We start from the raw sequence: 57,671 nt of genomic DNA, 5'->3' as shown, positions 1-57,671 counted from the left end.
TCCTCCGGGCGGTCGCCGATGGGCGCGCCGCCCACTGGGTGGACGGTGACCACCCGCCGCCACCACCAGACGGGGTTGTCCAGGAACCCCGTCCCCATCGCGTCGGCCAGCCGCCGCATCGTGGTGCGGACGCCCTCGTAGTACGCCCGGCTCGTGGCGGTCGTCCACCGGACGTCCAGCCGGCCGTCCCGCAGCCCCATCACCCCGTCGGGCACGTCCCGGCCCACGCCCAGCAGCGGCAGCACCCCGGGGAAGCCCTTGCCGGGCCCGAGCAGGGCGGCGATCTCGCCGGAGAGGTTGCTGTCCGCCGCACCGAGGACGTGGTCCCGCGCCAGACCGGCGGCGAACGCGGCCAGTCGCCCGGCGCCACCGACCAGCCGCACGCCCTCCGCGAGCCAGTTCAGGAAGCCCGGATAGCCGCCGTCCTGGACGATGTGCCCGCGCCCCGGGCCGCCGTCCGGCTCGCCCACCACGCCGGTGATCACCGGCCCCCGGTCCGGGGCGGCACCGGCGTGCCCCGCCTGCCGTAGAGGAAGGTGAGCAGATCACCGTTGCCGCAGAACCGGGTGCCCAGCGCCGGGCCCAGACCGGGCAGCCGCGCCCGGTTGGTCAGCAGCAGGTGCACCGTGCCGTACGTGCCCGCCGCCAGCACCAGCCGGTCGCAGTCGATGTGGCGCCGTGGCAGATCGGCGGTGCGTACCGGCGGCCCGGCGCCGTCCAGGTCGTGCACGACGTACCCCACCCGGTAACCGCCGCCCTCCAGCGGCTCCACGGTCACGGCCTGGTGCCCGGTCCGCAGGTCGGCGCCGTGGTGGCGCGCGGCGGACAGATAGGTGTGGTCGAGGGTGTTCTTCGCGCCGTTGTTGCAGCCCAGGTCGCACTCACCGGTGAGCCGGCAGGTGCCGCGCGGCACGCCGTGGAGACTGCCGTACGGCTCGTCCGCCAGCGGCAGACCGGGGGCGGGCGGCGCGCCGGGGCGGGGGCGAAGCTGACCGCGAGCGGCGCCGGTGACCACGGCAGCCCCGCCCGCCCGGCCGCCTCCCGCAGCGCCCGGGTCTTCGGCGTACGGGCGTACGGCTCGGTGTCCACCGGGTACGGGACCGGGCGCAGCACCGACTCGACCGCGTCGTAGTGCGGGTCGAGGTCCGCGCGGGTCAGCGGCCAGCACTCGTGGCCGCCGCCGGGCAGTTCCTCCCGCCGCACGAACCAGCGCGGCTCCTTGCGGAGCAGCACGTTGGCGTAGATCAGTGAACCGCCGCCCAGCCCGCTGGAGACGAGGGAGTCGCAGCCCCCGAACCGCCAGACGTCGAACAGGCCGTACAGCCCCTCGCTCGGGTCCCACAGGGCCCGCCCCAGCTCCGCCGGGGTCCGGGGGAAACTCCCCGGCGGATACGCCCGGCCGCGCTCCAGGACGACGACGGAGAGCCCCGCCTCCGCCAGCCGGTACGCCGCCACCGACCCCCCGAAGCCGGAACCGACGACGAGCGCGCCGACCCGCTCGGGCCGCCCCGGCCCGTTCCCCGCCGACACCTCGGCCACGGTCCGTCCCTCCGGTTCGGCGGCGGCCGCGCGGGCCGCGGCGGCCGGACCTCCCAGTAGAGCAACGCTCCGCCGTGCGCACATCCGGAAGGCCGGGGCGGCCGGACGGTGCGCTCCGCGGAGCCCGCGTGCCGTGTGCCAGGAGGGGGCTCCCTGGCCGCGGCCACCGGCGTCCGAGCCGCGGATCGGCATCCGGCCCAATCCGCCCAGGCGACGTTAGCTATCCGACCAGCGGGGAACGCGTGTGCCTGCGGCCGGAACGGGGGTTCAGCCCGCCCCGCGAGGCCGCGGTCAGGCACCGGCACATCTCACGAAGAAGGGCGGAACCATGCCTGCTGCACGCGACATCATGACTCCCGGAGCCGAGTGCGTCGGCGCCGAGGAGAGCGTCCTCGACGCGGCCCGCAAGCTCACCGACCTCGGCGTCGGAGCGGTCCCGATCTGCGGTACGGACGACCGGCTCAAGGGCGTCCTGACGGACCGCGACATCGTCGTCAAGGTGCTGGGCCGGGGCAAGGACCCCGCGCAGACCAAGGCCGGCGAACTGGCCCAGGGCGAGGCCGTGACGATCGGCGCCGACGACGGCGCGGAGGAGATCCTCGCGACCATGACCCGGCACAAGGTCCGGCGCCTGCCGGTGATCGACGGCCACCGCCTGGTCGGCATGGTCGCGCTGGCCGACGTCGCCCGCGCCCTGCCCGACTCCAAGGCGGGCGATCTCCTCGAAGCCCTCTCCACCGACTGAGGGCGCCGCACACTCCCGTGGGGACGGGGTGCGGCCACGCCGGACCGTAGGCACGATGGTGTACGCGGCGTGGGCGCACCTCCGTCAATCACCGTGCACTCCGGTTCGAACATCGGTTTGGTTATGGCGCGGCCTCCGCCGTGCGGGTATACACGAGCCCACACGACGGGAGGCACACCATGGCGATCGACGACTTCACGACCTGTCTGTGGTTCGACGGCCAGGCCGAGGAAGCGGCCCACCACTACCTGTCCATCTTCAAGAACTCCCAGCTCGGCCACATCGCCCGTTACAACGAGGCCGGGCCCGGGACGCCCGGCGCGGTGATGGCGGTCGAGTTCGTCCTCAACGGCCAGAAGTTCATGGGCCTCAACGGCGGCCCGGAGTTCACGTTCAGCGAAGCCGTCTCGTTCCAGGTCCGCTGCGCCGACCAGGAAGAGGTGGACTACTACTGGGACCGGCTCACGGACGGCGGCGAAGAAGGGCAGTGCGGCTGGCTCAAGGACAAGTACGGCGTGTCCTGGCAGGTCTTCCCCACGGAACTCCTGAAGCTGGTGACCGACTCCGACCCGGCCAAGGCGAAGCGGGCCAGCGAGGCGATGTTCCAGATGCACAAGATCGACCTCGCGGCCGTCCGCAGGGCGCACGCCGGAGAGCGGTAGGGCGCGGACGGCGGGGCACGGGCAGCCCGTCCGTGCCCCGCCGTGTGCGCACCGGCGCCCCCACTCGTTTGGGGGCGCCTTTGATGGCAAACCGGGACCAACGGGTAAGCAGCCCCCATGTCTCTCGATGCTCCCCTGACGGCCGCACCCCTGCCGGTCGAAGCGCCGACGGCCGCCTCCCACCTGGCCATCGGCATCGGCCCCCTCATCGCGGGCATCGTCGTCGTCCTCCTGCTCATCGGCGCCGTGGTGTACGGCTACCGGCGCCGCGCGCGCAACAAGGACCGCCCGCCGCGCGCCCACGCACGGCCCCGGCACGCGAGGACGGCGGACCGGAACGGCACGTCGGCACGGGAGACCGACGGGGTGTCCCGGGAGAGCCATGACGCGGCACCGGCTGCCGGGGGCAAGGACATGGGCGAGTACGGGACGCGCCCCGGCGACTCCGACGAACCGCCGCCGTGGAACGAGGGGAAGAGCGGCTCGTTCGGCAACGGCTGAGGCCGCGCCCCATGGTCTTCCCCGGCGGAAGCCACCCGCACCGCCCCGCGACCGCACCGCCGACCCGGCCCACACCGCCTTCGAGGCACTCGACCGCCGCCTGCCGCTGGCCGAAGGCGCCAAGGCCCTGCTGCGCAAGGCGTTCCCGGACCACTGGTCGTTCCTGCTCGGCGAACTCGCGCTCTACGGCTTCCTCGTCCTCGTCCTCACCGGCACGTACCTGACCCTGTTCTTCGACCCGGTGACCGCGCAGACCGTCTACCACGGCCGGCACACCCCGCTGTCCGGACTGCCCATGTCGCAGGCGTACTCCTCCACGCTGCGCATCAGCTTCGACGTACGCGGCGGACTGCTGATCCGGCAGATCCACCACTGGGCCGCGCTGGTCTTCGTCGCCGCCATCGGCGTCCATCTGCTCCGCGTCTTCTTCACCGGCGCCTTCCGCAGGCCCAGGGAGGTCAACTGGATCATCGGCGTGACGCTGTTCATGCTGGCCATGCTGGAGGGCTTCGCCGGGTACTCGCTGCCCGACGACTCGCTGTCCGGCACCGGCCTGCGCACCGCGCACACCATCGTGCTGTCGATCCCGCTCGCCGGCACGTACCTGAGCTTCTTCCTGTGGGGCGGCCCGTTCCCGGGCACGGACCTCGTCAACCGGCTGTACGGGCTGCACATCCTGCTCGTCCCGGGCATCCTGGTCGCGCTGATCACGGCACATCTGATCCTGGTCGTCCACCTCAAACACACGCAGTGGAACGAGCGCGGCCGGACCAACCGCAACGTCGTCGGCCGCCCGATGTACCCCCACTTCACCGCGAAGTCCGCGGGCCTGTTCTTCATGACCGCGGGCGTTCTGACGCTCCTGGGGGCGCTGGCCCAGATCAACCCCGTGTGGGAGTACGGGCCGTACCGCGCGGACCAGGTCGCCACCGACGCGCAGCCCGACTGGTACGTCGGCTTCCTGGAGGGCGCGCTGCGGCTCATGCCGCCGTGGGAGAGCGACCTCTGGGGCCACACGGTCCTGTGGAGCGTCCTGCTCCCCGCGGTGGTCCTGCCCGGCCTGCTCTTCCTCGTCCTGTACCTCTATCCGTTCTGCGAAGCCTGGCTGACCAGGGACAGCAAGGAACACCACCTGTGCGACCGGCCGCGGAACCGGCCCACCCGCACGGGCCTCGGAGTCGCCGGCCTCGTCTGCTACGCCGTGCTCCTGGCCGCCGGCGGCAGCGACGTGACCGCCTTCGGCTTCCGCGTCTCGGTGAACGCCCTGACCTGGTTCTTCCGTATCGCCCTCGTCGTGACCCCGGTCCTCGCCTTCTGGCTCACCCAGCGGATCTGCCTCGCCCTCCAGAGCGAGGACCGCGACGCGCTGACGGACGGGGAGGAGACGGGCGAGGTGACGCAGGACGTGTGCGGCGGGCTCGGCGAGGGGCGCCGCCGCCTGTCCGCCGATCGCCGGTACCGGCTGCTCGTGCGCGACCTCCCCGAGCCGCTCCTGCCACCTGCGGACACCGCCCGTCCCACGCGCCGGCAGCGGGTCCGGCTGGCGCTGAGCCACTGGTACCACCGTGACCGGGTCGAACTGCCGGTCACCCCCGAACAACAGGCTCGCATCGCCGAGCACACGGCCGCACCGGAGCGGAGCCCGGACCGCAGCTGAAGGGGTTCCCGTACGACCTTCCTCACGACCGTCCGGCGAACTCCGACACCATGCCGACCACCCCCGCCACCAGCAGGCCGACCCCGATGACGAACAGCCACAGGCCGAAGACGACCCCCAGCGCGGTCAGCGCCACCGCCAGACCGGTCAGCGGCGGATAGCCGCTGCGCGGCGGGAAGAACCCGAGCCCGCCGGTCCGCTCGCGCACCTCCGCCTCCTTGCGGTCCTCCGGCCGCGGTCCGCGCCTGCGGTGGTTGACCGCGCAGAACCCGCTCACGAGAAGCGCCATCAGACACGAGACGGCCAGCGCCGCCGTACCGGCGGGTTCCCGGGACCACAGCGCGTAGCCGAGCCCGGCCACGAGGAAGAACCCCGCCACACCGGCGAACAGCAGCGCCTCGGCCTTCACGGGTGACGCTCCTGGTGCGGGTCGGGGGTCGGCACGTCCCCGCCGCGCTGGGGAGCGGGCAGCCGCAGCACCTCGGGATGGTGCAGGTCGAAGGCGGGCGAGTCGGACCGCACCCGGGGCAGTGCGTGGAAGTTGTGCCGGGGCGGCGGGCAGGACGTCGCCCACTCCAGCGACCTGCCCCACCCCCACGGATCGTCCACCAGCACCTTCGGCGCCCACCGCGCCGTACGCCACACGTTGTACAGGAACGGCAGCGTGGAAATCCCCAGCAGGAACGCACCGGCCGAGGAGACCGAATTCAGTACGGTGAATCCGTCGGCGGCCAGATAGTCGGCGTACCGCCGGGGCATGCCGCTCGAACCCAGCCAGTGCTGCACCAGGAACGTCAGCTGGAAACCGGTGAACAGCGACCAGAAGTGAATTCTCCCCAGCCGCTCGTCGAGCATCCGGCCGGTCAGCTTCGGCCACCAGAAGTAGAAACCGCCGAACATCGCGAAGACCACCGTCCCGAACAGCACGTAATGCAGATGCGCGACGATGAAGTACGAGTCGGTGACGTGGAAGTCCAGCGGCGGTGACGCGATCAGCACACCGCTCAGCCCACCGAGCAGAAAGGTCACCAGAAAACCGCCCGCCCACAGCATCGGCGTCTCGAACGAGACACTGCCCCGCCACATGGTGCCGATCCAGTTGAAGAACTTCACCCCGGTCGGCGCCGCGATCAGAAAGGACATCAGCGAGAAGAACGGCAGCAGCACCGCACCTGTGGCGAACATGTGATGCGCCCACACGGTCGCCGAGAGCATGGTGATGGCGATGGTCGCGCCCACCATGCCGAGGTATCCGAACACCGGTTTACGGCTGAAGACCGGGACGATCTCCGTGATCACGCCGAAGAACGGCAGGGCGACGATGTAGACCTCCGGATGCCCGAAGAACCAGAACAGGTGCTGCCACAGGACCGCTCCGCCGAACGCGGGATCGTAGAGGTGCGCACCGAACTTCCGGTCCGCCTCCAGGGCGAGCAGCGCGGCCGTCAGTACGGGGAAGGCGAGCAGCGCCAGGATCGAGGTGAACAGCACGTTCCAGGTGAAGATCGGCATCCGGAACATGGTCATGCCCGGGGCACGCAGGCACATGATGGTGGCGATGAAGTTCACCGCGCCCAGCGTGGTGCTGAGCCCCGACACCACCAGGCCCATGGTCCACAGGTCACCGCCCGCGCCCGGACTGCGGACGGCGCCGTTGAGCGGCGCGTAGGCGAACCATCCGAACGACGCGGCGCCCCCGGGGTGAGGAACCCCGAGACCACCGTCAGGCCGCCGAAGAGGAACAGCCAGTACGTCAGGGCGTTCAGACGCGGAAAGGCCACGTCGGGGGCGCCGATCTGGACCGGCATCACCGCGTTCGCGAACCCGGCGAACATGGGCGTCGCGAACAGCAGCATCATGACCGTGCCGTGGATGGTGAAGAGCTGGTTGTACTGCTCGTTGCTGACGATCTGCAGCCCGGGCCGGGCCAGTTCGGCGCGCATCACCATCGCCAGCGCACCCGCCAGCAGAAAGAAGCCAAAGGCGGTCACGAGATAGAGGTTTCCGATCACCTTGTGATCGGTGGTGGTCAGCCAGCGGCGTACCGCACGGCCCACCGTGTTGCGGGGCGCCGCGTCGTCACGGAGCGCCGCGCCGCCCTGCGTACGCGTGTCCTGCCCGACCTCGATGACCATGAACCTCCGCCCGGCCCACGCCGGAGACCGACGCGGGCACGCCGACCCGTACCGCGCGGCACGCGCACACCGGGCCGGCGCGCGGCCGCCGACCGGTCACCCGACAGCCTGACACCGGTGACGGCCGGATCGCCGGTGCCCACGGTGCGGGGCAGGCAGCCGCCACCCGGAAGGGTGCACCGGCCGTCCCTCGCGCCGGGGAAAGGCCCGCCGCGAGGGACGGCTGGTGGGGCGGCTCAGCCGTGGACACCGCTGTGGTTCAGCCGTGCACGCCGCTGCGGCTCAGGCCCGGCGCGTTTCCTCGGCGGCCGCCGGGCCGCGGCGCAGGGACAGCAGCCGCAGCCGCCACAGAAGACCGGGCCTGGCCGCGGCAGCGGGCGCGGCTCCGCCGCGGGGGCGGGGACGGGCTTCCTGCGCGGAGCGGACTCGGAGGCGGGGGTGGGGGTCGGGCCGGTGGGATTCTGGTTCGGCTCTGATTGCGGCTCGGTCTGCGGCTCGGACTTGGAATCGGGCTTCGACTCGGCTTCGTGCGGGTCGTAGCTCAGGGCACGCAGATAGCCTTCCAGCGCGTGCTGGGGGTCGATGGGCATGATGGACGCACCTCTCCTGCTGATCGCTGCTGTGCTGGTGCGGGAGCGCGGTCCCGGTCAGCAGCGCAGGACGGTGTGGCGCGCGCGGTCACCGGCGGCGTCGCGTACGTCCGACCGCAGATCGGCCCAGCGGGCGAAAAGCCTGGCGAGACGTCCGGCGTGGCACGGCAGGGACGTGGTGAGGGTCCGGGCCGCGGGGGAGCGGCCGATACGTCCGGACCGGGGCGCCCGGAGCGCGGCAGCCTGAGGGACGCTGTCGTCGGACGCCGGCTCCGCCGACATGGCGGCGGCCTCGGCCGGCCCGGCACCCGGTTCGAGGGCCGCGGGCGCCGTACCGCACAGGGCGAGCAGCACGGTGATCAGCACCAGGACACCGGTCCGTCCCACGGATCGGTGGCCCCGGCAGCCCCTCGGTTCATGCGCAAAGAGTAGTCATTCGGCTACTGTCTGCGCATGTCGTCGAACGGGTGAGATCACCGCCGCGAAAGCCGGTCACCGCCCGCGGAAAGGAGCTGCCGTGACAGCCGGCAAACGCATCCTCATCACCGGCGCGGGCTCCGGCTTCGGCCGTGACGCCGCCCTGCGCCTCGCCGAACGCGGACACCAGGTCATCGCGGCGGCCGAGAATCGTCCGCAGATGACCGAGCTGACCAGGGAGGCGGACCGGCGCGGCGTCGCGCTCCAGGTGGAGAACCTGGACGTCACCAGCGCGCTCCACCGCCGCCAGGCGCACACCTGGGACGTGGACGTGCTGTTCAACAATGCCGCCGTCGGGGAAATGGGCCCGCTGTCCGAAATTCCCCTGGAACTGCTCCGGCAGGTCTTCGAGGTGAATGTGTTCGGCCACCTCGCTTTGGCCCAGGGATTCGCCCGGCAGATGGCCGGACGCGGCAGCGGCCGCATCGTCTGGCTGTCGTCCATCGCCGGCCTGACGACCAATCCGTATCTCGGCCCGTACTGCGCCTCCAAGTACGCCATCGAGTCGATCGCGCAGGCGATGCACGACGAACTCAAGCCGCTCGGCGTCCAGGTGTGCACCATCAACCCGGGCCCGTACCAGACCGGCTTCAACGACCGGATGGGAGACGCGCTGCGCGTCTGGTTCGACCGGGAGAAATCCTTCAGCGCCGAGCACTTCACCACGGACCTCGGCGTCGAGGTACGGCTCGCCGACGATTACCACGAGATGACCGGGGAGAGCCAGCGGGACCCCGAGGAGATCGTCGAACTCTTCGTGAAGGTCGCGGAGGAGGAGTCCGGTCTCTTCCGCAATTTCCTCCCCGCGGACCGTATCGACGAGGTGAAGCGGCAGCAGGCGGCGGTCTGGGACCTCAGGCAGTGAGACCGGACACCGGGCGGTCCCGGCGGCGGGAAGCCCCGGGACGGCCCCGCACCCCACTCGGAGGAGCCGTGCCCGCGCAGACCGTCCCGCTCCGTCCCGTCCCCGGCCCCCGCGGCCTGCCGTGGCTCGGGAATCTCCCCGCCTTCGGCAAGGACCCTCTCGCTTTCATGACCCGGCTGCGGGACGAGTACGGGGACGCCGTGACGTGGTCCCTCGGCCCGCAGCGCAGCCTGTTCCTCTCCCACCCGCAGCACATCGCCGAATTTCTCGCCTCCCGGGAGCACGCCTACGGCCTCCTGGAACTCGGCTGGGCGTTCCAGCGCCTCACCGGCACGAGCGTCGTCCGCAGTACGGGTGCCGACTGGCGCCGCAAACGCAGCCTGGTCCAGCCGGCCGTCCGCCCGCGCCAGGTGCACCACTACGCCCGGACCATGGTCGACAGCGCCCTCGCGGCGGCCGGCCGGTGGCGCGCGGGCGAACGTGTCGACGTACAGCGGGAGATGACGCTCCTCACCCAGCGCATCGTGCTCCGTACCCTGTTCGGCAACGATCTCGGCGACCGCACCCGGGCGCTCGGTGAGGCGATGGCGGTGGCCGAGCAGGTGATGGCCGCCGAGCTGCGCGGCGTCGGACTCTTCCTGCCGCACCGGGTGCCCACCCCTCCCGGCGGCGCCTGCTGCACGCCGTCGCCACCATCGACGCCGAGGTGCACCGGCTGATCGGCGCGCGGCAGGGCGGACCGGCCGCCGACGGCGACACCGACACCGACGCAGGTGGAGACCGGGGCCGAGGCGAAGGCCGGACCGGGATCGGAGACGACGACCTGCTGACCCGCCTCCTCGAAGCCCGGGACGAGGAGGGCCGCCCGCTCACCGCCAAGGAGGTACGCGACGAAGCGGTGACCCTCTGGGTCGCCGGTCACGAGACCACCTCCACCGCGCTGACGTGGACCTGGTACCTGCTGTCGCGGTCACCTCGAGCGCGGGATCGGCTCGACGACGAACTGGACCGGGTCCTCGGCGGTCGCCCGCCCACCGCCGACGACTACGGACGCCTCGCCTGGACCCGGCAGATCGTCAAGGAGACCCTGCGGATCTATCCGCCGTCCTGGGTGATTCCCGCCGTGGCCCGGGAGGGCGCCGTGCTGGGCGGCACCGCCGTCCCGGCCGGGACGGCGGTGTGGTGCAGCCAGTGGACGACCCACCGCGACCCGCGCTGGTTCCCCGACCCGGCGGCGTTCCGCCCCGAACGCTGGGACGCCGACGCCCCCGACGCCATCCCCGACCACGCCTGGTTCCCGTTCGGCGGTGGCCCCCGTGGCTGTATCGGCGCGCGGTTCGCGCAGGTGGAGGCGGCGTTGCTGCTGGCCACCCTGGCGCAGCGCTTCCACCTGGACGTCGCGCCGGGCGACGTCCCCCACCGCACCGGCATCCTGATCCAGCCCGCCATGCCGTTGACCGCCACCCTGCGTGCGCGGGTGCGTCCGTGACCGTCAGCCCGTACCCGTGCCGTAGCCGGTTCAGCCCAAAATGCCCAGCTCGGTGTCCGGACGGCAGCCGTAACACGCCTCCACGCCCCGGCTCAGGGCGTCGGCCGCCTGCGCACGGCTGATGGCCCGGCCGCGCGCCTGGCCACACCCGCCGACATGAACGCGGACGGGCCGCCCGTTGCGGCCCCCGAGGCGCTCGGTCTCCAGCAGCCAGTCGGGCCGGGGCGGCCGGACCGGTACGGGGCGGTCGCGCTCCTCTTGTTCGAGGTGCTGGATACGGGCCCGGACGGCGGCGAGCTGCAGGCGCAGCCACGTCTCCAGGGTGCGGAGGCGCGGCAGGTCAGGGGGCAATTCGCTCACGCGTTCGAGTCTAGTCCTTCCGTCGTCCCGCCTCGAACGGTCTGTCCGTGACTCTCGAACGGTCCGTCCCTGACCCGGACCTCGGAGCCGATGAACAGGCGGGGGAACGTGAGCATGCGGACGTCATCGCTACGGTCGCCGGATGGGGAACTGGCACGAGGACGGCGTCCGCGCACGGATACGGGAGATGGCCGCACGAGACCCGGAACGGAAGCGTTTCGGGGCGTGCACGCACGGCTACGCCTTGGCGCCGCCGCTCCCGGAGGCGGAGATCCGGGCATTCGAGCAATCCCACGGCATCGCGCTGCCGGCGGAGTACCGGTCCTTCGTCGCCGAGGTGGGCAACGGCCCGGCCGGGCCCGGCCACGGCCTGATGCCGCTGGCCGTTCCCCGTCCGGAGGCCGACGAGGAGTGGGCCGTGGACGACGTGTGGGCGGAAGACCGGCTGCCGGGCCGGCTCGCCGAACCGTTCCCGCTCACCGCACCGCTGCCCGGCCGGATCGGGACGCCGGTCGACGAGCTGACCCGGGGCACCCTCATGCTGGCCGAACAGGGCTGCGGCATCTTCGTCCGGCTCGTCCTGAACGGCCCGTACGCGGGCGAGATGTGGCAGATCGATCCCGACTGGGGCGGCTTCGTGCCGATCGGTCCCGACTTCCGTGCCTGGTACCGCGACTGGCTGGCGGGCCCGTGAGCCCACGCCCCAAGTCCGACGGAGCACGCCACTCGTACCGGGGCGTACGGGCCCGGAATCACCGCACGGCGTCCTGGCCGGTGGTGACGGGCGCGGGGGAGAGGGCAGCGGCGCGGGCCGGGGGCCGGCAGGCCACCGCGGCGCACAGCAGGGCGGCCGCGATGCCGCCCAGGTGAGCGCGGCTGGAGAGAGTGGTGGTCAGCACGCATTCCAGCGAGAAGGTCACCACCGTACCCATGCTCAGCACGGGAGCCCGGCAGGCCCATCCGGTGCAGATCAGCAGCCCCAGTACGGCCGCGGATGGCCCGGTGTCGGCCAGCGCCGCCTCGGCCGGCGGGACCGCCAGGACGTGGCCCGGGCCGAGGGTGAGCAGGAAGCGCGCGAAGAACGTCGCCGCGGCCGTGACGACGAGGGACACGGTCAGTGTGCGCAGCGTCCCGAGGACGCACTCGGCCACGCCGAAGATCACGGCCACTTGCAGGAGCGCTCCCCACCACGGGAGCCCCGGCGCGGGCGCGAACAGCGACAGCGGCAGTCGCAGCAGCACCAGCCGGACCGGGACGTCCGCCCGCACGCCGCCGAGCGACCAGACCAGCCGTTCTCCGGCGTCCGTCAGGGCCAGGGCGTGAAAGACGATCACGAGGAGGGTGGAGACCGCCGTCAGAGGTACCGCGGCCAGGCGGCGACGGCACAGCGCCGTCCAGGTCGGCCCGGCGACGCGGTGCCACTGCGCCAGGAGGGCCCGGCCGATGCGCGTCGGCAGGCCGGTCGCGCTCTCCCGCGGCCCGCCGGCCGCACGGTCGCCGTCCGCCGGGCACCGCCCTGGCCCCGAGCGGCCCCTCTCCGGCGACAGCGGCCGCAGCCCGGCACGCGGAAGCCGCCGCTTCGTATCGACGAGACCCTGCCCCTGGCGCGACAGCCCCTGCCTCCGGCGCGGCAGGCCCTGCTCCCGGCGCGGGAGGCCTTGTCCCCGGCGCGACAGCCCCCGCTCCCGGCGCGGAAGGGGCCGCCATGAGCGGGTCACGAGCCGGTCCTCTTCGTCATCGCCCCTCCGGCGCGAACCGGCGACCGGGTCGCGGTCCGGCGATCGTGGTCAGCCGTTGTTCAACGCGTACGCCACTCGTGCCTCGCATACCTCACAGGTACCTCAGCCTCGTGTACCTCACAGGTACCTCACTCGTCCCCGACAGGGCTCCCACGGGCCCGCCGGACTCCGCCGGTTCACTCTTTCGCCACGAGTGCCCCGACGGGCCGCATGCATGTCGGCCATCCGCGGCTGAGACCGCGTCAGTCCACCCGCACGGGCGGCTGCTCCGCCGGAACCGGCCGGCCACGGCCCGGCCGTCCGCCCCGCGTCCTGCGAGGATGTCAAAATACGACGTTCCTCGTACAATGATGATCCCCGGCAGGAACCGACCGCCCGGAGCCGACTTCCAGGAGCCGCCATGACGACCACCACGACATCCGCCGACCGGCCCGGTGCCCGCGTCCTGGACCACCCGGACCGTTCGGCGATCCGTCTCGAAGACGTACTGCACGCGCTCGCCGACCCGATGCGGCTGCGGATCGTACGCCGCCTGGCCGCCGCCCAGGGCGAACTGTCCTGCACGGTCATCGAGCTGCCCGTCAGCAAGTCGACCTGTACGCATCACTACCGCGTACTGCGCGAGCACGGCGTCATCAGTCAGATCTACCGCGGCACCGCCAAGATGAACGTACTGCGCCGCGCGGACCTGGACGAACTCTTCCCCGGCCTGATCGAGCGTGTCCTGAAGGCAGCGGAACTCCAGGACGAACGCCTCGACGCGTAACGGCACCCAGGGACCGCCGGACCGCTCCGACGCCCCAGCTCAGCCACCCCCGTCCCTGTCCCCGCTCATCCTGCCGTCCCCGGCCTCCTCCCCACCCCCGGCTGCCGCCAGCAGCTCGGACCAGTCGGCGATCTTCACGATGGTCCGCCCCAGCCCCCGGCCGAGTGCCGCCTCCGCCGCCTCGATGCCCAGCCAGCCCGGCCAGCGGACCGGCCGCTGCCCGCTACGCAGCAACGCGGTCACCGGATCGTCCGGCAACGGCTCGCGCGCCAGCTCGTCCGCGTCCGCCAGCAGCGCGGCCGCGGTCTGCTTCGCACACGGCCGGTTCGTGCCGATCACCCCGGTGGGCCCCCGCTTGATCCACCCCGCCACGTACTCGCCGGGACACGGCACACCCTCCCGGAGCACCCGGCCCTCCACGTGCGGCACGGTCCCGGTGGCCGCGTCGAACGGCAGCCCCGGCTGTGGCATCCCCTGGTACCCGACCGAGCGCAGGACCAGCTGCGCCGCGATGTCCTCGTACTGTCCGGTCCCCGTGACCCCGCCCAGCCCGTCCGGTACCGTCCGCTCGAACCGCACCCCCGCACCCCCGACTCCGCGTCACCGACCACCTCGACCGGCCGCAGAAAGAACCGCAACCGAACCCGCCGCCGCCCCCCGAGCACCCCCAGCCCCTCCGCCCCCTTCCCCTCGGCCCAGCCGCGCAGCACCTCCACATTGCGCCGGTTCACCGCGGGCAGCCCGGAGGGGTCGCCGTACGCCGGGTCCAGCGCCAGCTCCTCGGACTGTACGAGCACGTCGGCGCCCGGCAGCGCACCCAGTTCGCGCAGTTCCTTGGTGGTGAACTTGGCCTGCGACGGCCCCCGCCGCCCCACCATCCACACGTCCTCCACCCGGCTCTCCGTGAGCGCGCCGAGCGCCGCCTGCGGCACGTCCGTACGCGCCAGCTCGTCGGCCCCACGGGCGAGGATCCGCGCCACGTCCACCGCGACATTGCCGACGCCGATCACCACCGCCGACCGCGCGGTCAGCGGGAAGTGGCCGTCCGCCGCGTCCGGGTGCGCGCTGTACCAGGAGACGAAGTCGGTGGCGGAGTGGCTGCCGGGCAGGTCCTCACCCGGGATGCCGAGGTGGCGGTCGGTGGCGGCTCCCACGCAGTACACCACCGCGTGGAACATGCGCCGCAGCTCCCGCGGGCCGAGACCGTCGGCCCCGACGTCGACATTGCCGAGGAAGTGCACGCGCGGGTGCTCCAGCACCGTACGGAGGTTGTGCTGCAACGACTTGATCTTCTCGTGGTCGGGCGCGACCCCGTACCGGACCAGCCCGTACGGGCACGGCAGCCGGTCGAGCACGTACACCTCGACGTCGGGCACGGCCTCCTGCCCGACCAGCGCCTGAGCGGTGTAGACGCCACTGGGTCCCGAACCGATCACTGCGACACGAAGCACGGAAGGCCCCTTCCAGCGGAGTACTTCCAGAGTCGCACCGGTGTGGGACGCGCGGGAGGTGTCCGCCGGGCCTACCCGACGGAAGGGCGGCGACGGCAGACCGTAAACCGGCAGAGTGAACCTCGCGCCCGAGTCAGCAGTCACCCGATGGAGCGATTCCGCGGGGCCCTGGAGTTCGCCCCCTATCCCTCCGCAGCAGCACCTTCCCGCCCCAGAACCGGCGGCGAGTCCTGTACCGGTGATGAATCCTGCACCGAAGACATCTTCTGAATCGCCGGCGGATCCAGCACCGGCGGCGGATCCAGCACCTGAGGCGGATCCAGCACCTGCGGCGGGTCCAACACCTGAGGCGGATCCAGCACCGGGGGCGGGCCCTCCAACGGCGGCTCCGGTCCTTCGCTCGGCGGGGTCCCCAGCTCCCAGTCCAACCCGTACCGCTGGAACAACTCGGCCCGAAGCCGCGCGGCAGGCATCGGGGCGCCTGGCAACAACACCGCCACCACCGACCCCATCAGCAACGCCCGCAACAGCCGGTAGTCCGTGTCCGCGTCCTCGGTGCCGTACCGCTCCACCGTGTCACGCAGCAGGAACGCCAGTCGCTGCTGTTCGGGGCACTGGATGAAACCTTCCGCCGTCAGAATGCCGGCCATGTGCGTACGCATCAGCAGCGGACGCTCCTGCGCCAGCCCCAGAATCGCGTCGATGGCCCGCGCCAGCCGCTCGCGGCCCGCGCCCTCGCCCGCCGGCACCGGCTCCCGGTCGAGCGCCGCCTGCAACGAGTGGTGCATCAGCCGGTGCACGGCCGACTGCAGCAGCTGCCGCTTCCCGGGGAAGTAGTACGAGATCAGCCCACGCGCCGACCCGGCACGGCAGGCGATGTCCCCGAGCGTCGTCGCCTCGTACCCGCGCTCGTCCACCAGCTCGACGGTCGCCTGCAACAAACGCTCCCGGGAACGCCGCCGCAACTCTTCATTGACCGAGGGGCTGCGGGGGGACATGCTGATAACTCCTGCGTTGACTGGCTGAGAGCCAATATACTCAGCAGACCTCCGGCTGTCCGCCCCCACGCGGCCAGGACACCGGACGAGCCGCCTGGGTCGGGCGACGCGGGGGATCGCCCGACCCGGGCGGGGTGATGTCAACCACCCCCTCTGCGACCTGCAAATGCGCAGGTCGCAGAGGGGTGGCGGGTCGGGGCAGCTGAGCAAGTTCGATCACCTCTGACCATCTCTGGTCGTATTGATGCTGACTCAATGCTGACTTTCCTGATGGGGGGTGCCTCTCCCCGGTCATCGCTTGCCGCTTGCCGACTCCGACGAGCGGCAAGCGGAACGCATCAAAGAGGTGCGGCGGTTCGGCGTCGAGTCGCTTCAGGGCCGGTTTCCCACGCCGGTGGCCAGTTCCCACGCGCGGCCCGCAGGCTGCACCCGCCTCGCGAGCGGTGGTGTGGGCCCGCCGCCAGCCGCTCGCAGGCCCTGCACGAATCCAGGGCAGGAATTCGGGCCTGACCAGGGCGTTGGGCAGGAAGGGGCCGGCGAACAGCCGGCGCTGCTCGGCGGCCGACTCCCGCTGGAAGATGAAGCCCGGCCGCATCCGGACCACGCGCGTGGCCGGGTGGCGCTGCTCGAAGGCGTCCAGGACGCGCTCCAGGTACGCCTTCTCCCGGGTGTAGGCGGCTTCGGGCCAGCCGTGCGTCGGCCATTCCTCGTCCACCGGCCGGTCCTTGGGGCCGGGCGAGTAGGCGCCCACCGAAGAGGCGTGGAGCAGCGTCGGGACGCCCGCGGCGGCCACCGCGTCGAAGACACGCAGGCTGCCCAGGACGTTCGTGCGCCAGGTGGTGTGCGGTGTGTGCGTGGGCTGGAGCAGCCAGGCCAGGCGGACCACCGCGTCCGCGCCTCGGAAGCATGCGGTGAGGTCGGTGTTCCCGTCGGCGAGGTCGGCACCGGCCCATGTGGTCTTCGGCGGCGACCACTCGGGCACACGCCGGGCGATCCCGACCACCGGTGCGATGTCCGGGTCCTGCCCCAGCGCCCGGACGACGTCCGTTCCGACGTTTCCGGTGGCCCCGGTGACCACCACCCGTCTGCCCGCTGTCTCACCCATGGGTTTCCCTCCGTACGGCCGGACCCGCGACGTCCCGCTGCGGGTAACCCGCTGACCGGCGCTCACATCCCGTAGCGGGTGCCGGGCGCACGTCGTACGCGGCCGTACGGACACCACGGCCGTCGGTCCGTACGGAAGGGCCCGACCGTCGCGCGCGTGCCCGTGGGGCCGTTCGGGTGACGTGCCCGTCACCGGTCTCCGCGGGCATGATCGCTCTCGGCGTCCTGCTCGGCCGGCGTCCGACCGTCGACAGGTGACCAGGAGTACCCGGCATGGCCCTTTCGAGCGCGGGACAGACGGTCCGGCAGCTCGGTGGCGAGGCCGGCGTGATGGCACGGCAACGGCGCGACCACATCGGGCTGGACCGGCTGACGAACCACTACACGTCCGGTGGCGCACCGGAGGCGGAGCGGCAGCGGACGCTCAAGGACATCATCCAGCTGACTTCAGCCACGTTTTCGCCGGGGAAAGCGTCCTGTGGCCCGTGCTGCGGCGCCTCGCCCACACATCCCCACTCGAAGGTGTCGCGCCGGCCTCCCGGCAATGCCGTGGCGGGTGTCCCGATGAGACAGCGCGCCGTCGCGGCACCCTGGCCCCGCCCGCGGACACCACACCGACCCGGACCTGTGGCCGGCGGCGGCCGGCGTCGCCGGGGAGGCGTGGCGGGTCAGGGGCGGGGCCGGTCAGTGGGGTGTGACGGCGTCCTGTAGGTCGGTGTCTGCTCGTCCGGTGGCGGCTGCGGACGCGTGGAGTCGTGCGTAGGCGCCCCCGGCGGCCAGGAGTTGGGGGTGGGTTCCGCGTTCGATGATGTGGCCGTTCTCCATCACGAGGATGAGGTCCGCTTCGCGGACGGTGGAGAGGCGGTGGGCGATGACGAAGCTGGTGCGGCCCGCGCGCAGGGAGTTCATCGCGCGTTGGATGAGGGCTTCGGTGCGGGTGTCGACGGAGCTGGTCGCCTCGTCCAGGAGCAGGATCGAGGGGCGGGCGAGGAAAGCGCGGGCGATGGTGATGAGTTGCTTCTCGCCCGCGCTGACGCCTGCCGACTCTTCGTCCAGGACCGTGTCGTAGCCGTCGGGCAGGGTGCGGATGAAGCGGTCGGCACACGTGGCGCGGGCGGCGGCCTCGATGTCCTCGCGTGTGGCGTCGGGGCGGCCGTAGGCGATGTTCTCGGCGATGGTGCCGGAGAAGAGCCAGGGGTCCTGGGGCACCAGGCCGATGTGGGAGCGCAGTTCTTCGCGGGTCAGGGTGGTGATGTCGGTGCCGTCCAGGAGGATGCGGCCTTCGTCGATCTCGTAGAACCGCATGAGGAGGTTGCCCAGGGTGGTTTTGCCCGCGCCGGTCGGGCCGACGATCGCCACGGTGCGGCCGGGCTCGACGGTGAGGGAGAGGTCTTCGATCAGGGGGTGCCGGGGGTGTAGCGGAAGTGGGTCTTCTCGAACCGCACGTGTCCGCGCGCCTTGCGGAGGCGTGCGGGGGGATCGGGGTCGGGGCGTTGTTCGTCGGCGTCCAGGAGTTCGTGGACCCGTGCGGCGGAGGCGAGGGCGGACAGCAGGCGGGCGGCGATGCCGGCGGTCTCGACGATCGGCTGGCTGAACTGCCGGGAGTAGAGGATGAACGCCTGGACGTCGCCGATGGTCAGGGCCCCGGCGACGACGCGCAGGGCGCCGACGACCGCGACGACGACGTAGCCGAGGTTGGAGATGAACATCATCGACGGCTCGGTGGCTCCGGAGACGAACTGGGCCCGTGCGCCGGCGCGGTACAGGGCCTGGTTGTGCTCGTCGAAGGCGCGCTCTGCCTGCTCGCGCCGGCCGAAGCCCTTGACCAGCGCGTGTCCGGTGTAGACCTCCTCGACATGGGCGTTCAGCGCTCCGGTGGCGGCCCACTGCTGGGTGAACCGCGGGCGGGCGTGCTTGCTGATCCGGGCGGCGAGCACGGCCGACAGCGGGACGCAGGCCAGCATGATCAATGCCAGCAGCGGGGAGATGACGAACATCAGCACCAGCATGGTCAGCACGGAGAACACCGCCGTGATCAGCTGGCTGAGGGTCTGTTGGAGGGTCTGCTGGACGTTGTCCACGTCGTTGGTCACCCGGCTGAGCAGCTCTCCCGCCGGGTGGCGGTCGAAGTACCGCATCGGCAGACGGGCGAGCTTGGCCTCCACGGACCGGCGCAGCGCGAAGACCACCCGCTGGACGACGGCCGCGACCAGTCTGCCCTGGAGGAGGGTGAGGAAGGAGGCGGAGCCGAAGAGCGCGAGCGCGATCAGCAGCACCCGGGCGATCCCGGCGAAGTCGATGCCGCCGGATGTATGGGGGTGCTGGATGCCGTCGAAGACGAGATCCGTGGCCTTGCCGAGGAGCATCGGACCGGAGGCGTTGAGCGCGACGCCGCCGATGCCGAGGACGACCGCGACGGTCACCTGGGCACGGTGCGGGCGCAGCAGTCCCAGGGTGCGGCGGGCGGGGCCGAGCCGCCCGTGGTCAACGCTGTCCGGCGGGACCATGGGCCGTCTCCTGAAGAGTCGTGGCGGCTCCGGCGTCCGGGGCGGAGCCGCTGTGGGGGTCGGTGTGCGGGGTGAGCTGGGACCGGGCGATCTCTTGGTAGGTCGTACTGGTACGCAGCAGTTCCTCGTGCGTTCCGGTGGCGACCACCCGCCCCGCGTCCAGGACCACGATGCGCTGTGCGTGCTGGACGGTGCTGACGCGCTGGGCGACGACGAGCACCGTCGCCCGGGCCAGCTCCGGCTCCAGAGCGGCCCGTAACGCGGCGTCCGTGGCGTGGTCCAGCGCGGAGAAGCAGTCGTCGAAGAGGTAGATGTCCGGCTTGCGCAGCAGGGTGCGGGCGATCGCCAGGCGCTGCCGCTGCCCGCCGGACACGTTGGTGCCGCCCTGGGCGATCGGTGAGTTCAGCCCCTCGGGCAGGCGCTGTACAAAATCGCGGGCCTGCGCGATCTCCAGTACGCGCCAGAGTTCTTCGTCGGGGGCGTCCGGGACACCGAAGCGCAGATTGCCGGCGACGGTGCCGGAGAAGAGGTACGGCCGTTGCGGCACGAAGCCGACGGTGCGGCGCAGCACCTCCGCGTCCAGTGCGCGGACATCGACGCCGCCCACATGGACGGAGCCGCAGGTGGCGTCGAAGTACCGCAGCACGAGATTGAGCAGGGTGGTCTTGCCGCTGCCGGTGCTGCCGAGGATCGCCACCGTCTCGCCGGGGCCGGCGCTCAGGTCGATCCCGCTCAGCACGGGATCCTTCGCTCCCGGATAGCGGAGCCCGGCACCGCGCAAGGACAGGACACCGGCCGCGGGCAGGGTACGTACGGGTTCGGGCGGTGCCGCCACGCTCGGTTCGGTCGCCAGTACCTGCTGGATGCGCTCGGCCGAGACCCTCGCCCGAGGCATCGCCAGACACACGAAGGTCACCATCACCACCGACATCAGGACCAGCGACAGATAGCTCAGGAACGCGCTGAGCGCACCGAACGGCATCGCCCCGGCCTCGACACGGTGGGCCCCGAACCACAGCACGGCCACCATGAAGGCATTGAGGGCCAGCAGGACGACGGGAATGACAGTCGCCAGCAGCCGGCCGACGCGCAACGAGATGTCCTGCAATTCGGAATTGGTGCGGTCGAATCTCGCGCCTTCATGGGCATCGCGCACAAAAGCCCGTACGACACGGACTCCGGTAATGCGTTCGCGCAGCAGTCCGTTGATGCGGTCCAGGTATTTCTGCATACGGGCGTAGAACGGATCGGTGCGGCCGAGAATGAGTCCGAAGACCGTGCCGAGGACCACCACCAAGGTGATGAGGAGCAGGGACAGCTGAACATCCTGCCGGAGTGCGAGTGCCACGCTGCCCAGACACATCAGGGGCGCCGACACGGCGACGCCGAACGCGGAGAGCGCCAGCGTCTGCACCTGCTGCACATCGTTGACGGTCCGCGTCATCAGCGACGGTGTGCCGAACTGCCCGACCTCCCGGGCCGAGAAGTCCAGCACCCGGCGGAAGACCGCCGAGCGCATGTCGCGGCCCATCGCCATGGCCGTACGGGCGCCCAGCGACACCGCACCGACGGACGCGGCGATCTGGACGAGGGCCACGGCCAGCATGACCAGGCCGATCCGGGTGATGTAGCCGCTGTCGGCCTTGACCACACCGTTGTCGATGACCGCGGCGCCCAGCGTCGGCAGGGCCAGGGTGGCCAGGATCTGCACCAGCTGCAGCAGCCCCAGCAGCGCGACGGAGCGCCGGTGGGGCCGCAGGTGGATTCGCAGGAGTCTGAGCAGCACCGGGAGACGCTCCAGGAGAAGGCAGGCCCGGCCGGCAGCGGGGATGAGAGCGCCGGTTGGGTTTGGAGGGGGCACACCCGGACAGTGCAGCGCACCGCACACCGGAAAATCCCTAGTGTCCCGCCGGGGCGCCGCGGGCCGTACGGAATCCGGCGGCGCCGTTCCCCACAGGCCGAAGACACGCGGTGGACGGTACTCGGGAAATCCCTAGTGTGCCGGTGATTTCTTGACACCGCGACCGGCTGCTTGGAAGCGTACGATCACCCAGCGTCCGGGCTTCGGAATTCGATGCAATCCGATGCCGTTAGAGGCCGAGTAGCCAAGAGGCCCAGCAGTCGACTCGGCTCTGCGTTTGGGCGGTCTGTTCTTTGGCGGAGAAGAGGAATGAGATGTCCAAGCGTGCGCTGATAACCGGAATCACCGGGCAGGACGGCTCCTATCTGGCCGAGCACCTGCTCGCGCAGGGCTACCAGGTGTGGGGCCTGATGCGGGGGCAGGCCAACCCCCGCAAGTCGCGGGTCAGCAGGCTCGTCTCCGAACTGAACTTCGTCGACGGCGACCTGATGGACCAGGCCAGCCTGGTCTCCGCGGTCGACAAGGTGCAGCCCGACGAGATCTACAACCTCGGTGCGATCTCCTTCGTCCCGATGTCCTGGCAGCAGGCCGAACTCGTCACCGAGATCAACGGCATGGGCGTCCTGCGCATGCTCGAAGCGATCCGTATGGTCAGCGGCCTGAACGGCTCGCGCGGCGGTGGCGGTGGCAGTCAGATCCGCTTCTACCAGGCGTCCTCGTCGGAGATGTTCGGCAAGGTCGCCGAGACCCCGCAGTGCGAGACCACCATCTTCCGGCCGCGCAGCCCCTACGGCGTGGCGAAGACCTATGGGCACTTCATCACCCGCAACTACCGCGAGTCCTTCGGCATGTACGCGGTCTCCGGCATGCTGTTCAACCATGAGTCGCCGCGCCGTGGCGCGGAGTTCGTGACGCGGAAGATCTCCCTCGCGGTGGCCCGCATCAAGCTCGGCTACCAGGACAAGCTGTCCCTGGGCAATCTGGACGCCGTCCGTGACTGGGGCTTCGCCGGGGACTACGTCCGTGCCATGCACCTGATGCTCCAGCAGGACGAGCCGGGCGACTACGTGATCGGCACCGGCCAGATGCACTCGGTCCGTGACGCCGTCCGCATCGCCTTCGAGCATGTGGGCCTGAACTGGGAGGACTACGTCAGCATCGACCCCTCCCTGGTGCGCCCCGCCGAGGTGGAGATCCTCTGCGCCGATGCCGAGCGCGCCCGCACCCAGCTGGGCTGGGAGCCCAGTGTCGACTTCCCCGAGCTGATGCGCATGATGGTCGACGCCGACCTGCGCCAGGCGGCCCGCGAGCGGGAGTACGGGGACATGCTGCTGGCCGCCAGCTGGTAGCCGGGACCAGGGGACACCCCGGCGCGCGGCGCCGGCCGCGGGCGTGTCCCGTACGTCTCCGTGACGGTGGGCCCGCCGTCACGCGGAGCGCGAACACTAGGTGATTTCCCGTCGTCCGCCCTGTGGGATGGACGTGTGGACCACAGGCGCCGCCGATCGCCTGCCGTATTCCGGCGGGCCGGTCCGGTGCCCCCGCGAGGAGGAGCCAGCACCATGACGACGACCACGGCGGAAGGGCTCTGGGCCCGGTGTTACCACCCGGCGCCGGACCGCCCGCGCCAGCTCGTGTGCTTTCCGCACGCGGGCGGTTCGGCCACCTTCTACTTCCCCGTCTCGGCGGAGCTGTCGCCCGTGGCGGAGGTGCTGTCGGTGCAGTACCCCGGCCGTCAGGACCGGCGTAACGAGACCAGCCCCGGCACCGTCACGGCCATGGCCGATCGGGTGTACGCGGCCCTGAGGGACCGGATCGGGTCACGGCCGACGGCGTTCTTCGGGCACAGCATGGGCGCGATGGTCGCCTTCGAGGTGGCCCGGCGGCTGGAGGCCGACGGCGGCGAACTGACGCATCTCTTCGCCTCGGGGCGGCGGGCACCCTCGCGCTACCGCGCGGAGAGCGTGCACCGGCGGGACGACGACGGGATCGTCGCAGAGTTGAAGCGGCTCTCCGGTACGGACACCTCGGTGCTGGGTGACGAGGAACTGCTGCGGATGGTCCTCCCGGCGGTCCGCAGCGACTACACCGCGGTGGAGACCTACCGCTGCGACCCCGGGGCGGCGATCAAGGCACCGATCACCGCGCTGACCGGTGACAACGACCCCCTGACCACGGTGGAGGAGGCCGAGGACTGGCGTGCGCACACCACGGGCGCGTTCGACCTCCGGGTGTATCCGGGCGGTCACTTCTTCCTCAGCTCCCAGGCTCCGGCCGTGCTGGCGGTGCTGCGTGAACATCTCAGTGGTGCGGGGGAGTTCGTGCGCTGAGGCGCGTCCTGGTCACGGAGTCTGCTGATCATGTAATCTGACGCAGGTCGGCCATCACTCTTTAGGGTGATTTGCAACACGATGTGATGATGCCCCCCTCGCGTCTGTTGTGTCTCTGAGGTGCGAGGAGCTCTATGGTGCAGGAGCGGAGCGTCAGTTCCCGCTTAGGCAGCACCTTGGTCGGCCGAAAAGATGATGTGGGACAGCTCGACCACCTCGCCCGCGAGGCACGTCGGGGGCGCGCGAGCTCGGTGGTGGTGACCGGCCCGGCGGGAATCGGCAAGTCCGCCCTCCTGCGCGCTTTCCTCGACGGGGACTCCTGCCGCCACGCGACGGTTCTGCACGGCCGCTGCGAGGAGAGCGCCTCGGGCGACTCCTTGGGCGGCGTACGCGCCTTGCTCGCCCCGACCGCGCAGCGCACCGCCCCTGGCAGTCCCGCCCGCCACGCCCTCACTCCCGGCGCGCCGGCTGACGGGCCGCCGCACGCCCCCGCCGTCCAGCGCGTGTTCCACGACCTGTACCGCCTCGCGGCCGGCGAGCTGAGCCGCCGCCCGCTCGTCCTGGCTCTGGACGACGTCCATCACTGCGACGAACTCTCCCTGCACTGGCTGGACTTCCTGCTGCGGCGGGCTGATGGTCTTCCCCTGCTCGTCGTCCTCACCCAGCGGGCCGAAGCCGCCGTTCTCGCGCGTGGCGCCCCGGTCCGACGTGCTCTGGCGGACGTCACCGCACGCCGCACCACGACACTGCGCCTGCGGTCGCTGACCGAGGCCGACGTCGCCGAGGTCGTACGGCAGTTCTTCCCGGCGCCTGCCGCCCCCGCCTTCGTCGCCCGCGCCCGGGCCGTGACCGGCGGAAACCCCCGCCTCCTGGAGCGCCTGCTGTGTGAACTGCGGGCCGAGGGCGTCGGTTCCGGCGTGGGCGGCGCCGACCGGATCGCCGAGGCCGGCCCGCGCGTCCTGGCCCACTGGGCACGCGAGCTCCTGGACCGCTGGCCGCCCTGGGTCGGCGAGGTCGCGCGGGCGGTGGCGGTCCTCGGCGAACAGGACGCCGACCGGATCGGCCCCCTGACCACCGTCCCCGTCGATGTCGTCGAGGACGCCCTGACGGTGCTGCGCGAGGCCGGAGTGCTGACGCCCGGCAGACGCCTGGCGGACGACGTGGTGCACGCGGCGGTGCTGGCACCCCTGGACGCCCAGGCGCTGGCGGAGCTGCGTACGCGGGCGGCCCTGCTCCTGAGCGACGCGGGCCGGCCCGCCGAAGACGTCGCCGCCCACCTCCTGCCGCTGCCCTCGGTGTCCGAACCCTGGATGCCGGGCGTCCTCATGGAGGCCGCCGCCCGGGCCGAGGCGCGCGGCGCCCCGGAGGCCGCGGCCCGCTACCTGTACCGGGTGCTGGAAGCGGACCCCGGGAGTGTGGAGGTGCGCGTCCGGCTGGCCAGGGCACTGGCCGAGACCGACCCGTCCGAAGCCGTCGCCCTGCTCCGCGGAGCACTGGCACCCAGCGTCGGCATCCGTACCCGGGCGAGGATCGCCGCGCAGTTCGGCACCACCTACCTGGCCGCCCGCGAAGGCCCCGCCGCCCTGAGCATGCTCGAAGACGTCCTGGCCGCCCTCGACACCGAACTCGGTCCCGACCCCCTGCCCGCCGACCGCGACCTGCGCACGCTCGTCGAGTCCGTGCTGCTGATCGTCGGCTCACACGACCGCGGCACGATCGCCGCGACACGGAAACGGGCCGCGGCGATGACCGCACCCGAGGGCGACACGCGCGCCCAACGGCAGAAACTGGCGGCGATGGCCGTACTGACGGCACTCGACGGCCAGGCCCCCGAACCGGCGGTGACGTACGCCCTGCGCGCGGTCTGCTGCCCCCAACCCCCACCGAAGAGCTGGTCCCTGATCAACTCCGCCATCGTCTTGGGCCTCGCCGACCGCACCGACGACGCGCTGCACGCGCTGGACCGCCTGCTGAGCCACGGCCGGGAGAACTCCGCCATCTGGACCTACTCCGCGGCCCTGTCCGTCAGGGCCCTGCTCCTGCACGGCCTGGGCGCACTCCCGGAAGCGCTCGCGGACGCCAGGGCCGCGGTACAGGTCAGCGGCGCGGAACGGTGGGGCGAGATGATGGTCCTGCCGCGCGTGGCCCTGGCGGGCGTACTGGTGGACCGGGGCGAGGCCACGCACGCCGAGGAACTGCTGGCCGGCACCGGACCCGCCTGGCGCGAACAGTACGTGTGGACCCATCACCGTTACCTCATGGCCTACGGCCGCGCCCGCCACGCCTTGGGGGACGCGGAGGGCGCGCTGGCGCTGTTCCGCGAGTGCGGCAGATCACTGGAGGAGGCCGAGGTGCGCCACGCGGCCTACCTGCCCTGGTGGGCGGAGGCGGCCTGCGTGCTCGCGGAGCTGGGCCGTGCCGAGGAAGCCGAAGAGCCCGCGGCGCACGGCACGCGGCTCGCACGGCGCTGGGGGACCCCACGTGTCCTCGGCCTGGCAGCCATGGCCCGCGGCGTGGCAACCCCCGGCGAGGAGGGCGTGGAACTGCTGGGCGAGGCGGTGCGGGAACTGTCCGCCTCACCGGCCCGCATCGACCACGCCCGCGCTGAACTGCTCTTGGGCCAAGCCCTGTTGGCGGCCGGCGAGTTGCGCGCCGCGCGTGAGCACCTGCGCGCCTCGGCCGACCTCGGCCAGCGCTGCGGCGCCCTCGCGCTGGGCCAGAAAGCCCGGGGTGCCCTGCTGGCAGCGGGCGGCCGCATGCGGAAGATGACCGGCTCACCCCTGGACCTGCTCACCGGTATGGAACGCAAGGTCGCCGGCCTCGCCGCCGGCGGCGCCAGGAACCGTTCGATCGCCCAGTCGCTGCACGTCACCGTCCGCACGGTCGAAACGCATCTGACCAACGCGTACCGCAAGCTGGGAGTCTCCGAGCGTGCCCAGCTCGCCGCGGTCCTCCGCTCACCGGGCGTCCGCGGGGCACAGGCGCCGCATCAGGCGTCGCGGCCGCGCGGGCAGCGCTGAAGGCGGCCAGGAACATGCCGGGAACAGGGCGGCAGGGAGAGCCGCTGTACGCGGGACTCATCCGGGCGGGGCTCCGGCGCACCGACCCGCCGTTGCTCGAACGCGAGGAGGAACAGGCGGAGTTGCGGCGTGTGCTCGTCGCGCTCGACGACGGCCGCCCCGCCGTCGTCTCCGTGACCGGCCGCCCCGGCTTCGGCCACAACGCCCTGCTGCGCTGGACCGCCCGCCTCGCCGAGGAGCGCTCGGTACGCGTCCTGCGGGTCAGCGGTTCGCCGGCCGAACGCGACCTGCGCCACGGAGCCGTGATCCAGCTGCTCGGCCAGCTGGGCGAGGTGGCCGAACGCTCCCTGCGTACCCTGCGCGGGCAGCGCGAGCCGGACGGTCTGCCGGGCCTGCCCGAACTCCTGCACACCGCCCGCCGCACCCCCACTCTCGTGACGGTGGAGGACGCACAGTGGCTGGACGCGGCATCCTCGCACTGGCTGCAAGCCCTGGTACGTCGCCTGTCCACGGGCCTTCCCCTCGCCCTGCTCATCGGCCGCACCGGCCTGGAACCGCACGGCCCCGACCGGCTGGCCGACGCTGCTCCCTGCGCGCGGCTGACCCGCCATCTCGGCGTCGGGCCCCTGAGCCGGGGCGCGGTCATCACCCTCGCCGAGCAGATCTGCGGCGGCCCCTGCGACGAGGCGTTCGCCACCGCGGCGGCCCAGGCGTCCCACGGCAGCCCCGCCGTACTGCACGCGGCCCTGCACTGTTTCGCGGAGGCGGGCCACCGGCCGACCGCCGACCGTGTCCCGCAGCTGCGCACCCTGATCACCGGCATCATCGGTGACCGCGCGGGGCGCGCCCTGCGGGGTCTGTCCGACGAGGCCACCGCCGTGCTGCGCGCGCTGGCCGTCGCCGGCGACCTGCTGGACTTCCCGCTGATCTGTTCCCTGGCCGGGTTGTGCACCGTCCCCGAAACCCGGCTGCGCGCGGCGCTGGAGGCGGCCGGCTTCACCCTTGCCGACGGCTCCTACGAACGCGTCCGTCTGCCCGTCGTCCGGGCCCGCATCCTGGAGGACACGCCCGCCGCCGAACGCGCCGCCCTGCACGCCCGCGCCGCCCACCTCGCCCACCAGGTCGTGGCCGACGACGAAGACATCGCCCGCCTCCTCCTCCAGGCACCTCCCATCGGCGAGCCCTGGGCCGTACACGTCCTGCGTGGCAGCTTCGGCGCCGCGGTGCGCCGCGGCGACTTCCCCCGCGCCGCCGCCTACCTCGAACGCGCCCTCGACGAACCCCTGGAACCCCTGGAACATGCGCACATCAGCCTGGACCTGGCCGGCGTCGAGGCCGTCACCGCCCCCGAAGCCGGCGACCGCAGGCTCACCGCCCTCGTCCACACTCCGGGCGAGGGCGAAGCGTGGGACCAACTCCGCGTACGCGCACTGGACACGGGACTGGCCCGCGGCGACGACGCCTGGGGCCGCCGGAACGCCGCCCAGGCCCTCGCCACCGCCCACGGCAGGGAACGCGACAACCTGATCGCGCTGTACTGGTACGCCGCCGAGGCAGGGCCCGGAGTGGCCGACGTGTCCGTCCTCGACACCCCCGCTCTCGACGTCCCCGACCTGCCCGAGCACCCTCTCGCCCCCGCCCAGGCCGGCATCCGCGCGGGGCAGCTCGCCGCGCAGGGCCGACACCGTGCGAGAGTCGTGGAACTGGCCCGCCGCGCCCTGGACGCGGGCCCCGCCGCTCCCGCGGTGCCCCGCCTGGTCGCCGCCAGGGCACTGTGGCTCACCGATGCCGCCACCGAAGCAGAGGACCGGCTCGCCGCCATCATCGCCGAACTGCGCCGCCGCCACTGCCGGCCCCTGCTCGCCCGCGCCTTGGCCTTCTGCGCCGAACTGCATCTGCGCAGCGGCCGTCTGGACACCGCCGACCGTGTCGCGGACGCAGCCGAACGGGCCCTGCCCATCGCTGCCTGGCACCCCTTGGCCGTCTCGCACCTCATAGCCGTACGCGCCGTCATCGCCCTGGAGATCCGCCGCCACGACGAAGCGCGCGCCCTGGCCGAAGCCCCCTGCCGCCCGGTGCCGAATACGGCATCCACTGGCCCGATCTGCTGTTCGCCCGCGCCCGCGTGGCCGTCGACGAAGAACGCTGGTCCGAGGCCGTCGAACTGTACAAGGAGAGCGGACGCTGGCTGCTGCGCAGAGGGTGGGCCAACCCCATCGTGCTGCCCTGGCGTTCTTCGGCCGCCCGGGCCTGTCTCATCCTCGGCGATCAGGACCAGGCCCAGCGTCTGCTCCGGGAGGAACTCACCCTCGCCTGCCAGTGGGGTGCACCGAGCGCGCTGGGGCTGGCGGAGCTGTGTGCCAGAAGCTTCGCTGTCCAGGGACCGGCCGCCGGCGTCCGCGAAGCCGCCCACGTCGAGCGCGAGCTGCCCATCCGGCTCACCTACGCCTGGGTCCTGGCCGAACTCGCCACCGCCGAGGTCACCAAGGGTGATCGAGCCACCGCTGCCGGCCTGCTGGCCGAACTGTCCCGCCTCACCTTCACCCACACCTCCAGCCGCCTGGCCGAACGCGTACGGTGGCTGACCGCCCGGCTGGAAGAGCCCACCGGCACCTCCGACGAAGGGGCGCTGCCCAGGGGATGGGCGGCCCTGTCGTCCGCCGAGCGGCAGACCGCCGAACTGGCCATCCGAGGCCTGGGCAACCGAGAGATCGCGGAACAGCTCGTGGTGAGCCGGCGTACCGTCGAACACCGGCTGAGCAGTACGTACAAGAAGCTGCAGATCACCTCACGCAAGGAACTCCGCGCGTCAGGCCGGCCGACGGAAGAGGACATGACGGATGCTGTATGAACGGGAAACCGAACTGGCCCGCATCGAGACCGCAGTACGCCGGGCACAGGAGGGCCGTTCTTCCGCAGTGCTCCTGACCGGCCCCTTGGGCATCGGCCGTTCCACGCTCCTCCAGGAGGCCGGTGTCCGTTCCGCCGCCACCTCACGGGTCCTGCGAGCCAACGCCGCACCCATGGAGCAGGACTTCGCCCTGGGCATCGTCCACCAGCTCATGGGGTCCCTCCCGGCCGGTGATCTCACCCTCCCCGGCGACCAGGAAACGGGCGGCACCACCCGGCCGGACCACCCCGGCGACCTCCCGGATCCCGGGGACCAGGGCGCACCCGTCTCCGAAGCCACCCTGCACGGCCTGCGGTCCGTGCTGGCCGAAGCCTGCGCCACCACCCCCGTACTCATCCTCGTCGACGACCTCCAGTGGGCCGACATCCCCTCCCTGCGCTGGCTCGCCTACCTGACCAGGCGCCCGCACGGACTGCGCGTCGCGGTCGTGTGCACCCTGCGCGACGGCGACCCCCGCGCCCAGCACCCGCTCATCCGCGACATCGCGGACGCGGCCGACGTCCTGCGCCCCGCTGCGCTCTCGACGGCCGCCACCCGGGCCCTGATCCACCACCACTTCGGCGAACCCGCCGACGACAGCTACGCCCACGCATGTCACGAGACCTGCGCGGGCAACCCCTCTTCCTCCGGTCCGTCCTGTGCGACCTGGCACTGAGCGGGCACCGCCCCACCGCCGGGCACGCCGCCCAGGTCCGCGTGCAGCGCCCCGCTCAGCTCCGCGACCGCCTGGCGGGCTGCCTGCACGCCCAGCCCGCTCCCGTACGCGACCTGGCAGCCGCCATCGCCGCCTTCGGTGACCACGGTGAGCCCGACCTCGTCCGGCGCCACGCGCGACTGGACTCCGTCGGATTCCAGCAGGCCCTGCGCACGCTGCACCACCTGGGACTGCTCGCCCCGCACGACACCCCGCGCTTCATCCACCGCGTCGTCCGCGACGCCGTCGACTCCGCCCTCACCGTCGCCGAACGCGAACGTTCCCGGGATGCCGCCGCGGACCTCCTCCACCAGGCCGGGCACCCTGCCGAACACGTCGCCGAGCTGCTGATGACCGTCACCGCCACCCACCGCCCCTGGGCCGTACGGGTACTGCGGACCGCCGCGCAGGCCGCGCTGCGCCGCGGCGTGCCGGTCACCGCCGCGCGCTACCTCCAGCGCGCCCTGCTCGGCAGCACGGGCGTCTTCGAGCGCGCACGCCTGCTGGTCGAGCTGGCCGTCGCCGAACGCGATATCGACCCCGCCGCCTGCGAACGGCACATCGGCCAGGCCATCCGCCTGCTGCCGACGGCCACCGAACGGGCCGCCGCCACCTTGCTCATGCCACCGAGCCTCCTGGGCGAGGCGCCCCCTTCGGCGGTGGATCTGCTGCGCCGCGTGGCCGAAGACCTCGATCCCGCGGCGCCACGCCACGGATACGCCAGGGAGATCGCCCTGCGGATGGAAGCCCGCCTGTGGCACGCCGGGCACGAGAACCCGACGGAGCTCGCCGGTGCGGTGGAACGCCTGCGCACACTCGGTACCCCACCACCCTTGGACATCGGCGGCGCCCGCGAACTGGCGGCCGTTCTGAACAACGCGGCCGTCCTCTCGAGCGCCGTGCCGGCACCGGAGGTCGCGGCCCTGGCCGAACAGGTCGTGGAACGCGAGCCGGTGACCTCCGCGCGGGTCGGCATCGCGCTTCCCCTGGTCGCGGTGGCCCTGTACGCCGCCGATGCGGCGGGGGGCATCGACACGCGCCTGTCCTGCGAGCAGCCCGCTGCCCGTCCGCAAGCGGTGGTGCACGTCGAGAACGCCCTGCTCCAGCTCGCACGGGGCCGCCTGACCCAGGCCCGCGAACAGGCCGACCTGGCCGCTGAACTGGACGACGCGGACTGGCGCGAGCCCACCGCCGCCGTGCGAGCCGCGGTGGCCATGGAAACCGGGGACATCCAGCTGATCGAACGGCTCCTGGAAGCCGCCGGTCAGCGCTGGCCGGACAGCCTCGGCCTGAGGGCCATGCTGCAACTTCTCAAAGCGTCGCTCGACGCCCGTCGCGGCCGCGGTGTCCACGCCCTGGATTCCCTCCTGGCCTGCGGTCGCCAACTGGAAGCCGCCGGCTGGCGCAACTCCGCCCTCTACCCCTGGCGGCCCCGCGCCATAGTCCTCCATCACCGCCTGCGCGAGCCCCGGCCGGCCCTGGCCCTGGCGGAAGAAGAACTGGCCTGGGCGCGGCAATGGGCCGCCCCCGCACCCCTGGGCCGCGCCCTGCGTCTGAAGGCCCTGCTGCCCGGCGGTGGGGGAGTACCCGTCCTGCGCGAGTCCGCCGAGGTCCTCCGCGGGTCCGCCAACACGCTCGAACGGGCCCGTACGCTCCTCCAGCTGGGCCGGACCGTGGAGAGCGGCAAGGAGGCGAAGGCGATGCTGCGCGAGGCCGCTGATCTCGCCACGGCCTGCGGCGCACCCTGGCTGACCGAACGCGCCTACGCGGCCCTGGGAACCACCACCACCGCCCCGAGCGCCGAGGCAGCGCTCACCCACAGCGAGCGCAAGGTCGTCTCTCTGGCGGGCCGGGGGCTGACCAACCAGGAAATCGCCGACGAACTCGGTGTGAGTACCCGTGCGGTGGAAAAGCACCTGACCTCGTGTTACCGCAAGTTGGGTGTGGCGGGCCGGCGGGAGCTGCTGGCGGGCCGGAGTGCGGCCGGGGCGTTCGCGGCACGCTGAGCGCGCCGCGGCGGAGAATGCGGCTTACCGGTGGTAAGCGGTGCGGAGTGTTCGGGGGGACCGAAAGGGCGGTGCGGGACCGTACCCCGCGGGAGGGCGACCACAGGTTTAGCGGTGGCGCGCCGGGTGCACGTTGACGCTTGTCTGGACCTCTCCCTAGTGTCGATCGTGCCGGGGAGATCGGAATTCTCCTCCGGACAACTGCTGGGCCGCCCAGGTTTCCGGCATGTTAAATCCCTCGGGTTTCTCCTTCTCGCTCGATCTCACTTGTACTTTGGTTTGCTGACGGGGGTTGAAAGGATGTCGGTCCCTTGAAGTTCTCTGCTCTGGTGGATTCCCCGCAGTTTTCGGCAGGCCGGGGTGCGGCCGGTCTGCCCGGTGCTACGGAACGGCGGGAAGAGCGGCCGCCGGCCGACCGGCCGGGCGTGTGCATGGCCGTACTGGACCCGTACTTGACGGTCCGTCAGGCATCCCAGGACTTCTACCGCAACTTCGCGACCCCCGACGCGGCTTCCGCCGACGTGCTCGCCTCTTCCCCTCCGAGTCCTCGACCACGGCCCCGGACGTCTGCGGGCGTGACTTCCGCGACCTGGTGCACCCCAGCGTGCGGCAGCCCCTCATGCGGCAGTTCGAACGGCTGCTGACCGGCCGCTGCGACCGGTTCGCCGCGCACGTGGTGGCGCTGCGGGCGACCGGCGACACATTCACCGGAAACCTCACGGCCACCGCCGTGAGCGGCTACGCCCCCGGCCCGGCCGCGGTGCTCGTCACGATGCCGTCGGGGCAGGCCGCGGAGGGCGACGCGGTGGTGGCGCCGCGGAAGAAATTACTCAGCGAGATCGACGCGCGCATTCTGGAAGGAATCGCGGCCGGCCTGTCCACGATTCCGCTGGCCTCCCGGCTCTATCTCAGCCGGCAGGGAGTGGAGTATCACGTCACCGGACTGCTGCGGAAACTGAAGGTCCCCAACCGGGCGGCCCTGGTCTCCCGCGCGTACGCGATGGGAGTGCTGACGGTGGGGACCTGGCCGCCCCGTGTCGTGGACGGCTTCATCAAGTAGCACACCGGGTTCCCGGGGCCGCCGCGTGCGGACCCGCGGGACGGGGCCCGCCCTTGCGGCACGGCCCGGTCCGAAAGGGAACCGAAGGGACGCAAGGCGCCGGGGGCGCCGCGGAGCAACCGCGGTGCCCCCGGCGCCTTGGTGTGCGGCCGGTCCTGACGCCCGGCCGACTCTAGGGAATTCCATGGCCGTTCCTGTCGAGACTGGGCAGGTGGCGTGCGGGAAGTCGAGCTGCCTCGTGCGGGGCACGCAGATAACCCAGTCGCTGTGGAACAACCGTCCCCAGTGCCGGATGCCCACAACGAAATCCTCTGCTGTCCGCCGGTCTTGAGATGGGTTGGGTTGAACGTGGCGAACATGGACCAGGAACAGAAACTCCGCGACTACCTCAAGCGGGCCAGCGCCGATCTGCGGCGCTCCCGCCAGCGGGTGGGCGAGCTGGAGGCGGCGGCCCGCGAACCGATCGCGATCGTGGGCATGAGCTGCCGCTTCCCGGGAGGCGTGCGCAGCCCTGAGGAGCTCTGGTCCTTGCTCGCCGCCGACGGGGACGGCATCACGGCGGCACCCGGCGACCGCGGCTGGGAACTGTCGGCCGAGGACGCGGGGGAGTTCTCCGGCGGCTTCCTGCACGACGCGGCCGATTTCGACGCCTCCTTCTTCGGGATATCCCCCCGTGAGGCCCTTGCCATGGACCCGCAGCAGCGACTGCTGCTGGAGTCCTCCTGGGAGGCCTTCGAACGGGCCGGCATCGACCCGGCGGCGGTCCGTGGTTCCCGGACGGGCATGTTCGTCGGGGCGATGCCCCAGGAGTACCGGGTGGGGCCGGACGACGACGTCCAGGGCTTCGCCCTGACCGGCACCACCACCAGCGTCATCTCGGGCCGCCTCGCTTACTTCTTCGGGGCCGTGGGCCCGGCGGTCACCGTCGACACCGCCTGCTCGTCCTCCCTGGTGGCCCTGCACCTGGCCGCCCACTCCCTGCGCCAGGGCGAGTGCTCCCTGGCGCTGGCCGCCGGCGTCACCGTGATGTCCAGCCCCACCACCTTCGTGGAATTCAGCCGCCAGGGCGGGCTCGCTGCCGACGGGCGCTGCCGCTCCTTCGCCGACTCCGCCAACGGCACCGGCTGGGCCGAAGGCGTCGGCGTCCTGGTCCTGGAACGCCTCTCGGAGGCCCGCCGCAACGGGCACGAGATCCTGGCCGTCGTCCGGGGCTCCGCCGTCAACCAGGACGGCGCCTCCAACGGGCTCACCGCGCCCAACGGCCCCTCGCAGCAACGGGTCATCGAGCAGGCACTGATCAGCGCCCGGCTCTCCGCCGACGAGATCGACGCCGTCGAGGCGCACGGCACCGGCACCACCCTGGGCGACCCGGTCGAGGCCCAGGCACTGCTGGCCACCTACGGCCAGGGCCGCGAGGCCGACCGCCCGCTGCTGCTGGGCTCCGTGAAATCGAACCTCGGCCACACCCAGGCGGCGGCCGGCATGGCCGGCGTCATCAAGATGGTGCTGGCCATGCGGCACGGCCTGCTCCCGCGCACGCTCCACGTGGACGCACCGTCCTCGCACGTCGACTGGACGCAGGGGGCCGTGCGCCTGCTCACCGAGCAGGCTCCCTGGCCCCGGGGCGAGCGGCCGCGCCGGGCCGGTGTCTCCTCGTTCGGGCTCAGCGGCACCAACGCGCACACGATCCTGGAGGAAGCCCCGGCCGAGCCTCAGGAGGACGCAGAGCCTGCCGCGGCCGCGCCCGTGGCGGCCGGTGCCGTCCCGTGGCTCGTCTCCGGCCGCACCCGCGAGGCGCTGCGCGCCCAGGCGGCACAGCTGCTGGAACACCTCGCGTCCCGCCCCGGCCTCGCGCCCGTGAAGCCCGTGGACGTCGCCTACTCCCTGGCCACGGCCCGCTCCGGCATGGAGCACCGTGCCGCGTTCACCGCGGCCGACCTGGACGGGGCCCGCGCCGCCCTCACCGCGCTCGCCGACGGCGCGCCCGCACCCGGCCTGGTGCAGGACACCGCCCGGACGCGGTCCAAGCTCGCCTTCCTCTTCACGGGGCAGGGCTCCCAGCGGCCGGGGATGGGGCGCGACCTGGCCGCCCGCTTCCCCGTCTTCGCCACCGCCCTCGACGAGGTCCTCACCCACTTCGACCAGGGCCTCGAACGGCCCCTGAAGGATGTGCTGTTCGCCGCCGAGGGCATGCCCGAGGCCGCCCTGCTCGACGAGACCGGTTACGCCCAGCCCGCGCTGTTCGCGATCGAGGTGGCGCTGTACCGGCTCGCCGAGTCCTTCGGCGCCAAGCCGGACTTCCTCGCCGGGCACTCCGTCGGCGAGATCGCCGCGGCACACGTGGCCGGGGTCTTCACCCTGGCCGACGCCGCGGCTCTGGTGCTCGCCCGCGGCCGCCTCATGCAGGCGCTCCCCGAGGGCGGCGCCATGATCTCCCTCGAAGCCACCGAGGAGGAGGTCCTGCCCCTCCTGGAGGACCGGCAGGACCACGTCTCCGTCGCCGCGGTCAACGGGCCCACCGCCGTCGTCATCGCCGGCCGGGCCGACGAAGCCGCCGCCGTGGCCGAGCACTTCGCCGGACTGGGACGGAAGACCAAGCGGCTGCGCGTCTCGCACGCGTTCCACTCCCCGCTGATGGAACCCATGCTGGAGGAGTTCCGTACGGTCGTCTCCCGGCTCGCGCCGCAGGCGCCCGCGCTCCCGGTCGTCTCCGGCCTGACCGGCACCCTCGCCACGGTGGAGCAGCTGACGTCCGCCGACTACTGGGTGGACCACGCCCGCCACACCGTACGGTTCGCCGACACCCTCGCCTGGCTCGACGGCCACGGCGCCACCACCTACCTGGAACTGGGCCCGGGCGGCGTCCTGTCCGCCATGGCCCAGACCTGCCTGGCCGCGACCGCCACGGCCGACAGCACCCCCGGCCCGGCCGCCCCCGGCTCCGCCGACGGCATTCCCGCGACGCTCGCCGTGCTGCGGCCGGGCCGCCCCGAGGCCGATACGCTCACCGCCGCGCTGGCGGGCCTGCACACCCGTGGCGTGGCCGTCCAGTGGGAGCGCTACTTCGAAGGCACCGGCGCCCGGCGCACGGACCTGCCCACCTACGCCTTCCAGCGCCGCCGCTACTGGCCCAGGAGCGTGCCCGGGTCGGGCGGTGACGTGCGCGCCGCCGGCCTGGGCGCGGCGCACCACCCGCTGCTGGCGGCGGCCGTGTCGGTCGCCAACTCCGACGGCCTGCTCCTCACCGGCCGCCTGTCGCGGCGCACCCACCCCTGGCTCGCCGGTCACGCCGTGCGCGGCACGGTGCTGCTGCCGGGCACCGCCTTCCTGGAGCTGGCCGTGCGCGCCGGGGACGAGGCCGGCTGCGGCCGCGTGGAAGAACTCACGCTGGCCGCCCCGTTGGTGCTGCCCGAGGAGGGCGGCGTCCAGGTGCAGGTGTGGGTGGGCAGCCCGGACGAGACCGGCCGCCGCGCCGTGAGCGTCCACTCCCGCCCGGACGGCCCGGAGGAACTGCCCTGGACCCAGCACGCCGCCGGCACCCTCGCCGCCGGCGAGCACCGGGCCGGCTTCGACGCCACCGTCTGGCCCCCGCCGACGCGCGTCCGCTGGACCTCGACGGCTTCTACGACCGCATGGCCGACACCGGCTTCGGATACGGCCCCCTGTTCCAGGGCCTGCGCGCCGCCTGGCGCAGCGGCGACGCCGTCTACGCCGAGGTGACCCTGCCCGAGACCGACGGGGCCGACGAGGCGTCTTCTGGGGCGTTCGGCATCCACCCGGCCCTGCTGGACGCCGCACTGCACGCCGCGGCCTTCGTCGACCTGGGCGAGCAGGCCCGCGGCGGCCTGCCCTTCGCGTGGCAGGACGTGACCCTGCACGCGAGCGGGGCGAGCACGGTCCGCGTGAAACTGTCCCTGGCCGACGAGGACGCGGTGGCGATCTCCGTCGCCGACACCACGGGTGCCCCCGTCGCCTCCATCGGCTCGCTCATCCTGCGTACCCTGCCCGACGAGCGGCTCGGCGCCGACTCGCTCGTCCGCGATGCCCTCTTCGAGCTGCGCTGGACCGAACCGCGCCAGGCCGGCCAGGCGACGCCCGCGACGGTCGCCGTCCTCGGCCCGGACTTCTTCGGCCTGGAGCAGGCCCTTGTGGCGCCGGACCGTACCGTCACGGCGCTGCCCGGCCCGGACGCCGTCACGGACGCCCCGGACGTGGTCCTCGTCCCCGTCGCGGGCGCGGCCGGTGACGATACCGCCACCGCCGCGCACGCCCGCACCGCCCACGCCCTGGAGCTGCTGCGCACCTGGCTGGAGGACGAGCGGTACGCCGCGTCCCGGCTGGTCTTCGTCACCTGTGGCGCGGTCGCCACCGACGCACGGCAGGCACCGGACCCGGCGGCCGCCGCGGTCTGGGGCCTGGTGCGGGCCGCGCAGAGCGAACACCCCGGCCGCTTCGGTCTGCTGGACCTCGACCCCGACACCACCGAGCCCGCCGCCGAGCCGCTGTCGTGGGCCCTGGCCCTGGCCCTGGACGAGCCGCAGACCGCCGTCCGCGGCGCCGCCGTCCTCGTCGCGCGGCTCGCCCGCGCCCGGGTGGCGCAGGGCGGTACGGAGTGGGACCCCGAGGGCACCGTGATCCTCACCGGAGCCACCGGCGGCCTGGGCCGCGTACTGGCCCGGCATCTGGTCGCCGAGCGCGGCGTACGGCACCTGCTGCTCGCCAGCCGTCGCGGCGCCGACGCCGACGGCGCCGCCGACCTCGTGGCCGAACTGACCGGTCTCGGCGCGCAGGTGGCCCTCACGGCATGCGACCTGGCCGACCGCGCCGCCGTACAGCGGCTGCTGGCCGGTGTCCCCGCCGAGCATCCCGTCACCGCCGTCGTGCACAGCGCCGGCATCCTCGACGACGGCGTGATCGAGTCGCTCACCCCCGAGCGGATCAGCGCGGTCCTGCGGCCCAAGGCCGACGCCGTCTGGCACCTCCACGAGGCCACCCGGGACCTGGACCTGGCCGCCTTCGTCGTCTTCTCCTCCCTCTCCGGCACCGTGGGCGCGGCGGGCCAGGGCAACTACGCCGCCGCCAACGCCTTCCTCGACGCGCTCGCTCAACTGCGCCGCGCCCAGGGCCTGCCGGGGCTCTCCCTGGCCTGGGGCCCGTGGCAGCCCACCGGCGGAATGACCGGCGGCCTGACGGACGAGGACCTGGACCGCCTGGCCCGTATGGGCACGCCCGCGCTCACCGAGGAACAGGGCATCGCCCTCTTCGACGCGGCCACCGCCACGGACGCCGCCGTCCTGCTGCCGACCCGGCTCGACCTGTCCGTGCTGCGCGTCCAGGGCTCCGAGGGCGGAGTGCCGCCGCTGTGGCGCGGCCTGATCCGCACCCCGGCCCGCCGCGCGGTGGTCTCGGGTCCGGAGGCCGCCGTCACCCTCGTACAGAAGCTGTCCCGGCTGGCGGAGACCGACCGCCGCGAGGTCGTGCTCGACCTCGTGGCCGGCCAGGTGGCCGCCGTGCTCGGGCACTCCACCACCGCCGACATCGACGCGCGGCGCCCGCTGCGCGAGCTGGGCTTCGACTCGCTGACCGCCGTGGAACTGCGCAACCGGCTCAGCGCGGCCACCGGCCTGCGCACCGCCGCGACGGTCGTCTTCGACCATCCGACCGTCGACGCCCTCGGCGCGCACCTCCTCGCCGAACTCATGGGTTCCCAAGCTGCCGCGGCGCCCGGTGCCCCCGTGCCGCCACCGACGAGGACCCCGTCGTCATCGTCGGCATGAGCTGCCGCTACCCGGGCGGCGTCGCCTCTCCCGAGGACCTGTGGCGGCTGGTGAGCGAAGGCTCCGACGCCATCTCGGGCCTGCCCGCCGACCGGGGCTGGGACCTGGACGCGCTCTACGACCCGGACCCGGACCGCACCGGCACCTCCTACTCCCGCTTCGGCGGATTCCTGCACACCGCCGCCGACTTCGACCCCGCCTTCTTCGGCATGAGCCCCCGCGAGGCGGTGGCCACCGACTCCCAGCAGCGGCTGCTCCTCGAAGCCTCCTGGGAGGCCGTCGAGCGCGCCGGCATCGACCCGGTGTCCCTGCGCGGCAGCCAGACCGGCGTGTTCGCGGGCGTGATGTACAACGACTACGCCACCGTGCTCTCCGGCGGGCAGTTCGAGGGCCACCAGGGCAGCGGCACCGCCGCGAGCGTCGCCTCCGGACGCGTCTCCTACACCCTCGGCCTCGAAGGCCCCGCCGTCACCGTCGACACCGCGTGCTCGTCCTCGCTGGTCGCCATGCACTGGGCGATGCAGGCCCTGCGCGCGGGGGAGTGCTCCCTCGCGCTGGCCGGCGGTGTCACGGTCATGTCGACGCCGGGCGCCCTCATCGAGTTCTCCCGGCAGCGCGGCCTGTCCCCGGACGGCCGCTGCAAGGCGTTCTCCGACAGCGCCGACGGCGTCGGCTGGTCCGAGGGCGTCGGCGTCCTCGTCCTGGAACGCCTCTCGGACGCGCAGCGCAACGGGCACGAGATCCTGGCCGTCGTCCGCGGCTCCGCCGTCAACCAGGACGGCGCCTCCAACGGTCTGACCGCCCCCAACGGCCCCTCCCAGCAGCGGGTGATCCGGCAGGCGCTGGCCGCCGCCGGGCTGACCGCCACGGACGTCGACGCCGTGGAGGGCCACGGCACGGGCACCACCCTCGGCGACCCCATCGAGGCCCAGGCGCTGCTCGCCGCCTACGGCCAGGAGCGCGACCCGCAGGGCCCGCTGCTGCTGGGCTCCGTCAAGTCCAACATCGGCCACACCCAGGCCGCGGCCGGCGTGGCCGGCGTCATCAAGATGGTCATGGCCATGCGCCACGGCGTGCTGCCCCGTACGCTGCACGCCGACGAGCCGTCCTCGCACGTGGAGTGGGACTCCGGAGCGGTGCGCCTGCTCACCGAGGAGACGCCCTGGCTGCAGGCCGGCCGGCCGCGCCGCGCCGGCATCTCCTCCTTCGGCTTCAGCGGTACCAACGCGCACCTCATCGTCGAGGAACCGCCGGCCGCCCCCGAACAGCGCGAACGGCCGGCGCTCACCCCGGCCGTCGTGCCGTGGACGCTGTCGGGCAAGAGCCGGGCGGCGCTGCGGGACCAGGCCGCCCGCCTGCGGTCCTTCCTCGACGAGCGCCCTGGCCTCGACCCGGCCGACGTCGGCCTCTCTCTCGCCACCACCCGCTCGGCCTTCGACCAGCGCGCCGTCGTGACCGGCGACCGTGACGAACTGCTGCGTGCTCTGTCCAGCCTGGCCGCCGACCGCCCCGACCCCGCGCTCACCGAGGGTGAGACCGGCGGCGCCGGCAAGCTCGCCGTGATGTTCGCCGGGCAGGGCAGCCAGCGCCCCGGGGCGGGGCGTGAACTCGCCGCCCGTTTCCCCGCGTTCGCCAAGGCCCTGGACGAGGTGACCGCCGCCCTCGACCCGTATCTGGACCGCCCCCTCAAGGACGTCCTGTCCGCCCCGGAGGGCAGCCCCGAGGCGGCGCTGCTGGACCGCACCGAGTGGACTCAGCCGGCCGTGTTCGCCATCGAGGTCGCGCTGTACCGGCTGCTGCGCACCTGGGGGATACGCCCCGCCGTCCTGCTGGGCCACTCCGTCGGCGAGATCGCCGCCGCGCACGTCGCGGGCGTCCTCACGCTCCCCGACGCGGCCCGCCTGGTCACCGCGCGGGCACGGCTGATGCAGGAACTTCCCTCCGATGGCGCGATGTTCTCCCTGGAGGCCGCCGAGGACGAGGCCGCTCCGCTGCTCGCCGGGCGCGAGCACCAGGTCTCCCTCGCCGCCGTCAACGGCCCCCGCGCCGTCGTCATCGCCGGCGACCTGGCCGCCGCCGAGGAGATCGCCGCCCACTTCGCCGCGCAGGGCCGCAAGACCAAGCGCCTGAAAGTCAGCCACGCCTTCCACTCGCCGCTCATGGAGCCCGCGCTCGACGGCCTGCGCGAGGTCGCCGCCCAGCTCGCCTACGGCGTGCCGGAGGTGACCGTCGTCTCCGGCCTCACCGGGCGGCCCGCCACCGACGACGAACTGCGCTCCCCGGACTACTGGGTCGCGCACGCGCGCGGCACCGTACGCTTCGCCGACACCGTGCGCGCCGCGCACGCCTGCGGCGCCGGCACCTTCCTCGAAATCGGCCCCGACAGCGCGCTGTCGGCCCCCGCCCAGGACACCCTGGGCGACGAGACGGACGCGGACTTCGTCGCACTGCTGCGCGCCGGGCGCGGCGAGGAACGCAGTGCGGCCACCGCCCTGGCCCGGCTGCACGTACGCGGCACGGCCGTCGACTGGGCCGCGTACTACGACGGCACCGGCGCGCGTACGGTCGGCCTGCCCACCTACGCCTTCCAGCATGAGCGCTACTGGCCCGAACAGGCCCCAGTACGCCTGGCGCAGGGCGCGGCCGACCCCGCGGACGCCGAACTGTGGAACTCCGTCGAACGCGGCGACGCCGCGCAACTGGCCACTCTCCTGGGGCTGCGCGACGAACAGCACGCCTCCCTGTACGCGCTGCTGCCCGCGCTGTCTTCCTGGCGCCAGCAGCGGCAGGAGAAGGCATTGCTGGACTCCACCCGCTACCGCGTCACCTGGCAGCCCGTCCGGGCGGCCGCCGCGCCCGTACTCGACGGCACCTGGCTGCTCGTCACCGCCGACGGCATCGACACCGACGAGACCCTGGACGCGCTGCGCGGCCACGGCGCCCAGTTCGAGACGCTCGTCCTGGACACCGCCTGCCGCGACCGCGCCGAACTCGCCGCCCGGCTCGACGCCGTACGCACGGAGGAGCGCGTCTTCTCCGGCATCCTGTCCCTGCTCCCGCTCGCCGACCGGCCCGGCCACCGGCCCGGCGCCGAACCGCCGGCCGGACTCGCGCTCAGCATCGTGCTGACCCAGGCGCTCACCGACACCCCGCTCGACGCCCCCCTGTGGACCCTGACCCGCGGCGCGGTCACCACCGGCCCGGACGACGCGCTCACCAACCCCCTCCAGGCAGCGGTCTGGGGACTGGGCCGCGTCGCCGCCCTGGAGCACCCGCAGCTGTGGAGCGGCCTGATCGACCTGCCGGCCGTTCTCGATGCCCCCGCCACCCAGCACCTCGTCAGTGCGCTGGCCGCCCAGGGTGGCGAGGACCAGCTCGCGATCCGCGCCACCGGAACGCTCGGCCGGCGCCTGGTGCGTCACCCGCGGGCCGAACTGCCCCCGGCCGACGCGTTCACCGCGCGCGGGACCGTCCTCGTCACCGGCGGCACCGGAGCGCTCGGTGCCGAGACCGCGCGCTGGCTCGCCCGCAGCGGCGCCGACCACCTGATCCTCACCAGCCGCCGCGGCCCCGACGCCCCCGGCGCCGCCGAACTGGCCGCGGAGATCGAGGAACTGGGCGCCGAGGTCACCATCGCGGCCTGCGACACCGCCGACCGCGACGCGCTCGCCGCACTCCTGGCTTCCGTACCCCCGGAGCGCCCGCTGACCGGCGTCGTGCACGCGGCCGGCGTCGGCCAGAACGCCGCCTTCGCCGGGACCCCCTTGGACGACGCCGCGGCGGTGATGGCCGCCAAACTGCTCGGCGCGGCCCACCTCGACAACCTCCTCGACGGCCACGACCTGGACTTCTTCGTCCTCGTCTCGTCGATCGCCGGAGTATGGGGCAGCGCCGGGCAGAGCGCCTACGGCGCCGCCAACGCCTACCTCGACGCCCTCGCCGAACACCGCGCCGCCCGCGGCCTGGCCGCCACCTCCATCGCCTGGGGCCCCTGGGCCGAGGCCGGAATGGCCACCCACGAGGCCGTCACCGACGAACTGCACAAGCGCGGGCTGCGCTTCCTCGCACCCACGACCGCCCTCACCGAACTGCGGCGCGCCGTCGTCCACCAGGACGTCACCGTCACGGTCGCCGACATCGACTGGGAGCGCTACCACCCCGTCTTCACCTCCACCCGCCGCAGCGCCCTCTTCGACGAACTGGCCGAGGTCCGGGCCCTGGTACGTGCCGAGAGCGACACCCGCAGCGCCGCGCCGGAGTTCGCCGCCCGCCTCAGCGGCCTGGACCAGGACGGACAGGAGCGGCTGCTGGCCGACCTGGTGCGGGCCGAGGCGGCCGTCGCCCTCGGCCACGATTCCGCGGACGCCATCGCCGAGCGGCGGGCCTTCCGCGACGCCGGCTTCGACTCGCTGACCGCCGTCGAACTGCGCAAGCGGCTGGCCACCCTCACCGGCCTGAAGCTGCCCGCCACCCTCGTCTTCGACTACCCGACCCCCGCCGTCCTCGCCCGCCATCTGCGCGAGGAGATCCTGGGCACCGGCGGTGGCCAGGACGCCCACGCCGCGGTCGCCGTACCGGGCCGCTTCGACGAGCCCGTCGCCATCGTCGGCATGAGCTGCCGCTTCCCCGGCGGCGTCCGCTCCCCGCGGCAGTTCTGGGAGCTGATCTCCGAAGGCGTCGACGCGATCACCGACTTCCCCGTCAACCGCGGCTGGGACACCGGGCTGCACCACCCCGACCCGGACCACCCCGGCACGACGTACTCCAGTCAGGGCGGCTTCCTGCACGACGCGGGCGAATTCGACGCCTCCTTCTTCGGCATCTCGCCGCGTGAGGCGCTGTCGATGGACCCCCAGCAGCGGCTGCTGCTGGAGACCACCTGGGAGGCGTTCGAGCACGCCGGGATCGACCCCACCACCGTCCACGGCAGTGCGACCGGTACGTTCATCGGCTCCACCTACCAGGAGTACGGACTCGGCGTCGAGGACGGCTCCGCGGGTCACCTGGTGACCGGCACCAGCCCCAGCGTCCTCTCCGGACGCCTGGCCTACCTCTTCGGCCTCGAAGGGCCGGCGGTCACCGTCGACACCGCTTGCTCCTCGTCCCTGGTCGCCCTGCACCTGGCCTGCCAGTCGCTGCGCAACGGCGAAAGCTCCCTGGCGCTGGCCGGCGGCGCGACCGTGATGACCAACCCCAACCCGTTCGTCGCCTTCAGCCGGCAGCGGGCCCTGGCCGGCGACGGCCGCTGCAAGGCGTTCTCCGAGGGCGCCGACGGCATGACCCTCGCCGAAGGCGTCGGCGTCCTCGTCCTGGAACGCCTTTCGGACGCGCAGCGCAACGGGCACGAGATCCTAGCCGTCGTCCGCGGCTCGGCCATCAACCAGGACGGCGCCTCCAACGGCCTGTCCGCCCCCAACGGCCCCGCCCAGCAGCGCGTCATCCGCCAGGCCCTGGCCAACTCCGGGCTGGCCCCGGCGGACATCGACGCCGTCGAGGCCCACGGGACCGGCACCGCCCTCGGCGACCCCATCGAGGCGCAGGCCCTGCTCGCCACCTACGGTCAGGACCGCGACCCGCGCACCCCGCTGCTGCTCGGCTCCGTCAAGACCAACATCGGCCACACCCAGTCGGCGGCCGGCGTCGCGGGCGTCATCAAGATGGTGCTGGCCCTGCGCCGGGGAGAGCTGCCGCGCACCCTGCACGCCGGCACCCCCTCCAGCCACATCGACTGGACGCCCGGCACCCTCGCCCTGCTGAACGAACCCGCCGACTGGTCCGAGGGCGAACGCCCGCGCCGCTGCGCGGTCTCCTCCTTCGGCATCAGCGGGACCAACGCCCACACGATCCTCGAAGAGGCCCCCGACCACGCGAGACGGCCACCGACCGGCCGGTGCCCCCGGCCGGTGACGCCATCCCCTGGGTGCTGTCCGCCCGTACCCCGGGCGCGCTGCGCTCCCAGGCCGCCCACCTCGCCGCCCACCTCGACGGGGACCAGGCACCCGGCGCGCTGGACGTCGCCCACAGCCTGGTGGCCACACGCACGCTCTTCGACCACCGCGCCGTCGTCGTCGGCACCGACGACCGGGCCCGGCGCGCGGCCCTCGACGCCCTCGCCACCGGCGGTTCCGCCCCCGGCGTCGTCCAGGGCACGGCCGACACCGACGGCAAGACCGTCTTCGTCTTCCCCGGCCAGGGATCCCAGTGGGCCGGCATGGGAGCGCGTCTCCTGGAGGAATCCCCGGTCTTCGCCGAGCGCCTGACCGAATGCGCCACCGCCCTCGCGGAGTTCACCGACTGGTCACTGCTCGACGTGCTGCGCCAGACCGAAGGCGCGCCGACCCTGGACCGTGTCGACGTCGTCCAGCCCGCCTCCTTCGCCGTCATGGTCTCTCTGGCCGCGCTGTGGGCCGCGCACGGCATCACCCCCGACGCCGTAGTCGGCCACTCGCAGGGCGAGATCGCCGCGGCCGCCGTCGCCGGGGCACTCTCCCTGGAGGACGCGGCCCGCGTCGTCGCCCTGCGCAGCCAGGCCATCGCCCGCGGGCTGGCCGGATCCGGCGGCATGCTGTCGGTCCCGCTGCCCGCCGCCGACGTCGAACAGCGACTCGCCGGGGCCATCGGGTACAACGCCCTGTCGATCGCCGCCGTCAACGGCCCCGGGTCCACCGTCGTCTCCGGCGCCACCGCGCCGCTGGACGCCCTGCAGGCCGAACTGGTCGGCCAGGACATCCGCGCCAAGCGCATCGCCGTGGACTACGCCTCGCACTCCGCGCAGGTCGAGATGGTGCGGGACGAACTGCACACCGTCCTCGCGCCGGTACGCCCGCGCCCGGCGCAGGTGCCCTTCTTCTCCACCGTCACCGGTGACTGGCTGGACACCACCGGCATGGACGCCGGCTACTGGTACACCAACCTGCGGCAGACCGTCCGCTTCCAGCCCGCCATCGGCGAACTCCTCGGCCAGGGCCACCGCTTCTTCATCGAGGTCAGCTCCCACCCCGTCCTGTCCATGGGCATCCAGGCGACCGCCGAGGAAGCCGGCGGCGCGGCCGCGGTGCTCGGCACGCTCCGGCGGGACGCGGGCGGGACCGACCGCTTCCTGACCTCCCTCGCCGAAGCCTTCGTACGCGGCGCGGACGCCGACTGGGCCGGTGTCCTCACCGGCACCGGCGCCCGCCGCGTGCCGCTGCCCACGTACGCATTCCAGCGCGAGCACCTGTGGGCGATCCCCGACCGGCCCAGGAACCGGGCCGAAGCGGACCCCGCGGACGCCGAGTTCTGGACGGCGGTCGAGGAGGAGGACGTCGACGCCCTCGCCTCCAGCCTGCGCCTGGACCGCGACTCGCTGGCTCCGGTCCTCCCGGCCCTCTCGGACTGGCGCAAGCGCCGCCGCGACCTGTCCACCGTGGACTCCTGGCGTTACCGCGCCACCTGGAAGCCGCTGACCAGCCTGCCCACGGCGACCCTGACGGGCACCTGGCTCGTCGTCGCCCCGGAAGGGGCCGACACCGACACCCTCACCAACATCCTCGCCGCTCACGGCGCCGAGGCGCGCGCCATCGCCCTGGACGACGCCTGCGCCGACCGCGCGACCCTGACCGGGCGCCTGTCCGAACTCGGCGACGCGCCGGACCTCACGGGCGTGGTGTCCCTGCTGGCCGGGGCCGAGGGGCACAGCACCGCGCACCCGGCGCTCACCCGCGGGCTCGCCCTGACCCTCGCGCTCGTCCAGGCACTCGGCGACGCCGGAGTCGACGCACCCCTGTGGTGCCTGACCCAGGGAGCCGTCGCCACCGGCCGCGCGGACCGGCTGACCCACCCCGACCAGGCCCAGATCCTGGGCCTCGGCTGGACCGCCGCCCTCGAACACCCGCAGCGCTGGGGCGGCCTGGTCGACCTGGCCGAACAGCTCGACCAGCGGGCCGGTGAGCGCCTGGCCGCCGTCCTGACCGGCCGTACCGGCGAGGACCACCTCGCGCTGCGCCCCTCGGGCGTCCTCACCCGCCGCGTCGTACGCGCCGCTCCCGCGGACCCCGCGCCCGCCCAGCCGTGGACGCCGCGGGGCACCACCCTCGTCACCGGCGGCACCGGCACGCTCGCCCCGCACCTGGCCCGCTGGCTCGCCCAGCAGGGCGCCGAACACGTCGTACTCACCAGCCGCCGCGGCCCGGAGGCGCCCGGCGCCGACGCCATCGTCCGGGAACTGGCCGAGATGGGCTGCGAGGCCGGTGTCGTCGCCTGCGACCTGACCGACCGCGACGCGGTCGCCCGGATGCTCGCCACGCTGGAGGCCGAGGGCCGCACCGTACGCACCGTCGTGCACACCGCCGTCACCATCGAACTGGAGACGCTGGAGGAGACGACCCCCGACGCCTTCGCGAGGGTCCTGGACGCCAAGGTCACCGGCGCCCGGCACCTGGACGAACTCCTCGGCGACGACCTCGACGCCTTCGTCCTGTACTCCTCCACCGCCGGCATGTGGGGGAGCGGCGCGCACGCCTCCTACGTCGCCGGCAACGCCTACCTCAACGCCCTGGCCGAACAGCGCCGCGCCCGCGGCGCCCGTGCCACCGCCGTCTCCTGGGGCATCTGGGCCGACGACCTCAAGCTCGGCCGCGTCGACCCCGGCCAGATCCGCCGCAGCGGACTGGTCTTCATGGACCCCCAGCTGGCCCTCACCGGCCTGCGGCAGGCCCTCGACGACGACGAGACGGTGCTGGCCGTCGCGGACGTGGACTGGGAGCGCTACCACCCCGTCTTCACCGCCGCGCGACCCACCCGGCTCTTCGAGGATCTGCCCGAGGTCCAGCGGCTCGAAGAGGACACCAGCCACGCCGCGGACTCCGGCAGCGAGTTCGCCGCCCGGCTCCGCGGGCTGGCCCCCGTCGAGCAGGACCGGGTCCTGCTGGACCTCGTCCGCACCGAGGCGGCCACCGCGCTCGGCCACGCCTCACCCGACGTGCTCTCCGGGCAACGCGCCTTCCGCGACGTCGGCTTCGACTCGCTGACCGCCGTCGACCTGCGCAACCGGATCGCCGCCGTGACCGGGCTCGCCCTGCCGAGCACCATGGTCTTCGACTACCCCAACCCGCTCGCACTCGTCGCCTACCTGCGCGAGTCCCTCGCCGGGTCCGCCACCGGTACCACGGCCGTGAACAGCGCCACCGCCGCCGGCGACGAGCCCATCGCCATCATCGGCATGAGCTGCCGCTACCCCGGCGGCATCGGCTCGCCGGAGGACCTGTGGCGGCTGGTCACCGACGGCGGCGACGCCATCGGCGAGTTCCCCACCGACCGCGGCTGGGACGCCGAGGGCCTCTACGACCCCGACCCCGACCGGGCCGGCCACACCTACTCCACCCGAGGCGGCTTCCTCCACGAAGCCGCCGACTTCGACGCCGCATTCTTCGGCATCTCGCCCCGCGAGGCCCTGGCCATGGACCCGCAGCAGCGCCTGCTGCTGGAGACCTCCTGGGAGGCGATGGAGCGCGCCGGCATCGACCCTGCCACTCTGCGCGGCAGCAGCACCGGCACCTTCATCGGTGCCAGCTACCAGGATTACGGGGCCTCCGGAGCGAGCCCGGAAGGCGCCGAAGGACACCTGATCACCGGCACCATCTCCAGCGTCCTGTCCGGCCGGCTCTCCTACACCTACGGCTTCGAGGGCCCGGCCGTCTCCCTCGACACCGCCTGCTCCTCCTCGCTGGTCGCCCTGCACCTGGCCTGCCAGTCCCTGCGCAACGGCGAGAGCTCCCTGGCCCTCGCGGGCGGCGTCAGCATCATGTCCACGCCTGGCGCGTTCGTCGGCTTCAGCCGGCAGCGCGCGATGGCCGCCGACGGCCGCTGCAAGGCGTACTCCGATCAGGCCGACGGCATGAGCCTGGCCGAAGGCGTCGGCCTCCTCCTCGTCGAACGGCTCTCCGACGCCCGCCGCAACGGGCACCGGGTCCTGGCCGTGATCCGCGGCTCCGCCGTCAACCAGGACGGCGCCTCCAACGGACTGACCGCACCCAACGGCCCGTCCCAACAGCGCGTCATCCGCCAGGCCCTGACCAACGCCAAGGTGGACGCGGACGGCGTGGACGTCATCGACGGACACGGCACCGGTACCGCCCTCGGCGACCCCATCGAGGCACAGGCCCTGCTCGCCACCTACGGCCAGGGCCGCGACCTTGAGCACCCGCTGCTCCTGGGCTCCGTCAAGTCCAACATCGGCCACACCCAGATGGCGTCCGGCGTGGCCAGCGTCATCAAGATGGTCTTGGCCCTGCGCCACGGCACCGTGCCGCAGAGCCTGCACATCGACCGGCCCTCCTCGCACGTCGACTGGAGCTCCGGCGCCATCCGCCTGCTCACCGAGCCGCTCGCCTGGCCGAGCACCGGACACCCGCGCCGCGCGGGCGTCTCCTCCTTCGGGCTCAGCGGCACCAACGTCCACACCATCCTCGAACAGGCCCCGGAGGAGCCGGCCGAGGACCACGCCGAGACCGCGCCGGCCCGCCCGGCCGATCCCGCACCCGTCCCCCTGACCCTGTCCGGACACTCCGAAGCGGCCCTGCGCGCCCAGGCCGGGCGGCTCCTGTCCCACCTCACCGACCACCCCGGACTGCCGCTCACCGACCTCGCGTACTCCCTCGCCACCTCCCGGGCCGAACTGGAACACCGCGCGGCCGTCGTCACCGACGACCACGGCACCCTCGTCCGCGCCCTGACCGCGCTGCGCGACGCGGAACCCGACGGCGGGCTGCTCACCGGCCGCCCGGACCGTGGCCGGCCGGCCTTCCTCTTCACCGGGCAGGGCAGCCAGCGCCCCGGAATGGGCCGTGAACTGTACGACCGCCACCCGGTCTACGCCGAGGCCCTGGACGCCGTACTGGCCCGCTTCGACCTCGAACTCGACCGCCCGCTGCGGGAGATCCTGTTCGCGGAACCGGGCACCCCCGAGGCCGAGCTGCTGGACGACACCGGCTACACCCAGCCCGCCCTCTTCGCCCTCGAAGTGGCCCTGTTCCGCCTCGCCGAGTCCTGGGGCCTGCGTCCCGACTACGTCGCGGGCCACTCCATCGGCGAATTCGCCGCCGCGCACGCCGCCGGAGTCCTCTCCCTGGAGGACGCCTGCACCCTCGTCGCGGCCCGCGGCCGCCTGATGGCGGCCCTGCCCGCGGGCGGCGCCATGGCCTCCGTCGAAGCCACCGAGGACGAGGTGGCCGCCGTGCTCGCCCCGTACGAGGGGCGGGCCGCGGTCGCCGCCGTCAACACCCCGGACTCCCTGACCGTCTCGGGCGACGAGGACGCGGTCCTCGCCGTGGCGGCCCACTTCCAGGAACTCGGCCGCCGCACCAAGCGGCTGCGCGTCAGCCACGCCTTCCACTCGCCGCACATGGACCCGATGCTGGCGGACTTCGCCCGCGCCGTCGGCTCCGTCACCTGCCACGCGCCCACCGTGCCGCTGGTGTCCACCGTCACCGGCGCGCTCCTCACGCACGAGGAGCTGGCCACGCCGGAGTACTGGACCGGACAGGTCCGCGGCACCGTCCGCTTCGCCGACGCCGTACGGCACCTCATCGAGCACGGCGTGACGACCTTCTTCGAGCTGGGACCGGACGCCGTGCTCAGCGGCGCGGTACGCGGCTGCGCCGGCGAGCAGACCCACGTCACCGCCGTCCCGGCACTGCGCCGGGACCGGCCCGAGGACCCGGCACTGACCACGGCCCTGGCCCGGCTCCACCTCCACGGCGTCGGCGTCGACTGGGACGCGGTGTTCGCGGGCAGCGGCGCCTGCCGGACCGACCTGCCCACCTACCCCTTCCAGCGCGAGCGCTACTGGCCCGAGGCGGCAGCCGGAACCGCCGTGGCCGCGGAGCCCGCCGACGCGGCGGACGCGGAGTTCTGGTCGGCGGTGGAGCGCGCGGACCTGGCATCCCTGGGCTCCTCGCTCGACCTGGACGACGACACTCTCACCGCCGTCGTGCCCGCCCTCTCCGCCTGGCGGCGCAAGAGCCGGGAACGCTCCACCGTCGACGGCTGGCGCTACCGGACCACCTGGAAGCCCCTCACCGGAACGGCCACCGCCGGACGCCCGGCCGGGACCTGGCTGGTACTCGCACCGGCCGACGGCGACCAAGCCTGGCTCGACCCGGTCGCCGGCATCCTGGGCACCGACGCCGTACGGGTGGACGTCACCGCCCCGCAGCGCCGGGACCTCGCCGAACGGCTGAGCACCCTGGCCGACGGGCACGGTCCGTTCGCGGGCGTCCTGTCCCTGCTGGCGACGGCCGGCGAAGACACCGATGACACCGATGACCGTACGGCCACGGGCCTGCTGCTCACGGCAACCGCCGTCCAGGCCCTGGGGGACGCGGGCATCGAGGCCCCGCTGTGGTGCGTGACCCGCACCGCCGTCGCCGCCGACCGCGCCGAACACCCGGCCCGGCCTGCCCAGTCAGCCGTCTGGGGCCTGGGCAGAGTGGCCGCACTGGAACACCCGCAGCGCTGGGGCGGCCTCGTCGACCTCCCCGACGAGCTCGACGGCAGCACCCTGCGCCGCCTGACCGCCGTACTCGCCGACAACGGCGGCGAGGACCAGCTCGCCGTACGTACCGCAGGCACCTTCGCCCGCCGCCTGGCACACCACCGAGCCGCACCGGCCACCGAGACGGACACATTCCGCCCCACCGGCACCGTGCTCGTCACCGGCGGCACCGGCGCGCTCGGCGGCCACGTCGCCCGATGGCTGGCCGAAGCGGGCGCCCAGCACCTGCTGCTGGTCAGCCGCCGCGGTCCCGACGCCCCCGGCGCCGGTGACCTGGCCGCGCAGTTGGAGGACCTGGGAGCCCGGGTCACCGTCGCGGCCTGCGACACGGCCGACCGCGACGCGCTCACCGCCGTACTGGCCTCGATCCCCGAAGAGCACCCGCTCACCGCCGTGTTCCACACCGCCGGCACCGTCGACGACGGCACCCTGGACACACTCACCCCGGAGCAGTTCACCTCCGTCCTGCGCGCCAAGGTCACCGCCACCCTCAACCTGCACGAGACGACCCGCGACCGGGACCTGACCGCCTTCGTGCTCTTCTCCTCCGTCGCCGGCACCCTCGGCGCACCCGGCCAGGCCAACTACGCCGCCGCCAACGCCTTCCTCGACGCCTTCGCCGAACACCGCCGCGCCCACGGCCTGCCCGCGACCTCGGTCGCCTGGGGCCCCTGGGCAGAGACCGGCATGGCGGCCGACGGCACCGGCATCCAGGACCGCGTCCGCCGCGGCGGCTTCACCCCCATGGCGCCCCGGCTCGCCCTCACCGCCCTGCGCCGGGCGATCGAGCACGACGCCACGACGCCGACCCTCGCCGACATCGACTGGCAGCGCTACGCGGAGGTGTTCACCGCACTGCGCCCCAGCCCCCTCGTCGGCGACCTGCCCGAACTGCGCAGGGCCGCGCCGTCCGCCGGAACGGAAACCGCCCTGCGGGAACCGGCCCTGCGTCGGCGGCTCGCCGGTCTCTCCCCGGCCGCACGCCCGCGCTTCGTCCTGGACCTGGTACGCACCCAGGTCGCCGCGGTCCTCGGACACACCGGCACCTCGGGCGTCGGCGCCGACCGCGCCTTCAGCGACCTCGGCTTCGACTCCCTGACCACCGTCGAACTGCGCAACACCCTCACGGCCACCACCGGCCTGAAACTGCCCACGACCCTCGTCTACGACTACCCGACGCCGACAGCCCTCGCCGACTTCCTGCTCGCCGAACTCCAGGGCACCCTGCCCGAGCCCGGCACTCCGGCTCCCGCCGGCCGGGCGGCGGACGACGACCCCATCGCCATCGTCGGCCTGAACTGCCGTTTCCCCGGGGGCGTACGGTCCCCCGAAGACCTCTGGCAGCTGCTCAGCCAGGGCGAGGACGCCATCTCCGGCTTCCCCACGGACCGAGGCTGGGACCTGGACGCCCTCGCGCAGGGCGCCTCCGCCACCCTCGAAGGCGGCTTCCTCGACGGCGTCGGCTTCTTCGACGCCGCCTTCTTCGGCATCTCGCCCCGCGAGGCCCTGGCCATGGACCCCCAGCAGCGGCTGCTGCTGGAGACCACCTGGGAGGCGTTCGAGCGCGCCGGGATCGACGCGACCACCCTGCGCGGCAGCCGCACCGGCGTCTTCGTCGGTACCAACGGCCAGGACTACGCCACGCTTCTGCGCCAGGGCACCGGCACCACCGACGTACGGGGACACGTCGCCACCGGCAACACCGCCAGCGTCATGTCGGGACGCCTCTCCTACGCCTTCGGCCTGGAAGGCCCGGCCGTCACCGTCGACACCGCCTGCTCCTCCGCGCTGGTCGCCCTGCACATGGCCGCGAACGCCCTGCGCACCGGCGAGTGCGCCCTCGCACTGGCCGGCGGCGTCTCGGTCATGTCCAGCCCCGACTCCTTCACCGAGTTCACGGTCCAGGGCGGGCTGGCCCCCGACGGCCGCTGCAAGCCGTTCGCCGACGCGGCCGACGGCACCAGCTGGTCCGAGGGCGTGGGCGTCCTCCTCCTGGAACGGCTCTCCGACGCCCGCCGCAACGGCCACGACGTCTGGGGCATCGTGCGCGGCACCGCCGTCAACCAGGACGGCGCCTCCAACGGCCTGACCGCGCCCAGCGGACGCGCCCAGCAGCGCGCCATCCGCCAGGCCCTCGCCGACGCCGACCTCACGCCCGCAGACGTCGATGTGGTCGAGGCCCACGGCACCGGCACCACCCTCGGCGACCCCATCGAGGCCAACGCCCTGATGGCCGCCTACGGACCGGACCGGCCACGCCCGCTGCTGCTCGGCGCCGTCAAGTCGAACCTGGGCCACACCCAGGCCGCCGCCGGCGTCGCCGGCACGATCAAGATGCTTCTTGCGATGCGCCACGGCGTGCTCCCCAAGACGCTGCACGTCGACTCCCCGTCCTCGCACGTCGACTGGACGGACGGCACGGTCTCGCTCATCACCGAGCAGCAGGAGTGGCCCGACACCGGACACGTCCGGCGGGCCGGCGTCTCCGCCTTCGGCGTCAGCGGCACCAACGCCCACGTCATCATCGAGCAGGCGCCGGCCACCGAGGAGCCCGCGGCGGACGAGCCCGCCACGCCCACCGTGGTGCCGGACCTCGTGCCCTGGCCGGTGTCGGGCACCTCCGAGGCCGCGCTGGCGGCACAGACCGGGCAGGTCTCGGCACTGACCGGCCTCTCACCGGTCGACGTGGGCCACTCCCTCGCCACCGGCAGGGCGGCGTTCGCCCACCGCGCGGTCCTCGCGGCCGACGGAGCGGGAGTACGGGAACTCGCACGCGGCGTCGCCCGGGAGACCGACGGGAAGCTGGCGGTGCTGTTCTCGGGTCAGGGTGCGCAGCGGGCCGGGATGGGCCGGGAGCTGTATGCCCGGTTCCCGGTGTTCGCGGAGGCGTTGGACGAGGTGCTGGGGCATTTCGACGGTGAGTTGCGTGATCTTCGTGCGGTGATGTTCGGTGAGGTGGGGGGCCTGGATGAGACGGGGTTCACGCAGCCTGCGCTGTTCGCGGTGGAGGTGGCGTTGTTCCGGTTGGCGGAGTCGTTGGGGGTTCGTGCGGACTGTGTGGCCGGGCATTCGGTCGGTGAGGTTGCGGCGGCGCATGTGGCGGGGGTGTTGTCGCTGGCGGATGCGTGTGTGCTGGTGGCGGCCCGTGCGCGGTTGATGCAGGCGTTGCCGGTGGGCGGTGCGATGGTGGCTGTGCAGGCCTCCGAGAGTGAGGTGGCGGGGCGGTTGGTCGGCGGGGTGTCGATCGCGGCGGTCAACGGGCCGGAGTCTGTGGTCGTTGCCGGGGGCGAGTGCGAGGTGCTGCGGATGGCGGAGGAGCTGGCGGCGGAGGGGCGCAAGACCCAGCGGCTGTCGGTCAGTCATGCGTTCCATTCGCCGTTGATGGAGCCGATGCTGGCGGAGTTCCGGCGGGTGGCCGAGGGGCTGTCGTACGAGGCTCCGCGCATCCCGCTCGTCTCCAATGTGACGGGCGGACTCGCCACCGAGAGCATCGTCTGCACGGCCGACTACTGGGTGCGGCACGTGCGGGAGACCGTGCGTTTCGCCGATGGTGTACGTGCCATGGCGGCTGAAGGCATCGATTCCTACCTGGAGTTGGGCCCGGACGGGGTGCTGACGGCGATGGCCCGGCACAGTCTGGACGAGACGGCTGTGGCTGTTCCGGCCCTGCGCAAGGACCGTCCCGAAGAGACCGCGCTGCTGACCGCGCTCGCCCACCTGCATGTCAACGGGGTCGGGGTGGACTGGTCCGCCTGGTTCGCCGGCACCGGTGCCCGCCGCGTGGACCTGCCCACCTACCCCTTCCAGCACCAGTGGTTCTGGCCGGAGGCCACGCCCGCAGGGCGTGCGCAGGACGGCCCGCAGGACCCCGTGGACGCCGAGTTCTGGGACGCGGTGGAGCGCGAAGACCTGTCGTCGCTCTCCACCGGCCTCGACCTGGACGATGCCGCGCTGGCCACCCTCGTACCCGCCCTGTCCGCCTGGCGCCGCAAGCGCGTCGAGCACTCGACCGTCGACGGCTGGCGCTACGAGGTGTCCTGGAAACCGCTCGGCGGCATGCCGGCGGGCACGCTCCCGGAGCCGTGGCTGGCGCTCGTCCCGGCAGGCCATGCCGACGACGAGGGGAACGCGGCCGTGACCGCGGCCCTCGGTGAGTCGGCCGTCACCGTCGAAGTCGACGCGACCGACTGCGGCGCACTCGCCGGGCAGCTCACCGAACTCGGTCCGCGCGGCGCCGGGTTCACCGGAGTGGTCTCTCTTCTCGCCACCCCGTACACCGACACTCTCCCCTCCGGACCGGCATGGCCCGACGAGCTGCTGCGCGCCCTGGCGGACGCCGGAATCGACGCTCCGCTGTGGTGCGTCACCCGCGGCGCGGTGTCGGTGAACCACTCGGAGACCGCGATCCGCGTCGCCCAGGCGGCGGTGTGGGGCCTCGGCAGGGTCGCGGCCCTGGACCACCCGGACCGCTGGGGCGGCCTGGTCGACGTGCCGCAGGTGCTCGACCGCCGTTCGGCCGGACGGTTCCGCGCCGTACTGTCCGGCGCCGGTGACGAGGACCAGGTGGCTCTGCGGCCCTCCGGCGCCTTCGGGCGGCGGCTGGTGCGCGCGGACAGTGCCCCCGTCGCACCGTGGCAGCCGGCCGGCACGGTCCTGGTCTTCGGCCCGGTGTCCGGCGCCGGCGGACACTGCGCCCGCTGGCTCGCCGGACAGGGCGCCCGGAACCTGGTACTGGCCGACCCCGCCGCACCCGACACGACGCAGCTGCGTGCCGAACTCGCGGCCACGGGCGCGTCGTTGACGGTGCTCGACGGTGCGTCGGCCGACGGCGAAGCGCTGCCGGCCGCCCTCGCCGCGCTCCCGGAGCAGGCGCCGCTGACCGCCGTGGTCCACGCGGGCGGCCCGTCCGACGCCGACGCGTACGGACCCGCCGCCACCGAGGATCCCGGCGCCGCTCTGGCCGCGCTGCGTGCGGACGTGGAGAGCCTGGCGGCCGTGGCCGAAGCGGCGGCCGGCGACCGTCCCCTGGACGCGTTCGTCCTCTTCTCCTCGATCGCCGGTGCCTGGGGTGCCGGCGGCCGGGGCACCGAGGCGGCGGCCGGCGCCCAGCTCGACGCCCTGGCGAGCACGTTGCGCGCACACGGACTGCCCGCCACGACGGTCTCGTGGGGCGGCTGGGCCGACACCACCTCCGACAGCCTGGCCGCCCATCTGCGGGCCAACGGGCTGCCCGCGATGACTCCCGAGCGGGCCCTGACCGCGCTCGCCCGCTCCCTCGGCACCGGCGCCCCCTCGGTGACGGTCGCCGACGTACGGTGGGACGGATTCGCGCCCGCCTTCACCCGCAACCGGCGCACCGCCCTCTTCGCGGAACTGCCCGAAGCCCGCGACGCGCTGACGGACCCGGGCAGCACCGGACAGGGCACGGCGGACACCACGACCGGCCTGCGGGCCGAACTCGCCGCCCGCCCGGAAGCGGAACACACCGACATCCTGCTGGCCCTGATCCGTACCCAGGTGGCCGCGGTGCTCGGGTTCGCGGACGCCGACGCCGTACCCTCCGGACAGGCGTTCAAGGACCTCGGCTTCGACTCGCTGACCGCGGTCGACCTGCGCAACCAGCTCGCCACCGCGACAGGCCTGACGCTGCCCGCCACCCTCGTCTTCGACTACCCCACGGCCGAGGCGCTCGCCGGCCACCTGCGGGCCGCACTCCTCGGCGAGGACGGGCGGGAGCTCCCCGCGGTGGCGCGGGCCGAGGGCGCCGGCACCGCCGAGGACCCGGTCGCCATCGTCGGCATGAGCTGCCGCTACCCGGGCGGTATCCGTTCGCCCGAGGACCTGTGGCAGCTGGTCATGGACGAGAGGGACGCCGTCGGAGGCTTCCCCACGGAC

Annotated in this window: 27 protein-coding genes and 7 pseudogenes (2 of these 34 cut by a window edge); 20 read left to right on the top strand and 14 right to left on the bottom strand. The window is 73.2% G+C overall.

Going from position 1 to position 57,671, the window contains the following annotated elements; all coding sequences use genetic code 11:
- The 3 genes in view from ACEXOX_RS03570 to ACEXOX_RS03560 are tightly spaced (each overlapping or abutting the next) and all read right to left on the bottom strand, a layout consistent with a single transcriptional unit that may run on beyond the window.
- Positions 1 to 485, bottom strand: partial view of a GMC family oxidoreductase gene (locus ACEXOX_RS03570; RefSeq protein ID WP_406519042.1) — the start only. It extends 742 nt beyond the left edge of the window; 485 of the gene's 1,227 nt are visible here — the first part of the coding sequence; it begins with the start codon at positions 483 to 485; the stop codon falls past the left edge of the window.
- The gene (locus tag ACEXOX_RS03565) at positions 482 to 778 is read right to left on the bottom strand and encodes a hypothetical protein (RefSeq protein ID WP_406519040.1); all 297 of its coding nucleotides are present in this window, start codon (positions 776 to 778) and stop codon (positions 482 to 484) included. Before ACEXOX_RS03565 ends, ACEXOX_RS03570 begins: the two co-directional genes overlap by 4 nt.
- The gene (locus ACEXOX_RS03560; RefSeq protein WP_406519038.1) at positions 775 to 1,539 is read right to left on the bottom strand and encodes an NAD(P)-binding protein; all 765 of its coding nucleotides are present in this window, start codon (positions 1,537 to 1,539) and stop codon (positions 775 to 777) included. Before ACEXOX_RS03560 ends, ACEXOX_RS03565 begins: the two co-directional genes overlap by 4 nt.
- A gap of 328 nt (positions 1,540 to 1,867) precedes the next feature.
- On the opposite strand from ACEXOX_RS03560, the gene ACEXOX_RS03555 reads away from it, so the two are divergent.
- The 4 genes from ACEXOX_RS03555 (at position 1,868) to ACEXOX_RS03540 (ending at position 5,104) form a co-directional block, all read left to right on the top strand.
- Positions 1,868 to 2,284 carry a CBS domain-containing protein gene (locus tag ACEXOX_RS03555; protein WP_406519036.1) on the top strand — a complete coding sequence of 139 codons (417 nt, stop codon included), beginning with the start codon at positions 1,868 to 1,870 and terminating at the stop codon, positions 2,282 to 2,284.
- A 179-nt stretch (positions 2,285 to 2,463) separates the two neighbouring features.
- Positions 2,464 to 2,946 (top strand): VOC family protein, encoded by a 483-nt coding sequence (locus tag ACEXOX_RS03550; RefSeq protein ID WP_406519034.1) that lies wholly within the window; start codon positions 2,464 to 2,466, stop codon positions 2,944 to 2,946.
- Between the two features lie 117 nt (positions 2,947 to 3,063).
- On the top strand, positions 3,064 to 3,447 hold the full coding sequence (locus ACEXOX_RS03545; RefSeq protein ID WP_406519032.1) for a DUF6479 family protein: 384 nt from the start codon (positions 3,064 to 3,066) through the stop codon (positions 3,445 to 3,447).
- Positions 3,329 to 5,104, top strand: coding sequence for a cytochrome bc complex cytochrome b subunit (locus tag ACEXOX_RS03540; RefSeq protein ID WP_406519030.1), 1,776 nt, complete (start codon positions 3,329 to 3,331; stop codon positions 5,102 to 5,104). Before ACEXOX_RS03545 ends, ACEXOX_RS03540 begins: the two co-directional genes overlap by 119 nt.
- 22 nt (positions 5,105 to 5,126) lie before the next feature.
- Here ACEXOX_RS03540 and ACEXOX_RS03535 read toward each other — a convergent pair whose 3' ends face one another.
- The 4 genes and pseudogenes from ACEXOX_RS03535 to ACEXOX_RS03520 form a co-directional block, all read right to left on the bottom strand.
- Entirely contained in the window at positions 5,127 to 5,513 is a 387-nt protein-coding gene (locus ACEXOX_RS03535) for a cytochrome c oxidase subunit 4 (RefSeq protein WP_406519028.1), read from the bottom strand.
- Positions 5,510 to 7,239, bottom strand: a pseudogene (ctaD, locus tag ACEXOX_RS03530) (cytochrome c oxidase subunit I). The gene ACEXOX_RS03535 and the pseudogene ctaD overlap by 4 nt, the downstream one beginning before the upstream one ends.
- A gap of 236 nt (positions 7,240 to 7,475) precedes the next feature.
- A complete protein-coding gene (locus tag ACEXOX_RS03525; RefSeq protein WP_406519026.1) occupies positions 7,476 to 7,829 on the bottom strand; it encodes a hypothetical protein in 354 nt (117 codons plus the stop codon).
- 57 nt (positions 7,830 to 7,886) lie between these two features.
- Positions 7,887 to 8,216 (bottom strand): hypothetical protein, encoded by a 330-nt coding sequence (locus tag ACEXOX_RS03520; RefSeq protein ID WP_406519024.1) that lies wholly within the window; start codon positions 8,214 to 8,216, stop codon positions 7,887 to 7,889.
- Between the two features lie 130 nt (positions 8,217 to 8,346).
- Here ACEXOX_RS03520 and ACEXOX_RS03515 point away from each other — a divergent pair, with 130 nt between their 5' ends.
- Together ACEXOX_RS03515 and ACEXOX_RS03510 are read left to right on the top strand one after the other, a co-directional pair.
- Positions 8,347 to 9,171, top strand: coding sequence for an SDR family oxidoreductase (locus ACEXOX_RS03515; RefSeq protein WP_406519022.1), 825 nt, complete (start codon positions 8,347 to 8,349; stop codon positions 9,169 to 9,171).
- 68 nt (positions 9,172 to 9,239) lie between these two features.
- Positions 9,240 to 10,660: pseudogene (locus tag ACEXOX_RS03510) on the top strand (cytochrome P450).
- 30 nt (positions 10,661 to 10,690) lie between these two features.
- On the opposite strand, the gene ACEXOX_RS03505 reads toward ACEXOX_RS03510, so the two are convergent.
- Positions 10,691 to 11,020 (bottom strand): DUF6233 domain-containing protein, encoded by a 330-nt coding sequence (locus ACEXOX_RS03505; protein WP_406519020.1) that lies wholly within the window; start codon positions 11,018 to 11,020, stop codon positions 10,691 to 10,693.
- A 142-nt stretch (positions 11,021 to 11,162) separates the two neighbouring features.
- Between ACEXOX_RS03505 and ACEXOX_RS03500 the strand changes: the two genes are divergently transcribed.
- On the top strand, positions 11,163 to 11,714 hold the full coding sequence (locus tag ACEXOX_RS03500; RefSeq protein ID WP_406519018.1) for an SMI1/KNR4 family protein: 552 nt from the start codon (positions 11,163 to 11,165) through the stop codon (positions 11,712 to 11,714).
- A gap of 58 nt (positions 11,715 to 11,772) precedes the next feature.
- Here the strand turns inward: ACEXOX_RS03500 and ACEXOX_RS03495 are convergent, their stop codons facing one another.
- Positions 11,773 to 12,738 (bottom strand): hypothetical protein, encoded by a 966-nt coding sequence (locus ACEXOX_RS03495; RefSeq protein ID WP_406519017.1) that lies wholly within the window; start codon positions 12,736 to 12,738, stop codon positions 11,773 to 11,775.
- 421 nt (positions 12,739 to 13,159) lie between these two features.
- On the opposite strand from ACEXOX_RS03495, the gene ACEXOX_RS03490 reads away from it, so the two are divergent.
- Complete coding sequence (locus ACEXOX_RS03490; RefSeq protein ID WP_406519015.1) at positions 13,160 to 13,525, top strand: ArsR/SmtB family transcription factor; 366 nt, start codon at positions 13,160 to 13,162, stop codon at positions 13,523 to 13,525.
- 39 nt (positions 13,526 to 13,564) lie between these two features.
- On the opposite strand, the pseudogene ACEXOX_RS03485 reads toward ACEXOX_RS03490, so the two are convergent.
- The 5 genes and pseudogenes from ACEXOX_RS03485 to ACEXOX_RS03465 all read right to left on the bottom strand — a co-directional run bounded on the left by ACEXOX_RS03485 (position 13,565) and on the right by ACEXOX_RS03465 (position 21,371).
- Positions 13,565 to 14,976 (bottom strand): annotated as a pseudogene (locus ACEXOX_RS03485) (FAD-dependent oxidoreductase).
- 353 nt (positions 14,977 to 15,329) lie between these two features.
- A pseudogene (locus ACEXOX_RS03480) lies at positions 15,330 to 15,974 on the bottom strand (TetR/AcrR family transcriptional regulator); the annotation flags it as partial.
- 40 nt (positions 15,975 to 16,014) lie between these two features.
- Positions 16,015 to 17,079 carry an NAD-dependent epimerase/dehydratase family protein gene (locus ACEXOX_RS03475; protein ID WP_406519013.1) on the bottom strand — a complete coding sequence of 355 codons (1,065 nt, stop codon included), beginning with the start codon at positions 17,077 to 17,079 and terminating at the stop codon, positions 16,015 to 16,017.
- Positions 17,080 to 17,762: 683 nt separating this feature from the next.
- Positions 17,763 to 19,585: pseudogene (locus ACEXOX_RS03470) on the bottom strand (ABC transporter ATP-binding protein).
- Positions 19,563 to 21,371 (bottom strand): ABC transporter ATP-binding protein, encoded by a 1,809-nt coding sequence (locus ACEXOX_RS03465; RefSeq protein ID WP_406519012.1) that lies wholly within the window; start codon positions 21,369 to 21,371, stop codon positions 19,563 to 19,565. Before ACEXOX_RS03465 ends, ACEXOX_RS03470 begins: the two are co-directional and overlap by 23 nt.
- A gap of 389 nt (positions 21,372 to 21,760) precedes the next feature.
- Between ACEXOX_RS03465 and ACEXOX_RS03460 the strand changes: the two genes are divergently transcribed.
- The 12 genes and pseudogenes from ACEXOX_RS03460 to ACEXOX_RS03405 form a co-directional block, all read left to right on the top strand.
- The gene (locus ACEXOX_RS03460; protein ID WP_406519010.1) at positions 21,761 to 22,795 is read left to right on the top strand and encodes a GDP-mannose 4,6-dehydratase; all 1,035 of its coding nucleotides are present in this window, start codon (positions 21,761 to 21,763) and stop codon (positions 22,793 to 22,795) included.
- Positions 22,796 to 23,008: 213 nt separating this feature from the next.
- A complete protein-coding gene (locus ACEXOX_RS03455; RefSeq protein ID WP_406519008.1) occupies positions 23,009 to 23,776 on the top strand; it encodes a thioesterase II family protein in 768 nt (255 codons plus the stop codon).
- A gap of 134 nt (positions 23,777 to 23,910) precedes the next feature.
- Positions 23,911 to 26,796 (top strand): AAA family ATPase, encoded by a 2,886-nt coding sequence (locus tag ACEXOX_RS03450; protein WP_406519007.1) that lies wholly within the window; start codon positions 23,911 to 23,913, stop codon positions 26,794 to 26,796.
- A 14-nt stretch (positions 26,797 to 26,810) separates the two neighbouring features.
- A complete protein-coding gene (locus ACEXOX_RS03445) occupies positions 26,811 to 29,381 on the top strand; it encodes an AAA family ATPase (RefSeq protein ID WP_406519005.1) in 2,571 nt (856 codons plus the stop codon).
- Positions 29,309 to 29,647, top strand: coding sequence for a response regulator transcription factor (locus tag ACEXOX_RS03440; protein ID WP_406526212.1), 339 nt, complete (start codon positions 29,309 to 29,311; stop codon positions 29,645 to 29,647). The genes ACEXOX_RS03445 and ACEXOX_RS03440 overlap by 73 nt, the downstream gene beginning before the upstream one ends.
- Positions 29,637 to 30,362 carry an AAA family ATPase gene (locus tag ACEXOX_RS03435; protein WP_406519003.1) on the top strand — a complete coding sequence of 242 codons (726 nt, stop codon included), beginning with the start codon at positions 29,637 to 29,639 and terminating at the stop codon, positions 30,360 to 30,362. Before ACEXOX_RS03440 ends, ACEXOX_RS03435 begins: the two co-directional genes overlap by 11 nt.
- A complete protein-coding gene (locus ACEXOX_RS03430; RefSeq protein WP_406519001.1) occupies positions 30,299 to 32,407 on the top strand; it encodes a LuxR C-terminal-related transcriptional regulator in 2,109 nt (702 codons plus the stop codon). Before ACEXOX_RS03435 ends, ACEXOX_RS03430 begins: the two co-directional genes overlap by 64 nt.
- A 604-nt stretch (positions 32,408 to 33,011) precedes the next feature.
- A complete protein-coding gene (locus ACEXOX_RS03425; RefSeq protein WP_406518999.1) occupies positions 33,012 to 33,467 on the top strand; it encodes a LuxR C-terminal-related transcriptional regulator in 456 nt (151 codons plus the stop codon).
- 348 nt (positions 33,468 to 33,815) lie between these two features.
- The gene (locus tag ACEXOX_RS03420; RefSeq protein ID WP_406526211.1) at positions 33,816 to 37,187 is read left to right on the top strand and encodes a type I polyketide synthase; all 3,372 of its coding nucleotides are present in this window, start codon (positions 33,816 to 33,818) and stop codon (positions 37,185 to 37,187) included.
- Positions 37,100 to 37,423: pseudogene (locus ACEXOX_RS03415) on the top strand (polyketide synthase dehydratase domain-containing protein); the annotation flags it as partial. The gene ACEXOX_RS03420 and the pseudogene ACEXOX_RS03415, both read left to right, overlap by 88 nt.
- Before the next feature lie 315 nt (positions 37,424 to 37,738).
- Positions 37,739 to 45,165 (top strand): annotated as a pseudogene (locus tag ACEXOX_RS03410) (type I polyketide synthase); the annotation flags it as partial.
- A protein-coding gene (locus ACEXOX_RS03405) for a type I polyketide synthase (RefSeq protein WP_406518997.1) crosses the window boundary here: on the top strand, positions 45,135 to 57,671 show its 5' portion. The gene runs 4,677 nt beyond the window's last position; the window shows 12,537 of its 17,214 coding nt (coding positions 1-12,537); its start codon is at positions 45,135 to 45,137; its stop codon lies beyond the right edge, outside the window. The pseudogene ACEXOX_RS03410 and the gene ACEXOX_RS03405, both read left to right, overlap by 31 nt.

Source organism: Streptomyces sp. Ac-502, from assembly GCF_045222935.1.
GTDB classification, from domain to species: Bacteria; Actinomycetota; Actinomycetes; order Streptomycetales; family Streptomycetaceae; genus Streptomyces; species Streptomyces monomycini.
This window is presented reverse-complemented; position numbering and strand designations above follow the sequence as displayed.

Excerpts from the sequence above, each read along its gene's own strand:
- ACEXOX_RS03555 (WP_406519036.1), top strand. The coding sequence starts at position 1,868 with ATGCCTGCTGCACGCGACATCATGACTCCCGGAGCCGAGTGCGTCGGC.
- ACEXOX_RS03550 (WP_406519034.1), top strand. The coding sequence starts at position 2,464 with ATGGCGATCGACGACTTCACGACCTGTCTGTGGTTCGACGGCCAGGCC.
- ACEXOX_RS03545 (WP_406519032.1), top strand. The coding sequence starts at position 3,064 with ATGTCTCTCGATGCTCCCCTGACGGCCGCACCCCTGCCGGTCGAAGCG.
- ACEXOX_RS03540 (WP_406519030.1), top strand. The coding sequence starts at position 3,329 with ATGACGCGGCACCGGCTGCCGGGGGCAAGGACATGGGCGAGTACGGGA.
- ACEXOX_RS03525 (WP_406519026.1), bottom strand. The coding sequence starts at position 7,829 with ATGCCCATCGACCCCCAGCACGCGCTGGAAGGCTATCTGCGTGCCCTG.
- ACEXOX_RS03500 (WP_406519018.1), top strand. The coding sequence starts at position 11,163 with ATGGGGAACTGGCACGAGGACGGCGTCCGCGCACGGATACGGGAGATG.
- ACEXOX_RS03490 (WP_406519015.1), top strand. The coding sequence starts at position 13,160 with ATGACGACCACCACGACATCCGCCGACCGGCCCGGTGCCCGCGTCCTG.
- ACEXOX_RS03475 (WP_406519013.1), bottom strand. The coding sequence starts at position 17,079 with ATGGGTGAGACAGCGGGCAGACGGGTGGTGGTCACCGGGGCCACCGGA.
- ACEXOX_RS03460 (WP_406519010.1), top strand. The coding sequence starts at position 21,761 with ATGTCCAAGCGTGCGCTGATAACCGGAATCACCGGGCAGGACGGCTCC.
- ACEXOX_RS03455 (WP_406519008.1), top strand. The coding sequence starts at position 23,009 with ATGACGACGACCACGGCGGAAGGGCTCTGGGCCCGGTGTTACCACCCG.
- ACEXOX_RS03450 (WP_406519007.1), top strand. The coding sequence starts at position 23,911 with ATGGTGCAGGAGCGGAGCGTCAGTTCCCGCTTAGGCAGCACCTTGGTC.
- ACEXOX_RS03445 (WP_406519005.1), top strand. The coding sequence starts at position 26,811 with ATGCCGGGAACAGGGCGGCAGGGAGAGCCGCTGTACGCGGGACTCATC.
- ACEXOX_RS03435 (WP_406519003.1), top strand. The coding sequence starts at position 29,637 with ATGCTGTATGAACGGGAAACCGAACTGGCCCGCATCGAGACCGCAGTA.
- ACEXOX_RS03430 (WP_406519001.1), top strand. The coding sequence starts at position 30,299 with ATGTCACGAGACCTGCGCGGGCAACCCCTCTTCCTCCGGTCCGTCCTG.